Source organism: Larkinella humicola (assembly GCF_008727875.1).
In the GTDB taxonomy this organism is placed as follows: Bacteria; Bacteroidota; Bacteroidia; order Cytophagales; family Spirosomataceae; genus Larkinella; species Larkinella humicola.
Genome location: NZ_VTWS01000001.1, coordinates 864213 through 921883, shown reverse-complemented (window position 1 = coordinate 921883; position 57671 = coordinate 864213). Strand labels below are relative to the sequence as shown.

Genomic DNA, 57671 nt, shown 5'->3' with positions numbered 1-57671 from the left:
AGGGTAAAAACGGACTGGGTTGCAGCAATTTCCAGTCGCCCAGCCGAACAGCCTGGGTCGTCAGTCCCTTGAAGGCGTCGTTGCCTTCCCGGCGAATGTAAAAAAGCGGCCGCTGGCGGAGTAGGTCGAGCTTCTGTGCATCCGGTTGATTCGTCAGGAAGACCGGCACCAGCGATTTCCCATCGACCGGCATAGTGGCTTGTTGACCCGCCAGTTCCAGAAACGTGGGCATCCAGTCGCTGAGTTGCCCCCGCTCGTCCGACACCCTGCCCGGCTGGATGTGACCCGTCCAGGCGATGCCCGCCGGAATCCGAATCCCGCCTTCGTACATCGTTCCCTTGAAAGCGCGGTAGGGGCCGTTATTGGCTTTGGCGGGACCCCAGCCACCGTTGTCGCTCGTGAAAACGATCAACGTATTTTCCAACTGTCGGTTGGCTTTCAGCGTTGCCAGAAGCCGACCGATGTTGGCATCCAGGTGTTCAATCAGCGCCACCAGTTTGGCCCGGGTCGGGTCGATGGTGGGTTCCCGCTTTTTCACCCGGTCGAGCCAGTCGGCGGGTGGTTGCAACGGGTTATGAGGAGCGTTGTAAGCGAGATACAGAAAGAACGGTTTTGGGTTGTTTTTCCGGCTGTTCACATAGCGGATTGCTCCTTCCGTAAACACCTCCGTTGCGTGACCGGGCGGATCGATGACCTGCCGATTGTGGCGCATGAAATTGTGGCCGTTGCGTCGTTTGGTGTAATAATCATCCATCATATCGCCCAGAAAACCGTAAAATTCCTGGAATCCGCGCTCGTTGGGGGCATTCTCGGGTTCCAGTCCCAAATGCCATTTTCCAACCAAAGCCGTGTGGTAGCCCGCTTTTTGCAGGTAGTTGGGGAGCAGCAGACCCGGAGCCAGGTAGCCCCAGCTATCGGCCAAGTCGTCGCGAATGACGCCCGGAACACCCATCGCTTCCGGCCAACGCCCCGACAGCAGAGCCGCCCGGCTGGGGGAACAAACGGGGCTGTTGGCGTAAAAATTCGTAAAGCGCAATCCAGACTGCAACAGGCTGTCGATGTGGGGCGTTTTCAGGTCGGTAGCTCCGTAGGAAGAAAGGTCGCCCCAGCCGAGATCGTCGGCGAAGATGAAGACGATGTTGGGCTTTGGAGCCGCCAAAGGGGGCGTATGACTGATAAAAAAAGTGCCTATGACGGCGAAAATCAGGCCGGTAAGCAAAAACGAAAACGGACGATACTTCATAAAGGCTGCGGAAAGCCGTGGGAATAGATGAACCTTCGTCCGCAAATTCCGTAACTTTGCACCATGAATCAAGTACTGAATCAACAAACTGACACCCTGAAGCGGCTTCCCGTCATGGAATCGTTCTACACGTTGCAGGGAGAGGGAGCGCATACCGGAAAAGCCGCGTATTTCATCCGGCTCGGCGGCTGCGACGTCGGGTGTCACTGGTGTGATGTGAAAGAATCCTGGGATGTGAACGCCCATCCGCAATACACGATCGATGAACTCGTTACCGGGGCTTTGCAACACCCCGGGCGCATGGCCGTGATTACGGGCGGAGAACCGCTGATGCACGACCTGAGCGGTTTGACGCTGGCGCTTCAGAATGCCGGTTTTCAGACCAACATTGAAACCTCGGGTGTTTATCCTGTCACCGGACGTTGGGACTGGATCTGTTTTTCGCCCAAGAAATTCAAGGAGCCGAATCCGGATATTTTCCAAAAGGCGAATGAACTGAAAGCCATTATTTACAACAAAAGCGATTTTGCGTTTGCGAAGTCCTTTGTGACATCACTGCAACCGCATTGCAAATTGTTTTTACAACCGGAGTGGAGTCGTTCAAATGAAATGCTACCTCTGATCGTTGAGTATGTAAAACAGCATCCGCAATGGCAGGTTTCGTTGCAAACACACAAATTCATGAACATTCCGTAAAGGAACCGAAGCGGATAAAAGGAAGTAAGGAGCGATGGCCGAACCGCCTGTTTTTCCTTGTATTCCTTTTTTCGTTTCCTCTCTTTCTTCATCCTTCCTACGCCCAGAACAAGAAGGCCGTCGAATTGTATAAAAAGGCCGTCGATGCCTTGTCGAACCGGAAAATGACTGAGTCGCTGGATTTGTTTCACCAGGCGGTGGAACGTGATACCGGCTACACCGATGCGTATCTGAAACTGGGGCAGGTCTACGAATTCATGCGCCAGCCTGATCAGGCTTTTCAGGTCTACCAACGGGCCATCGGACAGCAGCCCGACAAACCCACGACGGGGCTGGCGTATCAGTTTGTAAGTGCGTATCTGCTCAAGAAAGGCAATTACCGGGTCGCCATCCCGCACATCGAACGCTACCAAAAGCTGTTTCCGCCCCAGTCGCTGCAATGGAAACGGATCGACCGGATGCTGCAAACCGCCCATTTCGGCGAACAGGCGATTCAGAATCCGTTGCCCGTCAAACCGCAACCGTTGTCGCCAACCGTTCAGGCGTTTCCGTCTCAGTATTTTCCGGTGTTGACCGCCGATGAGCAGACGCTGGTATACACGGTTTTAAAGCCCGAAGGCGATGAGGATCTGATGGTTTCGACGCACAAGGGCGAAACCTGGAGCCCGCCTGAATCCATTTCGCCCCTCATCAATTCCATCAACAACGAAGGCACGCCCACGCTGTCGGCCGATGGCCGGACACTGGTGTTTACGGTTTGTCAGGGCCGCGCGGGCTACGGGAGTTGTGACCTCTACATCAGTCGTAAAACCGGGAATGCCTGGTCGGAGCCGCAGAACATCGGACCGGTAGTCAACACCCGCGCCTGGGAATCGCAACCGGCCTTGTCAGCCGATGGTCGACGTCTGTATTTTGTTTCGGACCGGAAAGGCGGAATGGGTCGGCGCGACATCTGGTGCAGCGATCTGGGTGACGATGGGGAATGGAAACCGCCTTATAATCTGAAAAGTATCAACACGCCCTTCGACGAAGCTTCGCCGTTTATTCATGCCAACGGTTTGAGCCTGTTTTTCGCTTCGGAAGGACACCTGGGCCTGGGCGGTTACGATCTGTTTGTGGCCGACAGTACGGCCAATGGCTGGTCGAATCCGCAAAATCTGGGTTATCCGATCAATACCTCCGACGATCAGGCGGCTATGTTTGTGTCAGCCAATGGCGCCCACGCCTATTATTCGCAGGAACAGGCTGCCAGCGACGGCAAGCAACGTTCCAAACTATACGTTTTCGATCTGCCCGAAGCCCTGCGTCAGAAAGTTCGCCCGGTCAGTTACCTGAAAGGGCTGGTAGCCGATGCCCGCACCAAAAAACCGCTGAATGCCACGATCGAACTCATTGACCTGGCGACCAATCAACTGATTACCCGTGTGCAGTCTGATCCGCAAACCGGGCAATATACTGCCATTCTGCCAACCGGTGGCGAGTACGCCCTGTATGTGATCGGGCCGGGGTATCTGTTCAAAAGTTTGTCGTTCGATTTTACCCGGAAACGGGAAGGCGAGGGGCTGACGATGAGCGTGCCGCTGGAACCGATCAAACCGTCGGAGGGCGGGGCTCCGGCCAGAGAGACGCTGAACAACCTGTTCTTCGAAACCGGGCGGTATGATCTGGCCGACAAATCGCGGACGGAGCTCGATCGTCTTGTGAAGTTTCTGGAAGTCAATCCAACGGTCAATATCGAAGTTTCCGGGCATACAGACAATCAGGGCGGTACGGCCACTAATCTGGAACTATCTAAAAAACGGGCGCAATCGGTGGTGAGTTATCTGGCCAAAGCCGGTGTCGCCCCAAACCGGATTAAATCGGCCGGATACGGTGAAACAAAGCCCATTGCTCCCAACACAACCGACGAAAACCGGAAGCTAAACCGGCGGATCGAATGGCGAATTTTGTAAATTTTAAAGAAGCGTGGATGGTGAAGTTGGAGCAGGGAAGGGCAAAAGGGCCGAAAAAGAGAAGGATTTTGTCTTATTTTTTCATTATTCAGGGCTCAGGGTTCATTCTCCTTTAACTTGGTTTCGCCGGGAATTTTTTGCACCTTTGCGCTTGTTTTTTCAGTGTCTGGCTCCGTATTTAAGCAAAAGCCGACCAGATTAAACATTCTATTCTTTGTCAGACGATGACCACCGAACACGTCAATTGCCTTATTATTGGTTCCGGCCCGGCCGGATATACAGCCGCCATCTATGCTTCCCGCGCGGGCATGAAACCCGTTTTATACCAGGGAATGCAACCGGGCGGACAACTCACCATCACCAACGAAGTTGATAATTTTCCGGGCTATCCCCACGGTGTCAACGGCCCCCAACTGATGACGGACCTCGAAGAACAGGCCCGCCGGTTTGGAACCGACATCCGGTATGGTGTCGTCACCGCCGTTGATTTCTCCGGCACCATTCACAAGGCTACGGTGGACGACCAGCAGGAAATTAGTGCTAATGTCGTGATTATTTCAACCGGAGCCTCGGCCAAATGGCTCGGTTTGCCTTCGGAAATGCGCCTGAACGGCTTGGGCGTTTCGGCCTGCGCGGTTTGTGACGGCTTCTTTTTCAGGGGCAAAGACGTTGCCATTGTGGGCGCGGGTGATACGGCGGCTGAAGAAGCGAGTTACCTGGCCAATTTGTGCCGGAAAGTTTACATGATCGTTCGTCGGGACGAAATGCGGGCGTCGAAATTCATGCAAAACCGCGTGAAATCGCTCCCCAATATTGAAATTTTGTGGAACAGCGAAACGGAAGAGGTACTGGGTGAGGAGGAAGTAACCGGTGCACTGATCAAAAATGCGGTGACGGGTGAAAAACGGGTGATCGATGTCTCTGGCTTTTTCGTCGCCATTGGTCACGTACCCAACACGGCCATTTTCAAACCGTTCGTTGATATGGACGAAACCGGGTACATCCTGACGGAAAAAGGCAGCACCCGGACCAATGTTCCCGGCGTATTTGCCTGTGGTGATGCCCAGGACAATACGTATCGTCAGGCAGTGACGGCCGCCGGAACGGGCTGTATGGCCGCCCTGGATGCCGAGCGGTATCTGGCCATGAAAGAAGTAGAAATGCACGCGGAAGCGTAAACGATATACAATTAGTAACCACCACAAAGGGAGTTAAGAATGATGAATGATGAATTATGAATTATGAGCGTCAGCCAATTCATAGTTCATCATTCATCATTCATCATTCTTTTTGTCAAACTTTATCCCCAAGGATGAGAAAACTGGCAGTCTGGTGGCTGTTCGCCAGCGTTTGCTGTTTGGCAAGCGTAACGACCGTAGAGGCACAGGAACGTGGAAAATTTAAGAAGAACCTGAGCATCAAGCCAAAGAAATCAGAGAAAGAAAACCCCAATTTCCCCTCGCAAACGCCGGTTCAGGAGCCGGATGAGGAATTTGAACAGGAACCTTCCAACCTGCGGTTTAATAATCAGTTTGAACCCAAAAAAGAAGTAAACCCCGTAGTAGCGGAGGACACTTCTACCATCGACGAAGGTGAACCCGCCGTGGTCGAATACATTGATTCCGTTCAGGTAGGCGACGATTGGGTGAAAATTGCGGATTATTACGCCATATGGGACCCCCACAACGTCGATCCATACGGCATCGATCCCCTTCAGTTTGACGAAGTACTGGATCTGAAATTATACGATCCGGGCGAAAACCGGTATTGGTCGGCTCCAACCGTCGACGGAAAAGTAACCTCCATGTTTGGTCCGCGCTGGGGGCGGTGGCACAAGGGAATGGATCTTGACCTAGAAACCGGCGACCCGGTTTATGCCGCTTTCGATGGGATTGTGCGGGTGTCAGGCTGGGACGGTGGCGGTTTTGGCCGGTACATTCTGCTTCGGCATTACAACGGACTGGAAACCGTGTATGGTCACTTGTCCAAGGCCCTGGTCGAATCCGGCCAACTCATCAAGGCGGGTGACCAGATTGGGCTGGGGGGCAGCACCGGCCGCAGTTCCGGCTCTCACCTTCACTTCGAAACCCGGTATGAGGGCAACCCCTTTAGCCCCACGTTCGTTTACGACTTCCCGACTAACTCGCTGATTTCCGACCATTTTATTTTGACCGCATCGGTCTGGGATTATTTACGCGGAAAAAGCGTCAACTTATCCGGGTTCAAGCCACGGTATAAACGCACGGTTCTTCACCGGGTTCGATCGGGTGAAACCCTCACCAGCATTGCCCGCCGGTATGGCTTATCAGCTTCGACACTCGCCCGGAAAAACCACCTTTCAACCCGTTCACGGATTCGGCCGGGACAAAAACTGAGAGTCCATTAACGAATGAAACTGGATCTACTTGTCATTGCCGTTCATCCCGACGACGCTGAATTAGGCTGCGCCGGCACCATACTGTCCCTCGTTGCACAGGGCAAAAAAGTCGGGATTGTGGATTTGACCCGCGGGGAGCTCGGCACACGGGGAACGCCCGAAATTCGTTTGCAGGAGGCTGATGCGGCTGCCCGGATTCTGGGGCTGTCGGCGCGTGAAAACATGGGGTTTCGGGACGGTTTTTTTCGAAACGATGAAGAACACCAGAAGGCATTGATCGTTGCGATCCGGCGATACCAACCCGACATTGTGATCACCAATGCCATTTACGATCGCCATCCCGACCACGGGCGGGCGTCGGAATTGGTAGTAGATGCCTGCTTTTATTCGGGGCTCCGGCAAATCAAAACCGTCGATAATCTTGGTGCTGACGCGTCGGGACTGGAGCAGGAAGCCTGGCGGCCGAAACTGGTGTATCACCTGATTCAGGATCGCTACATCAAACCGGATTTCATTGTCGATATTACCGATTTCTACGAAAAAAAGCAGGAGTCGCTGCTGGCCTACAAAAGTCAGTTTTACGATCCGAAGAGCAATGAACCCATGAGTTACATTGCCAGTCAGGAATTCATGGAATTTCTGCGCGCCCGCGCCGAAGAGTTCGGCCACGTCATCGGCGTCAAATACGGCGAAGGCTTCACCGTGGATCGGACGATTGGGGTGAAGAATCTGTTTGATTTAAAATAATGAGGGGTTATGAATGATGAACGATGAATTTACAGGCCAGCTCGTTCATCATTCATAACCCATCATTCCACTACGGCGCCAGCCGCTCGATTATCCAGTTTTCTTCTTCTTTTCGGTACAAAACCCGGTCGTGCAAACGGCTGGGCCGGCCTTGCCAAAACTCGATGCGATCGGGAATCAGGAGGTAGCCGCCCCAGTGTGGGGGTCGCGGAATGAGCTGATTTTCGAATTGTTGCTCCAGTTCCCGCTGGCGGTTTTCGAGCACCTCACGACTTTCAATGGCGTCACTCTGGTGTGAAACCCAGGCCCCAATCTGACTGCCTCGGGGGCGGCTCTGAAAATAAACGTCAGAGTCTACCGCAGCTACTTTCTGAATCGCGCCTTCAATCCGGATCTGGCGTTCGAGTTCGGCGTAAAAAAAAGTCAGCGAGGCAAAAGGGTGTATGGCCAATTCCACTCCTTTACGGCTCTGGTAATTTGTAAAAAAAGAAAAGCCATTTTCATCAAATCCTTTCAACAAAACAATTCGCCCGGTGGGTCGACCTTCCGGTCCAACCGTAGCCAGATGCATGGCATTCGGCTCCGGAACGCCCGCATTCAGGGCTTCGGTGAACCACCGCTGAAATTGAGCGAACGGATTTGGTGTAACATCGGACGGGTCCAAACCGTTCAGGGTATACTCTTTGCGCAGGTCAGCCAGGGGTGATAGCATGGGTGTATGGGATTCGATCCGCTGATGCGGTCTGTAAAGAAATAATAATCCGCTTTTTTTCGTATTTTTGCAAAAGTAACGATTCCCAAAGATCGTATGGCGAGCGAAGAGCAAGAAATAACTGAACGCAAGGAACAGAATCCGGACGTATCTCACGAGATAAAACCGGAGACTGAGCCGACTGATGCGGTAGAATCAAACGAGGAACCGACTGACAAAGTGGAACTGGAATCGAAACAAGAACCGGCTGACGAAGTAGAATCGGCTCTGGAATCTGCCGGCAAGGCGGAACCGGAACTCAATCAGGAGACGACTGATTTGGGAGAACCAAAACCGGAAGGAGCGGAAACGCCGGAAGCTTCGGCAACGGAGCTATCGGAAGGTCTCGAATCCACTCCGGAAGTGTCTGCTGAAGCCCAGCCGACGGCAGAATCCGTGGCTGTTGACGAATCCGTCCCGGAGACTTTGGCGGTAGCTGAAATGCACGCTGAACCCACTGAATCAGCCGAACTGGAACTGGAGGAGGTAACACCTGCTGCGGATTACAGCCAGCTTTCCCGGGCGGATATGGTTGCGTTGCTCGAAAAGAATCTGGCTTCTTTGAAGACGGATACGGTTTCGGCATCGGATTACCGCCGGGCGGACGACGTCCTGAAAGAGTTACGTCCGTTGTTTGATCAATCGAAAGCTTCGGATCGGGCCGAAGCCCTGCAACGGTATGTGCAGGATACCGGATCCGAAGAGGGATTCGAGTTCAAACCGGATGAACTGGTGAGTCGGTTCGATAGTCTGTTCAAGCAGATCAAAGACCAGAAAAATCAGTATTTCCACCAGCTCGAAAAAGCCAAGGACAACAATTTTAATCTCAAAACGGAGCTGCTGCGCCGGTTGCGGGAGTTGGTCGAAGCCGACGAAAACAACGCCGGTGATCCCAAGACGAGCTGGAATGGTTTCAAGCACATTCAGGATGAATGGAAAGCGGCCGGAAATGTGTCGTCGCCCCACAACGCGACGCTCTGGGCCACCTATCACGCCCTGGTCGACCGGTATTACAGCAACCGCAATATCTATTTTGAATTAAAAGAACTCGATCGGAAAAAAAACCAGACCCAGAAGGCGGAGCTTTGTGAAAAAGTGGAAGCACTGGTTCTGGCCAACGAAGGCAGTCCGGTAACCAAAGCGGTTATTGATGAAGCCAACGCGCTTTTCGAAGACTATAAACACGTCGGGCCGGCTCCAAAAGCGGAGCAGGAAGTGCTGTGGCAACGCTTCAAAAAAGCGCTCGATACGCTGTATGATCGCCGTCGCGGGCAGAACGAAGAGATTCGGAAAGAAGGCGCACAGTTGTACGAAGAGAAGTCGAAACTCTACGAAGAACTGATTCCGTTTACATCGTTCACGTCGAACAGTATTAATGACTGGAACGAAAAAACCCGCGAAGTGATGACGATCCAGGATCGTTGGAACAACATTCGGGGGCCTATGCCGCGCGACGAAGGCAAGGAACTGAGTAAGAAATTCTGGGCTGCCCTAAAACAGTTCTTTCACCACAAAGGCGAGTTTTTTAAACAACTCGAAGGCAAGCGGGAGCAAAACCTGAAAGCCAAAACCCAGTTGTGCGAAGAGGTAGAAAGCATACTGGAATCGGGCGAAGAATCGGCTGAAACCACCCAGAAGGTCATCGAACTGCAACGTCAGTGGAAAAACATCGGTCAGGTTCCGGAGAAGTTCAAAGACACGATCTTTGAGCGTTTCAAAGCCGCCTGCGACGGTTTCTTTAATAAGAAACGCTCCCGGAATCAGGAGGTTGAGAAAGAGTTTGAAGAGAACCTGGCGAAGAAAATTGCGCTTTGTGAGCGGATCGAAACCGTGGCAAACAGCGGTAATGCGGATTTGTCGCAGTTGAACGACTTCAAAAAAGAATGGGCGCAAATTGGCTATGTGCCGAAGAAAGACATGCAGTCGATACAGAAGCGGTACATCAATGCGGTTAATTTGTTTGTGGGGGCCAACGGAAAAATTTCTCCCAGAGAGAAAGAACGATTGACGCTCGAGAACGAAGCAGAAATGATCCGTGAAACCGGTTCGTCGCGGGATTTGTACAAAAAAGAAGGTGACATACGCCGGAAAATGACGACGCTGGAAAATGATATTGCGGTGTACAACAACAACATCGAATTTTTCAGCCGTTCGAAAGGCGCGGATAAACTGCGGGCCGACATTGACAAAAAGATTCAGGTGGCTCAGAAGCAACTGGATGATCTGAAGCACCAGTTGAAAGTGATTCGGGAAGCCCAGTAAGCGAAAAAAACGACTTTGGCTGGAAAAATAAAGGAATCTTTCTTGGACCGAAAAGGCAAAATTGCTATTTTTGCACCAGATTTAAAGAAAGCCATCCAGCACACCCGGTTTTCGGTAGACTGCCCTCGTGGCAGAACGCTCAAATCGAATTGCCTCCATAGCTCAGCTGGTAGAGCAACTGACTTGTAATCAGTAGGTCGTTGGTTCGATCCCGACTGGGGGCTCTTGATTATCAGTGAATTAGCCACTCTATAAACGGGGTGGCTTTTTCTTTGATACACCGTTTGATACACAATTTCTTTGGGACATCATTCTGGCGGCCTTTCAAGATGCCCCATAATTAAGTTGATCTTATCTGTCCAATACAACCATTTTTTATCTCCACGACTAAGGTAACCTACCGGCAAAACCGGCAGAACTCCCCGTTTCTTCTTTTGCCGGTTTTGCCGTGTAAGATAAAATACTGACTAATCAATGGTCTGGCCAGATACTCTATTTTTGGGTAGAATGATGGTGTCAGCTGTTAAACCCCCTTATATAGGCTTTGACAGCTGACACCATTGCTTTTTATTACCAGAGCGCCAAAACTTTCTGCGCTTATTGGTAGATTTGACAGATTCAAATTGAAACCATGGGAACAGTCTCTATAGGTGGCCAAGAATCGCCTTCCAAACCAATTGAAGAAATTATAACGGATTCCCTGGAAGCCATTATTGACTCTAATCTCCCAGATACATTCATTAAAGAAATTCCTTTTTTGGGGACTGTCGCGAAAAGTATTCAGGCCTTTAATTCAATTCGTGACCATCTGTTTTTCAAGAAAGTAAAATCCTTCCTTGATAATCTTGATGAATTTACCGAAAACCAGAAAGAAGAGTTCTGGGAAAGGCACAACAATGATGAAAAGGCAAGAGGTCAGTTGGGAGAACAAATTATTATTTATTTAGAACGATTTGACCATGAAAAGAAAGCAGCCTTGTTGGCAAAAGCATTCGGCGCATATATTACAGGGAATATAAATTATGGCGAATTTATGGATCTGGCTATTTTGATCGACTCCATTAAAATACACTATCTTATTGAAATCCTAATTATCCTTGCACATTCCCGCCTTAATTCTTTCCACCGATTAGGCCTACCAACCTATTTAAATATTCATGTACCGTACTGTGAAAAAGCAGGTTTATTGCAATCAAAGAGTGAAATAATAGTCAAAAAAGACTACAATTCTCTCGATGATAAAAAACTCTTATATTTAAATGAAGTAGAATATTGCTCTACAATAATGGCTTCTCATTTTTTGCACTATGTTATTAAAGACTCTTTAGACGGAGAATGTCAAAAGGTTGATGAGGATTTTGAGTTTGGAATCAAATTAAACCGTGATTCTTTCAACTCAGATTTGGAATGGGAACGATCACAAAATGAAAGGCGACAGCGGCATCAATCAAAATAATCAACTTTGTATCTGGAGCTACGACTTTTCGCATACTTACTTGATAACGAAATTGCTTGCTTTTCTCATTTAGCCAAATACTCTTTTTTAGATTGGATTCGGTCTTACCTGAAAGACACTGCCTTTAGCTTTGCACTATTTAGATTTAAGTGTTAACTTACTGTAGGTCAATGGCACCCAGTTTATACCACTTAAAACAACATACCATGAACGCCTTAATTGATTTAAAGCAAATCCAGTATCTGGAAGACGAAACAAACAACCAGGCCCGCTTTCTGAGAGAATCATCTTTCGGATGGGCCAACGTAGATATTGATAACGATGCCTTCAGGGGCATGATGACAGCCCACTTTCAGGCTACAAATCTGAATAATCAGCTGCGGTCACTACACCAGGCCTGCAAAGATTACTCGGTTGGAAATTTCGAACCTTATCTGGATCTTTTTAACCGATATCGGACAGAGTTGGGCGGAACATGGGGATATGATCCTTTTGCCCATTTGGCGCATTATTTTAATGCCGAATATACCACCGCTTTACCCGCAGTAATTGAACAATATGACTGCCTGGTTTATATGGACTGCGGTTACCCCAAAGAGCGGAACGAGCAATTAGAGGGTATAAGGAAAAACAACACCGGAACCAATTATTCATCCAACGTAGTTATCGACATTGAAATCGGGCCGTCATTGAAGGGGTATGATGAATTTTACGCAAGGTGCCTCAGTCTGATTAATGAATACCGGAAAATCGGAGATGTAGAAGAGTGTGCAAAAAAAATTCTTGCATTATTTGAACCGTCCGTTTTCAAATCAAGAACTTCATAATCCAACCCGGTCAGGGATTGGTGTTTTGAACGGTTCTCACTAGATTAGGCGTTAGAAAAGCTCGCCGTTCATGAAAGTCGTCTCGATCCAGAATCAGAACATCGTTACCGGTGATTTTGGCCGGGTTGCAACCAAATTAATTCTGCAATTGCTGCAACTCCATATTAGCAACGAAACCGGCACCGCCTACAAGGACGGCTGGCTGAATTATAGCGTTCCGTTTACCACGAACGGTTTTGACGGTCATTTGAATTTTAAGTTCGTCGAGGAAACCGATGACCAGCTGATCTTTCGCTACCGGGGTACGGCATAGCAAAGAACGAAGGCAACACTTCGTTTGATTTCCGGTTATCCTACTGACTAAACCTTCACTCTATGTGCTACACCGTTAACGCCCAAACACCCCTGGCCGAACTGGTCCGGCAGGTGAAAGCCGCTCAGGCCGCTTCGGACGACTACACCCCGCCCGGCCGGGTGTCTGGTTTTGCGCATCCCCTGCTCCCGGTCATCACCGAAGACGATCCCAAAACCATCCAGCTCTTTAAGTGGGGTCTGATCCCGGCCTGGGCGAAAGAAGATAAAGCGGCTGAACTGGCCAAGATGACGCTGAACGCCCGCGAGGATACCATCTTCGAAAAACCGTCTTTCAAGGACAGCATTGTAAATCACCGGTGTATTCTATTGGTGGATGGTTTCTACGAATGGCGCCATGAAGGGAAATCGAAAATCCCCTATTACATCACCCTGTCGGACCCGAAACCGTTTGCGTTGGGCTGTATTTATTCGGTCTGGAAAAACCGGCCGACGTTCTCCATTGTGACGACGGCGGCCAACCCGATCATGGAATACATCCACAACACCAAAAAGCGCATGCCGTTGATGCTCAGTCACGAGGAGCAGCGTCGCTGGATCGACCCGGAGCTGACCAAAGCCGAAATCAAAGAATTGATGCAACCGCTCGACGAATCGCTGATGAAAACCGAGGTGATTGAGAAATAGCAATTTTGTTGATCATCTGACGCTTGCGGCCCCACAAAGAGAAGCTATTTTTGTCCACGTTGAATCGAAAACCAGAACCTGAAGCTAAGAATTTTTGGTTTTATGATCGGATCGAAATGTCCCTATTCTGTATTAAGAATTGTCCACCCAAATCCTGCTTTTCACACTATCTTTTGTATTTGACAGCAGGCTCAGATCCTGTAGTAACAACTAAATCAATATTTTTTGCGTTATTTGATGAAAAATACGTTAGTATTATCCATTAAGTACGGCGTCATGGCAGCAGTTACTATTCACATCGCTACACAAAGCAAATTTGTAAAGTTATTCGTTTGGCTTATTCGTCTCTGTAAAGCCGAATACAGTATCGAAACAGTTGGTACGAAAACCCTTCGTTCAGTCATAGAGCAAGGCGAGAAGGATTTTGCAGAAGGGAAAGGCAAAGTGATGACTATTGAAGAACTACGCTCAATGGCCAATGAAGTCGCGTAGTGCCAACTTTTCTCCTGAAGCCTTGAACCAACTGGCCGAACTTTCCAAAGTTTCACCCAAACTAATCGCTAAGTTATCAGAACTCTTAAATGAGTGTTTACGGTCGCCATTCGAGGGTAGGGGTAAACCTGAACCGCTTAAAGGTGACCTGAGTGGGTATTGGTCACGCCGAATAAACGACGAACATCGACTGGTTTACAAGGTGGATGATAATTATATATACGTTTTCTCTTGTAAAGGGCATTACGATTGAGATTCGTCCAAATCTCTTAAGAGTTCGCCCTCTTCATTGAAATGATAGGTGAACAGACCTACCCGATACTCTTTCATTTTTTCATCCAATTGGATAAACCGTCCGTGATTAAGAATTAAAAATTCATCATGCGTGATAGGCCGACTATGATGTTTTACATTCAACATGCAAAAGTCTATTAAGCCATAATCTGTCCGGTGAAGCTCCAAAAAAGGATTATTTAATGCACCTGGAGTCTCGCCTAATGCCTCGGCCTGAGCGTTGATTTCAAACAGTACTCGGCTTGGATTATTACCCCAAAACTTGATAGCTTGTTGTTCATAGTCACGGATGAGTGCGGGATTTAACTGATACCATAGCTTTGCCCATTTATTCATTCCATCAGACGACATAAAATCAGTCAGGTAGCCTTGTTCAAATATCAGGTTCAACCCGATTGAACTGGCATGAAATACTCCAGTAAGGCTGGGGTCTTTTAGCTTTAGTACTCTTGATAAAAAATTGATATCTAAAGTCTTGTTTTCAATTCCTGAAGTTAATATCGACTCAACCTCTGGTCCATCAAAGATTCGCTTGAGGTTATGTTCTTTCATGAAATAATCGACTTTAGATTGCTTAAGCGGCCCTTTCGTTGAGTCAGCCAGAACAAATATTATCTTACCACTAAACACCTCAATGCACACATTTTTAACCTGAAAGTCGCTATCCAGCGGTCCCATGCAAAGGTAGAATTGGTCGGGATTATAGTTGAAAAACTTTGCAATGTCGTTAATGCTACCTAAACCAAAATTTTTGTAGTCAATTTCTTTATAATACCCGAATCTAGCTGGAATAAACACGCCCATATTGAAGAAAGTCAAAGGTCTAATCAACAGTATGATTCTAATCCAGTCTAGGTTAGATAGAAAATGTTCCAGTGAGAACTAAAATCATCTGCAATTAATAAAATGTAATGTAACTACAAAATCGTAGGTAAGAATATTTGTGTCAATCACGACTTCAACTGACACTTCCTGGAGACATCCCATCAGCTTTTACACGGTGATGATCGTCAATTATTTCGCTCGCTTCCGAGTGGTTTTTGCTCTGGCGGTAGCCGCTAGCGTGATGATGAGCCAATCCGTCAGGTCGGCCTGTCGAGAAGTGCCAACCGGATCAATCAACAGCCAGCCTTTCATCACCTGTCGGCCCTTCATGACATACGGGCGGGCCCCGGGCCGACCGGATAGCTCGTCGGTCATCTCTTTTTCACAGCGGATCATCAACTCATCGTCTTTTACATGCACCACCAGCTTGTGATCGATGCGAAACGATAAACCACCCCGTTTCGTCTGTTCCTCCAGCGTCGGGAAACTCGCTAGTTCTTCCCGGACGCGATTCGCTAATTTCTCGTTGTAAGCCATTGCTTTCTGTTCTTTCCTGTTTCAGGCTGCCCGAAGGAACGGAAACTCGGGTGGTCCGTAAAGCCACTGATCCTGAATCGGTGCCAGAAAGATTTCAATTCGCGGTACCCGATCCTGGTTGCTCCTTTTTGTTTGCCAGATAATGGGAATGTCAACCACCACGAACCGGCCGGGCAGGGCCTGATCCGGTTGCTGAATGGTCCAAACCGACCCAACGTAGCAATCTTCCGGAAACTTGTCGATGGCTTCCACGTCGCTGACATAACTGAAAGCCTTCCGGGTGGGTCCGGCATAAACGTAGAGTTGCTGATACATGGCATGAATTATTGAGGGATAAGAACGGGTCAATTAATTCAAAAACAGCTCGGTGCCACCCCGCGGGTCCGGTTTTACCGGCAGCTTCTCAAATTTCCGTACCTCTACCGAAGGGCAACCAAAATCGACCACCACCTTGCCTTCGATGCGGTACATGCCCATACCCCGGTACGGGTATTTTTCCAGACTTTGGGGGAAATGGGTGGTGTCGAAATAATGACCTTCGTAATCCACAAAGTACCCGAAGGTCATGGGCTTTCCATTCTTCGTCCTGATGAGTTTGTGCGTGATCAGATACCCTACCAGTGTAACAATCCGTCCTTCCTGCTGTGCCAATTGCCGGGCAGAGGTACCCACCACTTTCGAGGCCAGCAAGTCGAACGGGGATCGCAGCGGAAAACCGAGCAATTCAATCTCGTCGTAGCTGTCTTCTATTTCATCCTGCCATAAAACCGGTAGCGACCAGTTGGTTTCTTCCAGCGCGAACAATTCCTGAATGCCCTCGTGCTGCACGTAACTGTTGACCAGCGCATGGGCGATCCACAGCAGTTCTTTTTTGGTGGAACCAAAGGATCGAAACACGCCCGTTCGGATCAGGATAATCAACTGCTCCAGACCCGCCGGAACCCGCCGGGTAAAATCGTCCAAGTTGGCAAAGGGTTGCTGTCGGCGCTGCTGCAGCAATTCCTGCACCACGGTTTTTTCCAGCCCTTTGATGTGGACAAACCCCAGCCAGATGGTATGTCCCTCAATACGCGTCAGGTACTCACTAGATGCAAGATCGGGCGCTTCGATATGCGCCCCCCACCGCCGGGCTTCGTGCACGTAGAACTCGGTGCGGTAAAAGCCGCCAAAGTTGTTAATTACAGCCACGGCAAATTCCAACGGGTAATACGTTTTCAAAAAAAGGCTCTGGTAACTCTCCACGGCAAAAGAAGCCGAATGCGCTTTGCTGAAACTGTAACCGCCAAAACTCTGGATCTGCCGCCAGACCTCGCGCGCCACCTCGTCGGTGTAGCCTAAATCCCGGCAATTGGCAAAGAACTTCTGCTCGATGCGGACAAACTCCCCTTTGCTGCGGTATTTCCCACTCATGGCCCGGCGCAGAATATCGGCTTCCCCCAGCGTCAGACCCGCGAAATGATGGGCCACCTTGATGACATCTTCCTGGTAGATCATCACCCCGTAGGTTTCGGCCATTAACTCCTGCATCTTCGGATGGACAGCGGTATAATCCGCCGGGTTGTGGTGCCTTCGGACGTATTCGGCCATCATGCCCGACGACGCGACGCCCGGCCGGATGATCGATGATGCGGCCACGAGCGTCAGATAGTCAGCCACCTGAAGTTTCCAGATCAATTGGCGCATCGCGGGCGACTCAATGTAAAAGCAACCCATCGTTTCGTGGGACAACAACTGCCGACGGATGTTTTCGTCGTCTTTAAAATCCTGAATGCGGTGAATATCGACGCTGATCTGCCGGTTCTTGCGTACCAGATCGACGGCTTCCTTGATATGCCCCAGTCCTCTTTGGCTCAAGACATCCCACTTCGCAAAGCCGATGTCTTCGGCTACCCGCATATCGAATTGGCAGATGGGGAAGCCTTTGGGCATCATTTGTAGCGCAGTGTAGTGGTAAAGCGGTAATTCCGAGATCAGAATACCGCCTGCGTGAATGCTCAGGTAGTTGGGAAAATCTTCGAGCAGGGGAGCGTAGCGGAAAATGAACCGGGTGTACTGATTCGGCGGGGCGGAGCGGGGATCTTTAACGAGTGCATCAATCTCAGCCTTCGGAAGCCCAAATACCTTCCCCAATTCACGGTAAGCGGCCCGGTCCCGAAACGTGACGTAATTTGCCATCAGGCAAACGTGATGGCGTCCGTATTTCTTGAAGACGTAATCGATGATTTCATCCCGTTCGTCCCAACTAAAATCGATGTCGAAATCGGGTGGAGACGTGCGCCCGGGGTTGATAAACCGCTCGAAATATAAATCGAGTGCGATCGGATCGACATCGGTGATCTGCATGCAGTAGGCTACGATTGAATTAGCTCCCGATCCGCGCCCGACGTGGTGATACCCGCGCCCGTGGGCATAACTGATAATATCCCTGGTAATGAGAAAATACGAGGTAAAGTCCAGATCGTCGATGATTTTCAATTCCCCCTCGACGCGCCGACGGGCTTCCTGATGATCGGGTCCATAACGGTCCCGCAAACCATCCTCGGCCAGTTTCCGCAGCAGAGCCATGTCGTCTTCCTTGCTGGGGGTATATAGTTTCTTGTTTTTGGGTGTATCAAAATCAAAGCCGAACGAACAGCTATTCAGCAGCGCTCGGGTATTGGTAATAATCTGGGGCCACGATTGAAAAGCGGTTTCCAATTGCCGGGGTGAAAGAATGTACTCGTTTTCCAGCACCGTTTCGTATTCGGCCAGCTTCGAAAGCAGGCAGTTGTGCGCAATGCACCGCAACAGGCGGTGCAGGCTGAAACCTGTTTTGTCCGCATACGACATGGGTTGTAAAACCACTACCTGGTGGGGTTTCAGCTTCTGGCGGTACCGGTACAGTTGGGGTATCCCGGCGGCCGGAATCCCCACAAATTCATGCTCCGCCAAGTCAGTGAAGTGATTGAGACGGTGCAACGGATAAATCACCACGGCATGCTGAAACGAGGGTGCCCGAATCGGAAAGTCTTTGCTGGCTACTAACCAGTTCGACAGGTGTTGGTTTATTTCGGCAAATCCCGCGGTGTTGCGCGCCAGACAGACATATACCAGTTCATTGTGATTGCGAAACTCAACGCCCACTACAGGTTGAATACCGGCCATGCGGCAGAACTTGACAAATTCGAAGATGCCCGAAACATTGTTGATATCCGTCAGTGCCAGCGTCGTAATGCCCATAGCCACAGCCTGATTGACCAGATCCTCGGGGGATAAGGTGCCATACCGTAAGCTGTAGTAACTATGGGCGTTGAGATACATGGTGTTCCGTCCGTCTGGCGGTTAGGCTGCCTGCTGATACGGCGAGTCCGGAAACTCCAGAATCAGGTGCGGGTCCTCAAAGAAATTCCCTACGACCTTGACTTTACTCGCCAACACCCGGTCAAGCGTCAGAAACGGTGGCAACCCCAGGCAATTAGGCATGAACAGGCTGTAGCCACAACGGTCCGGATGATTCTGGACCACCCATAAATACCCTTCACTTTCCACGATGTCATAGTCATAAATCGGGGTTCCGTCCCGGTCGGGTTGACCCACCGACAGCATCAGACGCCAGGGTGTTCCAGCCTCGTACAGACGTTTCTCCGAGGAATTAAAGGTGTTGATCAGAACCAGAGCATCTTCGAGCAAAACGACCTGGAAGTCTTCCGTCTGAGCTAACAAGGATGACAGGTAATGCATGGTTTGGTTCTGGACATCCCAGACGCGGCAGTGTAGGGCAAATGACATAATGTGCGACGTTTAGCGGTTAAATTCCCAAATGATAGCTGTTGGCATGTCCGATGCGGTTTTCACCGTGCTTCAACTTGATGAGGTCGGTTTTCTGGTAGAGGTTGGGCAGCCGGGTTTTGACCACCTCCCCGCTGGCATCAAACAGCGCAAGCTGCTCGGTTCCCCGCACCAGCTTGCTGACACTGACCCCCACCAGCCGGACCAGCAACCGCCGGTTGTAAAGCGCATTGAAAATCTTGATGGCCGCCAGGGTAAGCTGGTGATCCGACGAGGTGGCCGGAATGGTGATTTGCCGGGTGTAGGTTTGAAAATCACTGTAGCGGATTTTGACTGTGACCTTGCCCGCACACCACCGGTCTTTTCGCAGGTCGTAGGCCAGACCTTCCACCATCCTGCTTAAGGTTGCCTGGAGCATCTGAACATCAGTGGTGTCGGTCTGGAACGTCAGCTCCTTCGACATCGATTTCTGCTTATCGTGTGGCAGTACGGGAGAAGGGTCGATACCGTTAGCGCGGTCCCAGAGAAACAGCCCGGTTTTGCCAAAGGTCCGCTCCATGAGTTTACGGGGAATTTGCGCCAGGGTTCCCAGCTTGGTGACGCCCATGCAGCGGAGGGTGTGCGCCATCTTCTCGCCGACTCCCGGTAGCTTCGAGACATCCAATTTCCAGAGAAACGGCTGGACATCGGTCGAAGGAATATAAAGTGCCCCATCCGGCTTATTTTCATTGGCGGCTATCTTGGAGACCGTCTTGGTGTTGGATAATCCCCAACTAACCGATAAGCCAGTTTCGCGGACAATTTTGCTTTTCAGTTCCTTCGACCATTTCAGGCATCCGACAAATTTTTCCATCCCTGTCATGTCCACATAGAACTCATCAATCGACGCCTTCTCCACCACAGGAGCCCGCTCGGTAATGATTTCCGTAACGGACCTGGAATACTTGCCGTAGGCTTCGTAGTCACCTTTAAGCACTAATGCATCCGGACAGAGCCGCCGGGCCAGGCGCATGGGCATGCCGGATCGGACCCCAAACTTTCTCGTTTCGTACGAACAGGCCGATACAACGCCCCGGTCCCCAGATCCGCCGACCATGATGGGTTTGCCTACCAGCTCCGGTTGCCGCAACCGCTCGACCGACACGAAGAAGGTGTCGAGGTCCAGGTGAAGTATGTTGCGTTCAACCACCATTTTAAATTGAATTACACTATGTCAGGATTTTTGACAAATATATGTCAGGATTTTTTACATATCCAAGTCAGAATACTTAACTTTTTTTACGGGAATCTGTTTTTTACACAATTAAACCGGATTTTGGCAGTTTACAATTGTAAAGAATCCTGACATACAGGATAGGATTTTTATAAAAACTTCTTAGCTTTGTTTGTCATTAACGGAATCTGAAACGTGTATGTATCTGGCCGGTAATCTATTGGTTTTGAGACAGTATCGAGGTCTTTCCCAACGGGAAGTAGCCTCTACATTGGGGATTAGCCGACCTTCCCTCATTTCGTATGAAAAAGGAGCGATGCCCACCATCGATACGGCGGGTACGTTATCGAAATTTTACAATGTTACCGTGGATGCGCTGCTGTATGAAAACCTGGGTAATTTATCAGCCACCCAACTCGATCACCTTTTCAAAAGCGGTAATACCAACCTGTTCGGACAGGCGCAGCAGATTCATGAAGTAGTTCGTACGGTGGGCGAAGACAATGAAGAAAATGTCGAGTTTGTACCGGTTACTGCCATCATGGGATACTGTAGCGGAGGCTACAACGATATTGATTTTATTGCGGAACTGCCCCGATTCCGGCTGCCCTTCCTTTCGAAAAGCCGCAAATACCGGATGTTTCCAACCAAGGGAGATTCCATGTTGCCGATTCCATCGGGTTCGTATGTGGTGGGCGAATACATTGAAAAATGGGGTACCATCAAGGATGGAAGCGGAGTCATCGTCATCAGCAAAGAAGGCATCGTCTTAAAGAAAGTAGTCAATGAACTGTCCACGAACGGGCGATTGATCCTTCACTCGTTGAACCCAAGTTACGAGTCCTACGAAATGGCCCACGATGATATTCTGCAATTGTGGAAGTACGACTCGTATATTTCCCGGGAATTCCCCGATCCGGAACCTTCGCTTGGCACTCTGTTGTCGGAAATGCGACGGCTTAGCGAGGGAATGATTGACCTTCAGCGCGGCCAGGGAAAACTTTTAGAAAGTGTACAGAAATGATAAATTGGGAATAAACAACAAGTAAACACAATGGACATTTCAAAACTAACTGCCCCTCTGCTACCTGCCGATATTGAATGGCGGGTCCAGACTCTGATTGAATCCAAAGACAATAAACCGGCAAAAATGATTGTTGTCCCCTACATCAATAACCGGTCGGTGATGGAGCGGTTCGATGAACAGTTCGGCTGGGCTAACTGGACCAATGAAATTAAAGAAGTCGAGGGTGGCTTTTTATGCACCATTACGGTCAAGCTTGCAACGGGTGAAGTGGTCAGCAAAACCGATGGAGCCAGCCGGACCGCAATTGAACCCGTGAAAGGGGGCATTTCCGATGCCATGAAAAGGGCCGCTGTACATTTTGGGTTGGGACGGAGTTTGTATAACTTTCCAAAGGTTTTTATTGAAGTAGGTGGTAAATACATTCCGGACTGGGCGACGCGTCTACTGGACGCACTCGTTGACTCTATCAACAGCGGTAAGCCGCAACGGGACGTCATTGTGCTCAAAGAAGAACATATTTCAAGATTGCAACCCCCAAAGCCGCAGTTGCGGGTTGCAGCCTAATTCTTGTCATTTCTTCCAGGTAAAGAAACGGTCAGTTGCTGCCGGCCAAGTTTCTTTTCGACCAATCAGGTTATCAATATGCTCATCATTTCCGGCGAACACCTGGCTGCCATGCTTCCCGGCTGCTGCTACACGGTGGTGGCGAATTCGGCCATGAGTGGCAACGAAGCCCTGCTGTTCTGCCAGAAGCTGAATGTATCGGGACAGGTTGCCGCGTTGCTCTCCGATGCTGACGTCCGGGATCAGGTGTTTCGCAGTTTGCGCATTGCGATTCCCGAGCACGCGCCCAGTGTGTAAATCAAGCAAATTGTAGTGTGAAATATTCTTGAAATAAATTACTGACATTCATTCAGTGATCGTATTAATATAGTAAAAGAGCTTTTAAATAGCACATTGCTTGTTCTTGCAGTCTTGACGATAGGGCCAACCTACAACGCGTAATCTGATATGGAATGGACTTTTGCTACCATTAAATAAGTGAGACATAAATAAACCATAAATATTTTGAGTAGAAATATTATTTATTTTACCTTACATGACTATAGATTAATCCCTTCAAAAGATGCTAAATACTTGACTTTATTGGCGTTACATAAATAAATGCCAGATATATAGCAGGTGCATTGAAGATATTACATATATTTGCGACCCTTAGGCGAGCATGAGTAAACTATTACAAAAATCAAACGACAGCATTCAAGCGTGTCAGCTGTTAATTGAACAACACAATCTTTACACCAGTAGCATTCACCATGCTTATTACAGCTCGTTCCAACGTTCGATTTATCTACTTCAAATACACTTTCCCAAAAGCTTAATCGAGAAAACCGAAGAGGCCAGCAGTCATGTGCATGTTATAACCACTGTTGAACAGAAACTAGTCGATAGCGGTTATAGATTCCAAGCACTCGATTTCAACCAGCACATTAACACTTTGAAACGCAACCGCGTACATGCCGACTACAAAAATGATTTGTTTGATGAAAAATTTAGCCTCAAAAGCTTAGAGTTGGCCCGCAAACTGAACATTATCATTGACGAATTGACCAATAAATTGTCGTCAATTACTAGTACATAATTCCGACTTGACACGTATAATTACAATTTTATGACTATTGCTAACGAATGGATCATTGGCCTCATCAACCGCATACACGAGCAGTTTCTGCATTGCGGATTTTCATATGTTTACGAAGAAATGTCCGAATTACATATTATCGAAGTAACTGATCCACTGGCTCTTGAGAGTTTTCATTTTAGAGAGTTGGCAGGACAAGAAACTCATAATTTTCTAATGGCGTTTCCTGAAGAAGGTATTTTATTTACTGATCCGGAAAACTGCCTACCGATTGCGCCCCCTATCCTGTATAAAAAAGATGCAATTGTTCAAGAAGCATGGACAGAGCATTCTTACTACCAATCGGATATCCATCTAATTGACTTAGATGTAAAATGGCCTCATAAAGCCGATTTGGAATCTGCGCGGGAACTGTTTGATAGCTTGGTTTACGAAGAAGAAATTTTTCAACAACCCACTGCTACCGTGACTATACCTGGAGATAGTTTTGCTCCAGGGGACTATAACTATGCAATGGCCGCTTAGGATCTGCACGTATGGAATCTAATCAACCGCCGTTTACCCTTCAGAAGGTAGATTTATTAGAAGCGTCTTTCCGGCGCAATGATGTCTACCCATCTGAGTATGTCCAAAATAGATTACAGCTTGAAATTAGTCGGCGGACTGAACTGCCCTTATTATTCGTCATTCTGGAGGTCGAAATTTGGCAGGAACATGGGACAGACAAAGTGATGGAATCCAAAATAAAAATGGGAGGCCAGTTTTCGGTTGCAGAAGGGGTAGACGAAAAGTTGCTTGAAAATTTTAGTGACATCAATGCTCCTGCCATACTTTTTCCTTTCGTACGCGAGACTATAGCATCGTTGACAGCGAGGGCTGGAATTCCCACTGTTTTAGTCCAACCATTCAATTTTGTTGATATGCAGCGCCGTAAGCAGAATCAAGCAAAAGAGAATCAAGCCGATGAAGAAATTTCAGAGGATTCAGAGGGCATCGTAGAAGAATCGGATAAATAGTCCGATTTTTAGTATATTTTCCTTCTTACAAATTCGGATACAAATACACCTCTAAGCCCGCCCTTACCAGGCGGGCTTTTTCTTTACCGTAGCCCCCGCCTGGTGATCACTACTAAAGTCCATGTGCCGACCACTCCGATAAAAACCCAGATTACCCGACTGATGCGTTTTTCCATCGGCTTCCAGGCGTTTTTCTGAGCTTGCAAGTCTTCCTGTACCCGAGCCTGCACCGGATCATAATAATGGGTTGTGTCCGTCGGTGGAACGGTATCTGGCTGAGCGAAAATAAGGACAGAGTAGAGGAGCAGCGTTTTCATACTGCTTAGACGCTGTGACGCTAGGAAAGTCACGAATCAGACGAAAGGACAATTGGTGTTCTCTTCATGGCGTAATCAGGAATTTCGTTTGCGAAAACTGCTGAGATTTTGTAGGTTGAAGGGAAACATTTAGATGAAGTTTCCAATGAAGCCCAAAATACCTCAACTGCATACTGTATCAGAATTAGAAAAGCTGGCCCAGGTGAAAAATCTTGACACCAGGCCATTTATGCGAAGCCCACCGGGGGACGGTTTACTTTTGGTCAAGGATATTCAAAATGGCTTTGAATTTCACTTTGCAGTCACTGACTGGAAGACTGATACAGGTAAAATGCTGTTTCGGATCACTAGATATCCATATAGTTCCGATTCTGTGGATCCTAAAGAGAGTTGGATAGAAGAAAGAAACTTGAAGGAAGTTTGGGAGCGATGGGTAGGATTGGTTGATTATTACAGAACTGTAGACCCATTCGATGGAAGTAAAGACCCAATTCTTGAGCAGTACCAAGATGAGTTTTTTGAAAACTTTGAAATGCTAGATGAGGATGCTGAGACAAAACCATTCGATCTAGATAAGCAAGTATTAATCGACCGTTATTTAGGCGACACTATTCACCGATTGCAGGCCAAATCCAGAGACCCCGAAATTTCTGATGCAGATAGGCAGGTTTATCTTGATTTAATTTTTAAGACAAATCACCTCAAAGAAACCCAAACTACCCAATCTCAAAATCAGACAGTTAAGGAGTTAACAGGAATATGGGCTTACGCGAGAAAAAAGGGTCTAAAATATCTTGAGATTTTCAAGTCCGAAGCAATCAAAGAATTGATGAAAAGCGGTATCAAATACCTTATTGAAAATTTTGAAGAAATCGCCGACGCTTCACGTAAATTTTTTGAATAATCGCTAGTATTGAGCAGCTTATGAATCGGATAGTCCGTTTACTGCTATTTGCTGTTCTATTCGGCCCAGTTGCCTGCCAGAAAGCACTGCAACTAGCTCCGGACACATCCATGCCCACCCGTGACGAGAACCTTGCCCTGGGTAATCCCAGTAACGCAGGTGTCCAGGAAAACAATTACCTCATCGATCGGCCAACCTACGCCCTCAGCTATAACCGCAGCGCCGGTATTGCCAACTGGTGCTCCTGGCATTCGTCAGCCGCCTGGAAGGGATCGGCGAAGCGGTACGCGGGTTTCTTCATTCCGGATCAAACCTTGCCAACCGGATGGTACCAGGTAAGACATGATGATTATACGCTCAGCGGCTTCGACCGTGGCCACCTCTGCCCGTCGGATGATCGCGACTCAACGGCAGAGGAAAATCGCACCACGTTTTTCATGACGAACATCGTCCCCCAGGCTCCCCGCCATAACCGCGAAAGCTGGAGCCTGCTGGAAGGCTACACCCGGAAGCTCATCGCCGACGGCAACGAAGCGTATATTATTGCGGGGACGTACGGTAAAGGTGGCATCGGTGACAACGGGCAAGCCACTACCCTGGCGGGCGGCAAAGTAACGGTTCCCTCTGCGCTCTGGAAGGTGATTGTAGTCCTACCGGTAGGAAGTGTCGATCTGAACCGGATCAACGCTCAGACACGGGTTATTGCCGTATTTATACCGAACACCAATGCCTTCGGAGAAAAGCCCTGGAGTGACTACCGGGTCAGCGTCGATGAGATCGAGCGGTTAACGGGTTTTGATCTGCTGGCCAATGTGTCGGATGCAGTCGAGCGGGAGATTGAAGCTCAGTCGGATAAGGTCGCAGTGAATGGGATGTATCTGTATTCGGATTGGTAACATATAATTGTAAAAACTCCTTACCGGTCAAGGTGAAGAGTTTTTACGCAATGAGGAAAAGCTTCAGTTGAGGGAACAATATGTCCGTACGAGATTGCAATCGCATCGCTGACTTATTCAGGTTCTGGACGCTGACAATCTTCTGACGTTTACCTATGTATGCATCTTTCCGCTTTAAATTCTCACTGGGAAGGTACTGAAAAAATGAGTAAATAGTTGTTCCAGTGTCATTAGGATCACTTAAAGCGCTTTTAAGAACTCTTTGATATCGACGTCATCAAACTCCCCGAAGTATCGTTCGGTTGTGGTGATACTTCCGTGTCCGAACGAATTGCTGATATGTTTGAGCGGAACGCCGGATCGCAGCATCGTGGTCCCGAATGAATGCCGGGCCACATACGTCACCAGTTTCTGACTGATCCCCAGCTTTACCCCGATTTTTTTCATCCACCGGTTGACGCTGCCCAGCATTAAACCAATGGCGCTGGTCTGGCCCTCGGCATCCATTGCGTCGGTATGAAAAGGGGAAATGTAGGGCCGTTTGTCGCGTTGGTAGGTCACGCGAATCTTTAACATTCCTTCCTCGGAATTTTTGCTTTTTCTTGCTTCAAACACCAGGGCCAGCGTAACTTTACTCATAGGAGTTCAGGATCAAGAAAGGTGTGAATGCCATGATATACAATTTCTATTCCCTATCATCGGATTTGAGGTAGTTCAGCAGGTCAGATTTGAGATAGTAGTACTTACCGAATTTTCTAATTGACGGAACCTTGCATGTGGGACTACACAGTTTGCCGTAACTGACATTCAGAAACTTGGCAGCTTCTTTCCGGCTTAAAGGCTTTTCGATTTCGGCCTGTGTCGGCTGAGAACGGACGGTCGTCAATACTTGGTCCAATGTCATTTGTAGATGCATGATTTCCGTAAACAAATCTTCGAAAGGGTTGTACATTTTAGAAGTCGTTAATAAATAATTTTTGCAATGATAATGAGGAATAAATTAGAAATAAAATCGACCGTACGACTCCTTTCTGCATAAAATAATAAGAAAATGCATATGCAGAAAATGTATATTTCTATTGAATTTTATACCTAAAGTTAATTAGATATTATTTCAGGATAATGACTAGTATTTATATGAGGTTTTATTTGAATTAATCTCTAATTTTTATGCAGTAAAAAAATGAAAAATATGAGATTAAGGGTATTTAGGGAGCATTAGAACAATCAATCTCCTCAATCAGATCGAAATCAACCCTGGGAAAATGGGTGCTTTTCTTCGCGATGATTCCGCTTTGGCTGTTGGCTGCGGTTCGACTTCAGCAGCCTAACTCAGGTCAGTGGGTGTTTCAGTCATACGTTTACGGATTTCTTCAACCCCCAGTCTGGTTACAAAAACCGTCTGAAGATTGAACTCGTTACCGCCGGACCACCAGGTCTTGTGTTTGACTTTGAGCCAATCCTGGTCGACGTATTTTTGATCGGCGATGTAGCTGTGGCCATTGTGATTACAGATTTTTTCGTTAAGCAGCCAGGTGAAGAGTGCTTTTTGACCGATGCCGAGTTCTTTGGCTGCGTCAGCTACGGACATAGCGCCGTCATAGACCCTTGCGGGAATTGTCTGTTTTTTCATGGGAATAGATGATTTTTTAGTGGTGCGGGTTGGGCAACGTATTGCCCCTGGATACTTTAAGCGTATCGGTCCAAACTGAATTCTTCCACCATCCCCGTGGATTCGTCCAGATCTGGAGCGATCTCGTCTGCTGTCAGATACAGGTCAAAGATTTGGTGAGCGAGTGTATCCTGCGCTGCCAATACTTCGCCTATGGTCGGTTTTGGTCGGTCGGCAACCTTCTGCTGTATTAGGTTGTCTGTTGCCTGTCTCAGCGGCATGATTGGCCTCCTTTCTTCCGAAGCGCAAACGTTTGATCGATGCGCGTGAAGGATTCAATCAACAACAGTATGGCGGACATCTCGTCTGCCTTAAAGCGCTTCCTTAACTTTTTGGACTCTTGAATATAAACCAGTATCCACCGGAGGACTTCGCCGTATTGGCAGCCCGAAAAAGCATCGAGCAGCTTTGCGACTTCCTGAACGATTACCGTGGATTCCTGGGGTGAAATGGCCCGTAGGATTGTCGATGTAATAACCGGTTTTGCAATTGGGTTTACGGCTGTTTTGCCGAAGGGGTTCATAACTGTAGCGGTCGTTGCGGAGAGCAGCGAATCGTAGGTTTGTTCTGGTGAACGATTCATTTTTGTGAAGAGTAAGACGTGATGGGTTGCCCCTTCGCCAGGAATGAAGCGAAGGGGTGTTTATGGTGGCAGTACGCAGGACTACTTTTTCGTGGAGTCAGCAGTCTGATCGACTGGTTGATTCGGAGAAGGCAACAGGTTGGTCAATTGGCAGTACATTTCCCGAAGGCGCAAATAGGTGCCATCGGCCAGACAGTCCATGGTATTAGCCACGATTTTCAGTTTGCGCACGATTCCGAGAATTTCCTGGGAATCAGCGGGGCCGCGTTCAGACCATTCCTGGAACTGGAGAACGTCTTTGATTTCGGTTAAAAGGCGCTGGTGGTAGAGGGCCAGTGCGTAGTGAAGTACAACAGCGGGGGAGTCTTCGCCGTTTGGGCCGGGCTGGGCGTCGATGGTGATCTCAAATTCTCCACCGGCACCGCCGATGGGATTGGGCAGGAAGCCTGGTAGATTTTGACCTACCGTTTGCTCAAAATTGGCTTTTGGGGTTGCATCTTCGCTCCCCGGTACGTAATTTGCGTCCGTTGACATTTTGAATGAAAGTTTAAAATGGTTGACTTGCATCCCCGTACTGACTGGTCCGCGAAAACTTAGACAGTACGGGGATCACTATTTTATCTCCTTCAAAGTCGCTCCTATTGACCGGGCATCCCTTTCGGGCCTATGCGGTTTTCAGTCTGTCTCTGAATCGAATAAACGAATTTAAGCAATTAATAGACAAAGCGCAAGCCATTGTCTTACATTATTTGAAAATTGATAGAAAGCCCATATAAGAGTGACGCTCCCCAAGTATTGTATTAGAATTATGCAAAATGCGACTTTTCTTCGACTAGACGGATTTTGACCGACTAAGCCTTTCGGCTATTTCCCGGTTAAATTCGGGCTCCTTTTGATCATATAGAAGATTCACCGCCCTTTCAATAATCTCCGCTCCGCTTTCTTTAAATAGCGTTCCAAGCTCCGTTATTTTGCCTTTGGTCTCTATCGGCAGCCTGTATGTTCCTGACTCTTTCGCCATGTGCTTATTTGTTTACCTAAAAATAGTATCCAGTGGCTTACATTGCAAGACATTCTGTATATTTATACCACAGAACAAAAAATGACCATACCGGGCAAGTATGGTCATTGGAGTACTTTTAGGACAACCGGTAGCGATTGGATTTGGACGTCTGCGCTGTGCCGGGTTTAACCAACTCTAAATCAGCAACAATAAAAATGAATGACACGGTAAAGATAGCCGATTTGGGTATTCAAATCAACTTTCCTTCGTGGGAAAAGTTTAACCTCGACGACCTTACAAACGACCATGTTGTGTTGTTTCAATATCTTGTTTTCCATTGCCGAAGTACTGGTGAGTGGACACATTCGGATCCAGCCATTGAAAAAGAGCTTGGAATAAGAGAGCAACGTTTAAAAACTGTTCGTAATTATTTCATTAACTCAGGTATTCTTAAGACCCGAATTGTCAGAAACTCGTCCAATAATAGAGTTACGTCCTATCGGCTAAATTTTGCAGAATTAGCAACCCCCGAGAAACTGAAATTATTCTACCGCGAAAAAACACCTACAGGAAAAGGAATTGACCTTAATCGTTTAGCGGATCAATACGGCATAATTGCTAAACAACTTGCAAAGCTTTCTACAACAGAAAGTCCGTTAGAAAATTCTGAAAATCAACAAGGTGCCGAACAAAAGGGCGCTAAGGCACTGGCCAAAATACTGGAAGAATTATATATAAAACAACGAAATTGGTACAATACATGCCATACAGAGTTGCGAACGAAAGTAAAAGGAATGGTCAAGTTCTCTCCAGCACAAGTTCAAAATTTAGAGGAGGCAATGCGTCATTTTGAAGACGATGAATTTATTCATAACGCTTTTCACGCCTATGCTTATACTGCTATCCATGTGATACTTGGTAACGAACACGAATTGCTTCCCCAAAAACCTCGTGATGTAATAAGTTATTTTCTTCGAAATCTTAAAAACAATAGTGAAGGCGTTGCAAATAATTTTGATGTAATCTACCGGTTTGGCAATTATGCAGTAACACACTTCCGACATGGTGTTAAAGACAGTCACGCCGATCTTATTTCCGAAAAGTCTGATATTTCACAACCAGACCCGAATCAATCAGCCACTATTTATAAAGCGCCGGATTTTAGTAATGATTATGTAATGTGATCAATTATGCGCGCGATGGGTTACTTGAAATCAGGTATCCCTATAAGGTATATTGAAACCAGGTAGCGGTTGCCTGAAACCCAGTAATGTATTACCCGATTTCATGCAACGCGTTGCCTGATTTATAACTTTCTTTTTTATATAATACTTAGACGAATAAAACCTAATTGAAGAAAACAAAAAAAACCAAACCGTCTTGCTGCCGTTTTTGGCTTTTTTGAAAAAAAACAACGAAGAAGAATTAATAACTTCTCTATTACCCAATAATCCGGAGGAGCCAAGTGGCTGGGATTGGTCTGGTTGGTTTAAAAAGGTTTTGCAGTTAAGACCCCAGGCGATTCCCGATTAAAAGGAATTGCGGTCCTGGTTGGTGACTGCACGGCGGAAAACCAACAAAAAACGCGCGCGATCGGGCTTACTGATCCTCCCCAGTTTCTTTCTCTTCCTGTCTCTTCTTTTCAACCTGCTCCTTGAACTCGGGCTCTACGTTTGCTTTGACAACCTTACCGTTTTCGATTTCCAACTGCGCTTGTAGTCTGTGCACCCCATCAAGTTGACGAAGCACCGCTTTGTAGGCAACGGTTTCGCTTCCCTCGGTATACTCACGCTCAATTGCGCTTAATATCCGGTACGCCGTAAGGGCCGAATTGGACTCGTAGGTTCCGCCACTGGCTTGGTTGATGACGGCGTAGGCGTATTTTATATTCATAACGTTGTGAATCAGTCTTAATAACGAACGTCTGTTACGGCGTTTTTGGTATCTGTTATACGGCACAGCTATTGACCCGTCCACCTATTGACCGTTCCTACGTTTGGGCATACACGACGCCCGGGAAGATGAAGAACCAAAAGGAAGCCGGAACGCCGAAAAATACCTTTCGTTACTCTTAATCCTTCTCAAAATCGCGCAAGTGGTTTCAAAACTCTGTCATCAGCAACCATAGCTAAAACAAGACGGGGGCTAATCTGGCTTCAGCCGATCCACTGCTACAATTTCGTCGTACGTAATGGCCCGCTTGCCACCTTTCTGAGCAACTTCCTTGTGTTGTTCTGGGGTTGAATCCAGCATATCAATCACTTTAAACAAATGATCGGGATGCCGGAATTCCATAACGTCCAATACCGATGGCGGAGGTATGTCATAAAACACAACCGGAACGGTCCAGTGTTCAACCCGGTTGTCGGGCGTTGTCACCAGGAATTTAACCAAACTGTATTGCTCTCTCATTCCGTTTTTTTCAACAAGATACCACTTTCAGGTTTTAGCATAAATGCCAATGACTGTTTAACCTATAATTGAACTGACGCGCGATCTGTCTGTTGGCACCAAATCTAAAAGGGATTTTGAATCCCAATAAAAACAACTGGGCGTAATCAGCCAAAATAGCCCCTCTGTTGAACGATCCCGTTTAAAATAGGCAAGTCTAAGTTAAAAATGAGATCAAGGCTCTCCGTTAATATTTGGGGCTAAATAATTTCCATCCATTTGGCATAGACGGAACCTGCTGAGGTAAGACAGACTTACCTCGTAAATGTGGTTAATTGGGTCTTGACTTTCAAGGTTCTTTCAGGCTTTGACAACGTCAGAAAAATTGACGTCGTGAGAATCCGATGAGGGATCCAACAATCAGTTGGATGTTCCTGGCGAATCAGTAAATTGCCGACCAAATCGAGAATGGAAAGATGGAGGTGATGAATAAAATTTACAGCAAATTGCACTATCAGCTCGAGCATGGCTTTGAGTTTGGTCCGGCCTGCCGTTTAATTCAAAGCCTTGACCAAAATAGTGCCGGGGAAGTTACAGTTGTTTTTCCAGGCCTCCTTATTTTGCTGGAAGAGGTGGGTGGGCGAATTATCGTTAAAATACCTGGCGGAGTCCGAAGCACCAACAATGAGCTCCCAACCGATTTGAGTGAATTGTGTGACCAGTTTATTGCACTGGTGAAAGCCGAAGCCGGAAGCGTACCAGTCGACGAAATTCTGGTATAAAGAACTGAGTTTTTTGAATGCCTCCTTGCTTGAAAAGGCAGCCCGATTTATTGCCAGTTCGTCACCCGAATGAAGTAGGGTCGATAGAGATCCGCACTACCCGGAATGTTGAAAAGGTCGTCAAAATTGGTAGTGTTGACACAATACGAAATCATCAAATCCCCATTTCTCGACAGTTCTGGATGAACCAGGGCATTGTAGGTGAAAACTTTGTCCGTGCTATGTTCTGGGGGAACAGTGTAGAGGAGACGCTTTGCAGTCCATGGCCCTATCGGCCTGCTCGACTCCGACAGAAACAGCCGTCGGCCGAAAATGATTTCCTGCGTAAAGAGATAATACTTAGCACCGTATCGAAACACGCTGAACTGATCAGAGGCATCTTTGTAGACCGAAAAGTCTTTCGGCTGGCTTCCCCACTGACTGCCGTTCCAGAATTGCCATGTCGCCGTCAGATCACCTTTCGGAGCGCGGGCGACAACAACGTTCGTCGTGAGGTTTCCATGTATAACGCCATAAATGTAGGTGAAACCATCTGACGCTTCACAGACGGCCCCACCATATCCCCACTGCCCCTGATATTTGTTGACAATAATTTTTTCAATGGCTCCCGTCGAGGCCGAACAGATGGCAATATCGATCGAGGCATTCTTAAAATCCCAGGAGCCTGATCCTGTTTTTTGGACGTGGCTCAGCAGGACTTGAAGTTTCCGGTCGTAAACCGTGGCATCTAACGGCCAGTACCAGTCTTTGCCACCTGGCTGCTTCGCATGGTTAAAGTAGGTTTGACCCGCATTGGTGGTATTGGCCCCTTTATTCAGTGTCTTGAACCCGTCGAATGTTTCGACAGTTTGAATCATCATGGAGTTGCGAACCATAACGTTCTGGTTGGGTAAGCGGGTCCGGTCTAGTTTCACAAGACCCAGGAATGAATCGCCGAATGTCCATACAATTCGACCGTCAGGAAGAGGAGTTGAATAAACTCCATCGCCACCATTCCAGGTAGCATAACGTGTAAAAAAATGGGTGTACTGCGTATCAATCTGTGCTTTTGGCTCCGAAGCCACCCTACCTACCATAGCCGAGGTGTTCGAAATTGGAAAGAACGAAAGCTCAGGTAGGGTTGAAAAACCGGCCAACAGCAGGCTGGCTAGTAGGTAAACAATGAGTTTCATGGAAGAAGGGTTTAGGCAGCAAGAGAAGGAAATGGGTAGGCAAAGATACTTATTCATCAATCGGTAAGTTAAATTAACCACCCACTGCCTCCTGACCCAGCCGATCCCCGCCCCGCCGATCGCTGGCCCCCGCAACCGTGGAGGATTTTCAAATGTTAAAGCCGCCAATTACCCCGCCAAACCAAAAGTAAGGAATCCTTTATTGGCATTCATTTGGCCAAACCCCCGGGGGGTAGAGGAAAAAAGTACCGTGAGCCCCGGCACCCCCGACCCACAGTCCCCACCGACGCTCGTGTGACCATTTTCTAAAAGGGATTCTCACTCCCTTTTAAATGTGTGCCAGAAACACTTTTAAAAGGGAGATGGCAACAGAGGTTTGGTTCAGTAAAACTAACTCGGGAAAGGGTCGTAAAAGTCCCGGCCCATTTTCGTTTTTAAATGCAATCCTGGACTGCATTTAAAAAGTACAAGCCGTTACCACGTAAAAGTAATTCTGGCGTACATTTAAAACGCACCGAAAATTCCAGTGTTTTTTTCCAAGAGTCAAATTGCAAATTTAGAAGGCTTGTTGTCGCCCTTTGGAGTAAAGGACAATTTGTCCGGTAGTCATGCATGCTGAACTACGAATGTAAAACGGAACATTTCCTTGTATTATTCCTTTCCCGCGTTGTGTTTTTATAATGTGGGTATTACCCACATTTAACAGACCCTTAATATCATGATCTGTCTGATGTCAAAGGTATTCAACCCGTGAACGATCTTCCAGGCGATTTTTACGGAGCATAACATCTTTTTCCCCGGCCAAATCCCAGACCCCCGGGGGGTAGGGGAAAAATAGCTGCCAATCTGAAAAAGCGCCAGGTACCCAGTTTTAAAAATGAAGCCATTATTTTAAGAGGCTTTTTATCCGTTTTCAACCTCATTCCTGTTGGAAATCTCAAGATTTTTCGCTATTTTCATGTAGTTCAATCTTCCCCAAAACAAAAAAAATGCTTGGCTACCGAATTGAAAAAGTGATTTCAGGCGGCCAGACGGGTGTTGATCAACTCGCCCTGACCGTAGCTCAAAATCTGGGAATTAAAACCGGTGGCGTAGCTCCGAAAGGATACCTTACAGAAAATGGCCCCGCACCATGGCTGGCGGGCTTTGGATTGGTTGAAGACTCGAGTAGTAAGTATCCACCCCGCACACGTCGTAATGTTGTCGAATCCGATGCGACCGTCATCTTCGGATCTCCAACGAACGGAACCGAATTAACAATCAATTGCTGCACAAAGGCAGGAGTGCCGTATATCTTGAATCCCACCGCCCCAGCACTGGAGGCTTTTATTGTAAACCATGGTGTACAGATTTTGAATGTAGCGGGTAACCGGAAAAGCAAAATGACTCCCGACCAGGAAGAGAAAATAAGAACGATTCTGACGTTGGCGCTTCAGAAATTGAATCACATCTAACAGCCTACCCAATAACCACCCCGACCCTGTTTTTTCCCAGCCCGGTTCTCTTTGACCTTCACCCTTGCAGTTTTATATCTGATATACGTTTGTATAATTCTAGTGATAGAAATGTCTCATTTTATGATCTGAGTTCTACAGCAATTTATTTCTGTTTACATACAGCGTATATTGGTATACGTTAGGAAACTTCCGAATTCTCTGGATTAGCTATACAGTTACCGTATCCATCTTTCTGTTAGATCGTTACAAAGACGCCGTTCGACCAACGGTCGTCTGCCGCACCCCCGCAATTTTCGAGAACAAATGTTTGCAAAATCGCGTTAAAATACTTAACTTGGTGATTATCTTCACATTCAGGGGTTCTACAGGCCAATTACAGAAAATCACACTGTATAAGAGTCATATACAGTCCGCTTATGTCAAAATCTGACTGGAAAACAGGCGAAATCTCGAAATTCGAGCGCCGAATCGTTATTTACGAGCCAACAGTATATAATCTGTCGGTGATCAAAACGTTGGAAAGTGTCGCACTGAAAATCCTATTCGTTTTCGGCGAAAAATTACAGGATGATAACTGTGTTCAGTCCTCCACAATTGAGCTTGCGGCCGAATTAAGACGGTCAACACGTCAAACGAGAAGAGGATTGAATGAATTAAAGAGAGTGGATTTCGTGCAGAAAAAGAAAGGCAAAACTTACAAAGTAAATCCCGGGATCTTCCGGGTTTCGACCATTACTTTCTAATCCTCGGCGACTGCTAGGCCGGGAAATTGATTATTTTTATGAATGCATCAACATCGAAGACAATTCAACCTATACAGATTCCTTCATGGGCTCTAACGAGCCGCGCGATCCTGAGTCTAGCTGCTTGGGCTGGGAGTATACAGGTTGGACAAATAAAATTCGCTTTTGATTATACCAGCGGCAAACTAATTCTCTTTAGAAAGCCGCCTTCGTATCATGAATAGAAAAACAATTAATCAACACTTCATCATGGAACCACTCGTAACAGAGACTTTCCTATTTCCAGATACCTTAAACGGCCAAAACGTCTACGTGTGTAGGCTTAGGTTACCTCCCAAGTCCGTTGAGATTTTTTGTAACAAGGTGCTTCCCCACTTCCAAAAGGAGATTAGCGAAGGAGAATGCAAGTTATTGGAAGATGGTCGGACTTATTATCGCTTTAAGGTGACCTATGAATTTGCCCAGCAATTAAGGTTAATAGTGCTGGGGGCCTTCTAATTATTTCAAAAGGCTAATCAAAAGGATATGTTAAGGTATTCGGTTCTGATACAGTTGCCTGCTTATTCTCAATCGATAACCCCACGTTATATGTAACAAATACACTCAATCACATTGTTAGTTGAGTGTTTTGCAAATGAGCTTAGTCGGCCTGAACAACCGAGATAAACAACAAAGAACATGCTTAACACGGGAAATACGCCCGACTTGTCCAGAGTTCAACAGCTTCAAAAACGCCTGAAGGAGTTGCGAAGTATACCGACTGAAACACAAGAGGAGCGGGAAGAAAAGTGGGCCATTTATCAGGAGATTAGTTTGCTTGGGAGCCGTGGTACAAATCCGGCAATCTCCCAACAACCCATGAAGACCTCCCAGCCGGACCCTGCCCCCCAGCGTTTTGCCCGGGGTGGTGAAGTGTATCCAATGCCCGGACTACATTGGATGATGGATCTTGCCCGGTTTGCCGACATTGGGCCGGTCGAACCAAAAAAAACGGCTCGCACCTCCGACTTTATTCCGCAGATGCGAGCGGTGGGTATTTTGCCACCGGCTCCTACGCCGGGGATCGATCAAGGCAACCAGCTTGCGGAAATTGAAGAGCTATTGCGGACCGCTAAATCAGGTAGCCCGGAGGAATCTTTCTACAGGGATCAGATTCAGCATCTACGTTCGTCTGGCGTACAGACTCCCCTGCAAAGTGGGTATTCGACCTGGTTGACCAATGGCCGGGTGTTGAACTGGGCGTTAAATGCGGCAAATTCCCCTGCACCGGTTTCTTCTAATTCAAGTCCGGCGAGCATCTCTCCGCCACCTCCAACCGATACTTCCGGAAGTGGCAATTTAACCGGTGGCAGAACCACCATTCCACAGGTCTCCCGTCGGGCTTCGGCGTCGCCCACGCCACTTGCACGGTATGTAGGTGATACGTATACGGTGAAACAGGGAGATACAGTGTCAGGCATTGAAAAGATGACGGGAACAACGCGGCCCGAGATGCTCAATTACAACCGTAGTCTAATTGCCAATCCGAATTTGATCGAACCGGGCCAGGTACTTCGGTTAAGGCCAGAGCCGTATGTGCCTGCGGCTCCAATGAGTGAGATTACCACCCGGCGCGTGGGCGGGAAGGAGGTTCAGGCTGGCAATATGTTTACAATGGGAAAACCGCAGATACCAAACTGGGCAATTACGCCGGTAGCGGGAACGTCCTCGTCTTCATCATCGACACCCGGCATTGGATTAGGTACCATGATGGATATTAGCCGCATTATTACCGGGGCAGCTATTGCCAGAAAACCGGTTTCAAACTGGCAGCCATCGACCCTATTTACCAGTTGGCAGCGCGCCGTGGAGGCCAGAAAGAATCAGGGGCTGTCATCCGAAGAAATGGCGCTGGCCAATCAGAACATTGCCGGTAATTATGGCGCAGGTGTGCGGGCTTTAACGCAAAGTGTCGGGGGCGGTGCCAACCCGGGCGTTGTGCTCGCGGGATTGAATAACCTGGGCAGTCAGCAGGCCGGTCAGCAGTCTGTGTTGGCCGCAGCCGATGCGGCACGGCGAAACCAAAACTTTGCCCAGTACGGGAGTATGGCCAATCAAGACCTGGAAATTTCCCGAACCCTGTACGGCAATGATTTGCAACGGGAGCAAGGGCGGCAGGTGGCCGGACTGGGGCTCATCGCGGGTGGAATGCAAAATATTCATGATCGTCAAATGTATAACCAGGCTTACGGCCCGAATTCTACGTTTCAGCAACTCCAACAAAGCCAGATTGATCTGGCAAAAGAATCCGTTAAAAACCAGAAGATAATTATTCAGAATACGCTGAATAATGCCAACCGTATATTGGCGCAACCAACCCCTGATTCGAACGACGACTATGCCCGGAAACAGGCAGACTTTGTAACTAAGTTGACTCCTGAACTCAAGGAACAGTATAAGCAAATGTATCCAGGTCTTAAATTCTAAATGTCCACCGTAAAGAATCCTAGTTATGTGATCGAGCTTTTTATCGATCGGTACAATGTCTTGCCTTATTCGTCCGACAAGTCCACTTCATTTTGACTTTAGATCGACACCTTGCTGACGTTATTCTCTAGGTTCAAATCAATCAGCAGGTGATTCGGATCAATGCCGGAACGCCCGGGCTTTTCTGGAACCGTGAGAATGATGGTCTGCTTACCAGTGCCAATTCGATGCTTTCGAAGGTAGAGAACTTTTTCCGATCTCTGGCCTTTGACAGGTGGTGCGTAAACGCCAATTTCTATCCAATCCTTCATTAGAACGTTGGTTTCCTTGCCGATGCTGTCGACGGTCATCTTCCGAGCTTCCACTTCCAGGATTACTTGCCAGGTACCCTCCTTGAGTTGTTTGGCAGTGGCTGTTTGGGTCTCCAGTTCCCAAAAGGTGTTTGCCGCAAAGAGATCATGCAGCAGTGTTTGTAAGGAATCGGGTGTTACTGACTGCAACTCCCGGTAGAAATCGAGCGTCGTTGGCAAGGGCGGACTGGGCGAATAATCGCGAAGCATCCGCCGGAGCGCATCATTGACCCGATCCTTTCCAATGTACTTTCTCAGCGCGTACAGCGCGAAGGGTCCCTTGCGGTAATTCATGAACTGGTTGTTGGCGCGCAGCAGGGGTGGAGCCGCCCGGGAGCGCGGCACTTCGTACTCCAGTCGCATCTGGGATAAATACCTCAGCAGGTGCTCATAACCCAGTGTTTTTTCCACCACCTGCATCGCCGAGTAAGTCGCCAGGCTTTCGACGAGTACACCGGCGCCTTCGACCGCTGCGGGTGATAGAAAAAGGCCCCACCACTGGTGCGCCACTTCGTGGGCCATGATGTGGTAGGGAAGGTCGAGACCTGCTGGCCGGGGATTCATCAGGGAATACCCTTCCTGATAATCAATCGTCATGGGCTCGGCATGCATGCCACGCCCGGGCCCCGGTCGTTCCAAAACCCGAAAATGACTGTAGGGGTAAGGACCGAACTCCCGGGAATAATACGCCAGCGAAGCCTGGGCGCTTTTTACCATGCGCTCCACGTTGGCGTCGTGCGCGGGATGATAAAAGATTTGAATCGTAACCGGTTTTGCGGTCGGCTGCGATCCCGGTAAGGGGTTTGGGAAGGTTTGCCCGGATCGGGGCGAATGGGGGATCCAGTGGGCTTCGCGAACCGCGTACCGCGCCGAGAAAAAGGCGTAATCATTGTGGATCGGGGCATTGGTGGCATAGTGGAAGTACTGACGGTCGCCTTTGGTCCACGTACGGCGCAGCGCCCCGGGCGCCACACCGATCTGGCCCCGGGTGGTGCCGACAATCGCTTCCAAGTCTATCTGTTCCGCATGACGGGTATCGTTGCGCGCGGCAACATCGTAGAGAGAGGGCCTCTCCGCCCGCGGAGCGAGTCCATGCGTTGAGCGGTCACGCGCATCACGCAGACGGCGATCGTCTTGGTAACCAATGACGGGCATCCAGCCACTGGTTAAATGAGAACCATTCGCGACCACGGAGGCATCCACGCCCGTGTTGCTGAAGCCCCGGGGTTTGATGTGCATCTTGAAATGCATTTGTAATGAGTCGCCGGGCTGGAGCGGATTTTTCAGGGAATAAATCCGGTAACCGAGCTCATCATCCAGCACCATCGGAAATGCCGGCCGGTTGAATGAAACGTCTGCGATCCCTTCGTGGGGAATCGTGGAAAGGTGGATCGAGTCGATGGCGACTTTGCCGCGATTGACCAGCTGGTACGTACCGGTTATTTCAGCCTTTTGTTTTTCGGGATAGAGCTCGACCTGCAACCGGGTGCGCACCAGAACGGGTCGCGGGGCATTCCAGTATGGCCCGTAGCGTCGCTCGTATTCCGCCCGCATCTGCAAGCGATCCGCCTGATTCAAATACGCATTCAGCCCATTGGTGTTGTAAAAAATGAAACCACCGGATCCGGCAACCAGTACCACGGCCATCCAAAAAGCGGGCCTGTACGCTGCGAAGCGGTACTTTGCCCGCTGGAACCGCGCGTGGAGTCCGCCTTCCTTACTCCGCACCCAGAACAGCGTTGCCACTACCGCCAGGAGAAACGCCCAGGAAGCCCAGTAGAACTTGAACCACAGCCACGGGGTGATCGAGGGCCCGAAGCCCTGCATGTCACTGTAAGACCATCCCGGATCGGATGCGTAGATCAGGAGGTTGTGCTCAAGGCCAATCATCGACGCGAAAAGAATGTACCCATAGACGCCGAATGCCACCATGTGACCAATGTATTTTTGATTCACCAGAATATGAATCGCGTAAACGAGCAGGGCGAAAAGCAGGTAGTTGGTCAGTTGAATGCCGAAGAGCGCCTTCAGGTATACCCCAATCTCGAAATGGTGATACCTCATGACGAGCTGGTTGATGATGCCGGCCCCCATCAGGAAGGCCATCCAGGTGATGATGACGAGCGAAAGTCCCAGGAATTTGCCCAGCAGCAGGACCCATTCGCGCACCGGCGTCGTATCCGAAAGCTCATTGAGCCCGGCTTCACGCTCGCGCCAGACCAGCTCACCGGCGTAGAAGATGGTGAGCTGGGGAATGATGATCCACTGGGTTTTGAGGCTGCTCAGGGCGGGTGCTAAAATTCGTAAAACCTCCTCGGTGCGGGCCAACAACGGAACCCCCAGCCACTCCATGTATTCGGTTGCGAACAGACCGGTGCCAATAGACAACAGGGCTACCAGCGTGAGTCCCCCCCGGGTTCTGGCAATCATCCCGAACGAAGAGAGGGCAATGGCGAGTGCCTGGCGCACATCCGTGGCGAATCCAAAATGACGGGTGCGGTTCGGCAGGTTGATCGGACTGGTGTCCCGGTTGCCTGGATCCGATGCGTCCGGAGCAGTGAGTACAGGGGAGCGCCCAGGATTGGATCGGCGACTGAAAATACGCGTCCATGGGGTATTCGGTATAACGTGGCCCAACCGAAACCGGAAGTACGTAAAAGCCAGCGCCCCGGCCGCCAGGCCAAACCACATCAGGCGATTCCAGAGCCAGGGGCCTTCGAGCAGGATCAGCCGCGTATTCTTGTCGATCGGCGTCCAGCCTTCCATCTCCACGACGATGCTGGTGCCCAAAAGATCCATCAGGCTGCCCAGGACCTTCCACTCCAGTGCGTAGTGAACCGTTGTACCCCCAAACTGAGAAAAGATGAGAATAAGAATGCTGGCCACGTAGCTGGCGATGGCCCGGCCACTTAAGGCTGCTACTGTAAACTGGATGGCCGTGGTGGCAACGACGGTTGGCAAGGCCAGGAAACCGTAATTGGTAAAATACGACGCGAGCCGGAATGGACCCACGAATTGCGTCTTGGCACCGGGACCATAAAAGGAAAGGAGACACCCGGCAAAAAGGGACAGCAAAATCAAGGCATTTACGGCTAGGGCGGACAAAAACCGCGCTCCCAGGTAATTAAGTTTGCTGACCGGGGTGGTGTACATAAGCGGATGCATCCGCGTCTGCCTGTCCCGGGTTGCCGCATCGCCGGCAACGACCCCGCCAATGATCACCCAGATCACGCTGCCGAAGACCGTAAAGAAGGCGATCGTACCCGGCGCATTCAGGTACGTTCCGTCGGGCAGTGTGACCATTCGCAGGATCAGAAAACCAAACAAAAAAAATAAGCCGAACAGGAGCCATGTCGAAGTGTGGCGCCACTGATACCGGAATTCAAAGCGAAAGATTTCTGTGAACTTCATGGTTGTATCCTGATCAATCAATCGTTACCTTCTTTATATTAACTTCTGAGCGCTCCTCCCAGTTGAGCACGTGGTCGGGATCGATGCCGGCACGGGCGGGCCTGCGGGGCACGGTCACAATGATCGTCTGCCTGCCGGAATGGATGCGATGCTTCCGGACGTAGAGCGGTTCTTTTTTCTCACCAGGTTGGTCCGGCGCGAATACCCCGACCTCGATCCACTCGTCCATCGGTACTTCCTGCTTCACCCCCGCGCTATCCACCACCACCTTATGCGTTTCCACATCCAGTGTCACCTGCCAGTTGCCGGTTTTAGTGGGCGTTGCCGCAGCCCGCTCCGTCTCCAGCTTCCAGTACGTGTTCACCTCGAAGAGATCATGCAGCAGATATTGTAAGGAGTCCGGTGTCACCGCCCGCAGCTCACGATATAAATCCAGCGTCGTCGCTAGTGGAGCGTCGACCGGTCGATGGGTTTCCAGCAGGTTCCGCAGTGCCCCATTGACGCGCTCATCGCCGATGTACTCGCTCAGAGTGTGGAGTGCAAAGGGTCCTTTTCGGTAGGACAGGTACGGATCCAGCCCGCGGAGTAACGGTTCGCCCCGAAAAATGGGTGAGTAGGGATGCGGCTGCCACATGTAGCTGAAAAGCCGCTGAAGAGCTTCCGGCCCCCGGCTATGTTCCACCACCTTCATCCCATAATACCAGGCCAGGCTCTCCGACATCACCGGTGCTCCTTCGACGGCGGCATACGGAACCGTCCACTGGTGGGCCATTTCGTGGGCTACGATTGCGTAAGGGTGATCGTGGCTCCGGCCATCATCCTTCGGATTCCAAAGGGTGAATCCTTCCCCGTGGGTGATCATTCCGGCATCGGCATGCAGGCCCGTCCCATTCCCGGGCCGCTCGACCACGCTCAGGGACTCGCGCTTGTAGGGGCCGAAATTCTTTGAATAGTAATCCAGGGAAGCCCGGATGCTCCTTAGTGTACGGTCCAGGTGCGCCGTGTGCTGGGGGTGATGGTAAATTCGAATCTCGACTGCCCTTCCCGGATCATCGGAATCTTCCCACCAGGCTTCGTGCACCGCATAATTGGCGGAGAAGAAGCACCATTCACCGCCGATCGCTTGGGTTGAATAGTGGAAATAGCGACGCCCCAGTTCGGTCCAGGTTCGGCGCAGATTTCCCGGTGCGACAGCGACCTGATCACCCTGAGTACCCATCACCACGTCGAGGGTCATGCCCCGGCCCCGATCGGTATACGCTTCTTCGTCGTTGAGAAAAGCGATCAGTGGCCGCGGAGTGAGCCCGTGCTCGCGCCGGTCGGTGGCCGTGATCAGTTCACGGGGGCGTTGATAGCCGATCGCGGGAAACCAGTTCGTATTCATGAAGAAGGTCCCATTCGAGCTTACCGAAGGATCGACTCCAGTCTCCCGGAAGCCGCGCGACTGAATAGTCACCTCGAAGTCGAGCCGCAGCGAGTCGCCCCGTTGGAGCGGGCGGTCCAGCACGTAGACCCGGTGGCCGTGGTCTTCGTCGGCGATCACGAGCGTGGCTTTCCGGTTGAAGTCGGTGCGGGTCGTGACACCCGGCACGATCGCCAGGTGGATGGAGTCGATGGCCACTGCGGTGCGGTTGATGAGCAAATATGATCCCAGGATCTCTGCTTTCTGACGCTCAGGATAAATCTCAATCTGCAGCCTGGCGCGCGTTGCCTCGGGTTGAGGAATACCAGCGTAGCGTTCATAGCGTCGCTCGTACTCGGCCTGTCGCCACTTCTTTTCTGAAACAGTTAAGTACTGGTTCAGGACATTGGTGTTGTAGAAAATGAATCCGCCGAGTGCGACGATGAGCACCACCGCCGTTCCGGCCATCCAGGGCGTTGAACCGACGAAACGGCGCCTCGCCACCTTGAGCCGAAACCGGAGAGCCTCCTCCCTGCCGCGTACCCAGAGGAGTCTCGCCACGACGGCCAGAAGCCCCGCCCAGGCCGCCCAGTAGAGCTTGAACCAGAGCCAGGGACCCATCGAAGGGCCGAAGCCGCGCATCTCCGTATATGACCACCCCGGACCAGCTCCGTAGACGAATAAATCATGATCGACTCCAAAGAGGGAGGAGAGGGTGATGAAAACGTAAGTGATCGTCGCCACCAGGTGACCGACGTACTTCTGGTTCACCAGCACATGGATCACCAGGATGAGCAGCGCGAAAAGGAGGTATTCGGGAAGCTGAAGTCCGAAGAGAATTTTCAGGTATAACGCTACGTCAAACGTATTGTAACCCAGTATCGCTTGAGCGAACAGGCCCGCGGACATCTGCAGCGTGGTGAAGGCGACGAGCAGAAGTCCGAGCCCCAGGAATTTGCCCAGGAACGGTGCCCATTCAGACCCCGGCATTGCGTCGGTGATCTCGCCGAGCCCGGCTTCCCGTTCCCGCCAGATCAGTTCACCGGCAAAGAAAATGAGGAGCGCCGGGATGATCACCCAACGGCTCAGTTCGGCAGACAGCGGAGCCGTCAACTCGCTGATGACCCGCGTGGTCGTGGGAACCAGGGGAACGCCGTTGGATTCCATTTGATCGACCACCACCGGAATGGTCAGAAGTGGGATAACCGTCAGCAGGGCAAGTCCGGCCCAGCTCGTCGCGATCGTTTGGAACGACGTCCACGCCAGGGTGAGCGTCTGACGGGTGTGCATGCCGAGGCCGAATGTCCGTGGGCTGTTCGGAACCCAGATTGACGTGCTGGCCCTGATCCCCGGCAAATACATAGTATTCCTATTCTTTCCGACCGCCTTAAGGCTACGGAAAGGAAGGCTCAGGCGTGTCCACCGCGACGTGCTCCCCAAACGATGAGTGAATTGAAAACCCAGATAGGTAACGGCGACCGTGACCAGACCAACGCCAAGCCACAGGAGACGGTTCGTCAGGACAATACCCTCCAGGTTAAGCAGTCGCTCCTTCTTTTCAACGGTTGTCCACAAATGCGCAATGTCTTCGACGATGAACCGAATTCCAATCGGGTCCAATAGTGCCCCAAGACCCTGCTTATAAAGTAGGAAAGACGCCACGAAAAAGCCCATGAAGAAGAGAATGAAACTGCCGAAGTAACTGACCATGGCCCTTCCGCTTTGGATGGCAAGCCCGAATTGAAATGCCGTCGCCACGAACGCGTTCGGCAATGATAGAAAGGCGTAAGCGGTCAGAAAAGCAGCCGGTCGGAAGGGGCCAATCAACTCAGGATCCACGCCCGGCAAGTAGATGCCCAGCAGGATCCCCGCCTGTACGGCCAGCAGGAGCAGGGAATTGAGAACGAATGCCGCCAAAAAACGCCCGCCGAGATATTGGGCCCTGGTGATGGAAGTGGTATAGATCAGTGGATACATTCGGCTCCCGGCATCCCGTGCGGCCGCATCGCCGGCTACGGCCGCGGCCATCATCAGCCAGATCAGGCCGCCAAATACCGCGGTATTTGCGATGAGAAATGGTGAGTTGATAAAAAATTCCTCGAAAAGAGCATCGGAGACGGCCCGGTCTCTGGTCATCAGGAAATTCAAATAGACCAGAACAATAAAGAAGAGCCAGAAATAGGGTCGGCGGACCTGGTAGGCGAACTCAAAGCGAAAGATTTCCCGGAACTTCATGATTATGGATAGTCTTATTTCGGTTGGTGGCCAGTTCGTTGCGGGTAATGACCCGCCATGGCGCTGAAGTAAACATCTTCCAGATCAGGCGGCACCGACTCAAAACCAGTCAGCTCTTCCCCGCTGTACACGTGGACGACCGTGCGTCCGCCCAGGAGTTTGGTGGAAATGATTTTATGCTCCAGCTCCACCTGCGGCAAGAGACTTTTTTCGACAATTTTCCGCCAGATCTTCCCTTTGAGTCCTTCTATGGCCTTCAGCGGTTCGGCCTCGTGTACGATTTCGCCCCTGTTGATGATGGCCATGCGGGTGCACAACTCACTCACGTCTTCCACAATGTGCGTGGAGAGAAGCACCACGCTGTTTTCGCCCAGTTCACTCAATAAATTCAGAAAGCGTACGCGTTCGGCCGGATCCAGACCGGCGGTCGGTTCGTCCACGATCATCAACTTCGGATTGCCCAGCAGCGCTACGGCGACACCGAAGCGTTGGCGCATCCCCCCCGAATAGCCACCGAGTTTCTGTTTGCGAACCTCCCAGAGATTGGTTTGCCGCAGGAGTGCCTCGACGACCTCCTGTCGGGACCTGCGGGTTGTGATGCCTTTCAGAATGGCAAAATGATCCAACAGACTTTCGGCGCTTACCTTCGGGTAGACGCCAAACTCCTGGGGGAGATAGCCCAAGGTCTTGCGCACTTCGTCCTTCTGATTCACCACATCGATGTTCCCCAAACTGATCCTTCCAGCGTCTGGCTCTTGTAAGGTGGCCAGGATTCGCATAAGTGTAGACTTACCGGCACCGTTCGGTCCAAGAAGGCCATACATGCCGTTGGGGATAGTAAGGGTCACGTTCTTCAGCGCTTGAACGCCGTTGGGATAAGTTTTGGAGATATTACTTATTTGCAATTCCATACCTTAGTTGCCTATTTTTATTAATGTTATTTTTCTTACATTTAAACCCGTCACTGGCTGTTTCATACGACAATTATCTGGTTTTATGTAGCATTGATTACAAAAACAATCCACTCACTTTCGATCCTAAACTTATTCTGCGCCGTAGTTTCGAGCGGTACAGCGGATTGGCCGAGTGGCTGCACGTTTAGCGTCGTGCCGTCTCTGATGATCATAGATTTTATAGGATCTCAAGTAATTGAATAAATGCCGACGTATTTGTTCAGTATTTGGGTACTGACTGCAAATCTTTCAAAACACTCACTACCGGTTCCTATTTTTTCTATCATTTATATGGTTTTATGTCCTTCAAAATTTATTTAAAAGAACTTTGAAATTCAAAGCTAGCACTAAAAAAAAGAGGCTTATAATAAATTGGTTTTTAGCAGGTTTGTACCATACATGATTAATAAATGAAAATAGATGTTCGTGTACACTTTATTAATTGCAAACTTCAAATCTTTTATTTCAATACATAATACCTTATTCAATAACCCCCTTTATTAGCTTTTCCAGTACTTTAAGATGATCATCGAACGCTTTTCTACCTTCTTTTGTCATGAAGTATTTAGTATTTGGTTTTCTGCCTACGAACGACTTTTCAACGCCAATAAATTCTTCTTTTTCTAGTCCCGTTAAATGGCTCGCCAGATTCCCATCGGTCACATCGAGGTAGTCTTTCAGCGAATTGAAATCAAGCTTAGCGTTAACAGCCAGTGCAGACATGATGCCCAGCCTGATTCTGCTTTCAAATGCTTTATGTAAACCATCAATTGATATTTTCACCTTTCGTACCGGTAATGCAAATAAATGCCATATATAATGTGGACTACGCCAAATCCTACGGCCCAGCATAATAACCCATATTCAACAAAGTAGATGCTAATCAATCCCAACCCAATCTCAATAAGTCCAATACTTTTCACTTCTTCATAGGTAAAGTTACTAGCGTTAAAGAGTGCCAATCCATAAAATAATAAAGTTAATGGAGCAATAAACCCGATCAATCCTTTTGAGATCAAAATGAGGATCAGAAGCACCCCCGCAATAAGTGGAACAGTCATATTAATTAATAGTCCCTTAGCGGTAGTGTTCCAAAGCTTTTCACCCCTTTTAATAGCTTTCTTGTAGGAGAGAAAAATAGCTGTACTTATAGTCAGTATCAGGACAATAAGGGCTAAAAAAAATACCTTCAGCAAATTGGAAGAAAAGCTCTCAGATTTTGGGTAACTATATTCTATTACATCAGGATTGAAATCAAACACTTCATAGGCAATGTAAGCTCCTACAATTGCATAGAGGCCTCCCATAATACCAGCCCATCCGGAAAGAGACAGGAATTTAGAGGTGCGCTCCATCATTGAGCGTATTTCAACTATATCTCGAATGTAATCCTGATGACCTTTCATTTGGAAGTACTTTGAAATTCAAAGCTAAATGACAATATACTGATATACAATAGTGGTAGAGTAATTTTTAGCATTAAAAATAGTATTGTGAAGTAATTTATAATTATTCTATATTTATGTATAACAAAATTAATTGTATTCCTACTTTTCATTTAAATCGATCACTAACTCGACGGCATCCGGAACATTAGCCAATAAATCATATCCGGTCCGGCTCTCGATCTCATCAACGCTGACCCGGTAGCTGCTCCAGGGCTTTTCGCCGAATGCGTTGGTATTCGGTATAAACACGGCAATAACCCGCGTCTGGGCGCTGATCCGGTTGAGGTCATCACTTCCTACCGGTAAGATGACGATCACCTTCCAGAGGGCAGAAGGAACGGTGACTTTACCATCCGCGATATTTTCGGCTACTCCTTTGTCACCAGCAGATGACATTGATGATGAGTAATTCATAGCAAGGTTTTCAATCAATTGTCATTCTGGGTTTGCCTACTCGGCTTGTTTGAACCTGGCGTAAACGTAACGCGGAGCATTTTGACTTTCGTCGGCTGCTGCGTATACGGGTTCAAATCATTTACGTATTCCAGTTGGGCTAAACAATTCCGGGTTTCATTCCAGAATATTGAATCGTCGACCTTTTTGAATCCGGATAGAATTAGCCTGTTTTTCAGCGTATCGGCCAACCAGTTTTGCTGCAATATTGGATAACTCATGATGAGATCACAGACGTTTTTGTTGTCTTGGCGAAACCTCAAAAAATGGGCTGTGTACAGATCAAATCGCTTACGATTAGGTTCGGATGGGCTATAGGAAAGGGTAGTCGCATCCCCCGTTGGAGACATATGTTCCTCATACCGGATTTGGCCCTTACTCAACTGGATCTGGACCTCTTTGAGGGTCTTCCCCAAAAACTGTTCCTGGGCCCGGCAGTCGATTAAAGCAGAAAAATATCCCACCATCAAAGAAAGTAGTACATTCATAACGCGCTTTATACTAGTGATCTGCATAAGTTGCCAAAGTAAATAAAGTTGATCAAATTAGCCCGTCGTTCACAACAACTGGAAATTTGAACCATGAAGCAGCTTCTCTCAATCTTGCTGATTTCGGCCACTACACTTTCCTACCATGTAGAGTCCAAAGTATCGATCTGTGAGAGTCGAAGTGCCTACGCTTACCATTCGTACGAATGTCGGGGATTGAAACGGTGCAGTCACAAAATTAGTCGAATTTCCTTGTCAGATGCCAAATGGATGGGATACCGGGCTTGTAAGATTTGCCATTGACATTTTAAAGATGATTCACTTTTAAATCAACCGTTTTGAGTTTGACCTTTCTGTCAACCCATTATTTGAAATTTACTTCACCTCTGGCAAATCAGAAGGATCAACCAGTAAAAAGCCCGGGTTGATACAGGCGCCGTGCCACCGCACTCCCAAGTGCAGGTGAGGCCCTGTTACCCGGCCCGTTTCTCCCACCACACCGATTCTCTGCCCTTTGGTCACCGTTTGGTCAGCCTTGACTGAAAAGCCCTTCAAATGAAAGTATTCGCTAATCAAGCCATTTCCATGATCGATGTAGACGGCATTGCCGCTGTAAAAATGTGAAGCTGCCAGTACGACCCGACCATTGCCAACACTCAATACTGGCTCCCCCACACTTACTGGATAATCCTGTCCGGTGTGCCGGTCCCGGGGCTGCCCATCTAAGGTCCTACAAGCGCCAAAATTGCCTTCGCCTTTCGGTAAATTCTTAACGGGCTTCCCAACTGGCAGATCAAAAACCGCAGGCCGCACCGACGGTTTATATCCAATCAGGGGACCAATCACCGCGGCTTCTTTGGCCGCCCGGGCCTGGTTCACTGCCGATACATCGACAAATTCTTTTTTGGGAAAGTTTTTGAGATCCTCCTGTCGGCAAGGCGTTTCTGTGACAATGATCTGTGCCGTTTCTAATTTCCCTCCAGTAGTTCGCCGGGAGATGGTATAACTACCGGACTTCATGTCCATGTCTACCGGATAATAGCAAGTGCCCATGACAGCGGGCCAAACGCGTTTCTCAAAGCTACACCGAAGACAGTTTCCTGCCCAACGACCGACTTCACCCTGGGCAACCGTGACGGATTTGGAAGGTGCTGAAATAGGAGCATCTTTACGTTGAACTTCGCTTCCTGAACCGTTTAGGCAAAAACTTAAAATGGTCAATAGAGAAAATATATTCATGGTTGGTCTGGCTATCAATCCTATTTGGATATAACCTGTTGTACCGGCCTATGTTTTGATTTTTATTTGTCTAATCCGGCTTACTCCAATTGGGTGTATGTAGGAACCGGAATGGAAATGGATGTTTAGGACTTCGGCTGTCGGGCGTTTTGATTTAACGTTCGATTGGAAAGTCACGACCACATACTTTACTCCTGACTTTTCTGTTGGGATTTGAACAAGGTTAACATTTGTTGGGCGCAGCCGAATGCAATGAGAAGAAAAGGTGCCAGAATATCCAGCACCCTTTCATTACTACCCACCATTTAAATTGTATCTTCCTTATACGAAGGTTTCAAGCTCGAAAAGCTGCTCCTTTTCATCGGCACTCAGCATGAAAGCCTCTGTCTGTTCCCGGCTATAATGATCATCGACCTCTTTCCGGTCAATTACGTCGACCAACAGATTAACTGAAGGGGTACAGGTGCTGTCTCGGTGATCGATAGGACCGGCACTATGCGTGATCTCTTTAATTCGAAAGGTCTCCAAAAGCGTTATTCCGCCAGCCACATCAGACGCCACGAGCAATTCCTGGCCGACTACGTAGGCTGGATAATAATGGAGTTTGAAGTCTAACCAACCCCGCTGGTGATCACCTACTTCGATTTTCAAAAAGACATGTACGATTGCATCTGTTCGCATGATTGTTGGAGTTATAAAATGTTAATTGTTTAATTCACAAATTGGGGCCAGCGAATAAACCCGATCTGGCGAAATGCCGGTGATTTTGGCGTAGTAAAACCGGTTGAGACTGGGAATGAGTCGACAGTTTGGTATTTGTCCAGGTTTCCGGTCCCACGAAGGTGGGTATCCTTTCCACTCACCTAAAATGAAGTCAGCCAAATCATAGCCCTTTGCTTTCTGCTCGTCGGAGGTATTTTTCTCGAGATAATCTGAGACTACTATTCGGAATCCATTAGCATTCAGTTCATCAGCCTTCTGCTTCCAAACGTCGAAAGCTTTGCCGTCCTTGCTGCAATCCGGGAATAGAGCAATGGTGCGATGTCGGAGTGGTTCTAAACGGTCTTTGTTGAGATAGCTGAGCGACCATATCGCCATCCAGCAGAGTTGCGGAAAGTAGCCAGCCGCCAGCATCGCCGTTTTGGGACTCTCCGTTATTGCGATAGATTGGCCTTTGGGCGCGGTGGCGAGTTGCTGCAACCCGAACGGATAGGGGAACTTGTTTTCCGTCGTTTCGTACCGGGTCAACCAGTCCGGAATTGGCATTTTCCGATCTTTTAGATACCGTTTGGCCAGGTAGGAAATGGGCCGGTTGCAGCGATCACTATCGCCGGTTGGCGTTTTGAACTTTACTGTGGCTCCGTTCTCATCAAACAATACCCCCTGCCCTCCGTATACCTGGCCATTGGCATCGAGCATCCAAAAGATGGCGCCGCCCTTACCGAACGATTGCGTTATATATCGTTTATCGGTCCAGTAAGCGAGTTCGTAGTCTGCTTTGTAAGTGCCCAGTTTAAACCGGTCAATCAGGGAGGTTGCTACCTCCGAGCCAAAGTGCGACATCAGGAGCTTGGCAAAGTTGTTCGACTCATAACCGGACAACGATCGCGTAAACACATCCTGCGGCATGGTCTGCAAAATCACTGGTCGCGGCTCGGGTGGAGCAACCGGCGTGCGGGGTCCGGTTGATCGCTGACGGTTTGGTCCATCAATGGGATAGCGGTTGTCTTGCTGCCACTGCTGGCGCTCCTGATCGTAAACCTCATCGGCGTAGCTTTGTCTGCCTTGGCCTTTGGTGTATGGTGAAAGGATGTGACCGCAGCTTGTCTGGTGATCGCAGCGGCCGAACTCTTCCGGCGCTAGTTCATTGGTGCGCTTATCAATGTAGGGTACGTAGGACTTACGCCCGCAGGAGGGGCAGTAGCCTTTGCCGTATTTGGAGTGTAAGCCGTATCTGTAATCTGTGGTCGTCATTGGCTTGCTATTTTAATCGTTCTGATCGTTCTGGAACGATTAGTTAGAACAGTAGAATGATCAATCGTTCGCATCGTTCTAGAAGCCCCTATATATATAGGGCTTCAGAACGATTGATTCAGAACGATTGACTTTCAAACCGACCGTTCTGAATTTCGTTGACGGGATATTTTTCACCCTCTGGTTTGAATGTCTTGATGTACCCTTCATTTCTCCACCAGGTGATGAAGTTCACCGCCCGATCCTTGGATAGTTCGACTCCGAAATAGAGAGGAACAACCTGCGCCTGGCTTAAGAGGTTTTTGTACCCCATTCGGGGTGTATCGGCAAAAATCCTTTTAAGAATCAGTTCGTGCGTCTCACGATCCAGAATGGTAGGCGTTGTTTTTGTCTTTTTGCCTTTGCCTTCATTAGACAACCCCGGGAAGTTGCCGATATTGGTATCGTCGATCAAAAACGGATTGCCTTCCTCGTCAATGGAAAACTGGATCACTGGAAATTCGCGATCCCGGCACATTTCCGGCGTAATGATTGAAACCTCCTTATCCTTCTGGTCGCGCTGTACCGAAAGCAGTGTTTCGCACTTGTTGCCAAGCTCGGTGCCGAGGTGGCCCCGGGCGTTGCGGTCGTTTTTATTTTCGTGCAGAACTGTGATGAGGTGGATTTGTCTTTCGTCGGTCCACTGGAGTAGGTCGGTGGCGCGGTTGGTAGCCTCCTCGGCATCGTTAATATCGAAAACGGTATCCCGAACCCCATCAATAACCACAATGCCGAGGTTGGGAGTATTTTTGATGGCCCATCGAATCACCTCCAGACGGTCGTAGGTGGCATACGAGCGAAGTGAGTACATTTTAAGGTTCGCCGGATCATCGTCACCGCACAACTGACAGATCCTTTTAAGAACCCGCTGTACATGCCATTTGCCCTGCTCGGTATCAAAATACAGGACAACCCTTTTGTCATCAGGCAGGTAGCCGCGAATACACTTTAGGATTAATTTATCGCACAGTAGAGCCGCAACAAAAACACTGACCACAAAAGTCTTTCGGGACTTTGCCTTACCGGTGATCACCAGAAAATTGCCGATGGTGCCGATAACGGATCGTAGCAGTTTCCCGCCCAATTTGGTTATCTCATGAGAGATGCAAATAGGAGGCCTTTCGATGAAATCGCCGGGCCGTATTTCGGCATGGTTGAGTAGGTCTTCCCAATTTTTTTGCCGTCCATCGGGGATATTAAAAGCTGATACTGGTTCTACATTAACTATATCTGGCAGTAAGTCGGTAAGGCCGTCTATATGTTCGTTAAAATCACCAATCCTGTCTTGCTTTGATTGCGCCAAATTTGTAAATTGCTCCTGATTTTCAATGATTTCGGAGGTGGTTTGTTGGGTGTTGCCGAACTCACTCATGCAAACCTCCTTTCTTTTTTGGGGTATCTCGTCCCATAATTTGAGCGGACTGCATCAGCCACCATTGCTCGGCTGTTAGGTTGTTTATGTTCATAGCAATGATGTGAAATGAAACGATTTTAAAGAATGGGAGATCGATTATATACCCTGCTTTAGGTTAGTAAGCCAGGTTGTAAGCTCCTCCAGATTCTGCACTACGTGTAACTCGCTACCATTTTCCGCTGGAATGGTAATTTCCCGGCCCATATCAAAAGGGTATAGGACGACGACACGACAGCATACCCCATTTACAGTTATTCTGAAGACCGTTCCAAAATCGAATTTGTCAATCATCCAGATTTTACCATGTGTTCGAATTTCCCTGGCAACATCAAATAGAAAGACTGGAACCGGCGGTTTGGCCGATTGTACAGATCGTGTAGAAAACATGTTTTCTGATTAGTTTTTAACTAACGTGTGGTATTATACGCGAACCCGATTCACTCTTTGCTTTTTGCAATCAGCCGCGAAATTCTGGGCTGTGGAATACCGAGCTCCTGTCCAATTTTCCGTTGGCTTTTACCTTCCTGAATCAACGCATTGACCTTGAGAATCAGGATGTCATTACTCATTTCGTTCGGCTGAATCACTGAATCAAGTGGAAATTTCAGATCCTCAAATGGGATTATTGGACGGGTAAAATCTTGCTTGATCGAAGGATCATGTCCTACACGGAGCCGGGTATTGATATCCGAAGCATCGAGAGCCGGAACAAGTTTGTAGCGTTGACGGTAGTACTCACAAATCTGGTCGTAGGCAGTTCTAAAATGTTCTGCATCCCGAATACCACTCGTTCGTATGATTAGGACGAATAGAGATTCCTGCCGGATTGCGGAATAGGAGTTTCCATCCCTTAAAGCCCCATCAACATCTCCAGAATATTGAAATGGTAACGCTACAAATCCTGAAGGCAAACCGGCGGTATCCAGTCCCCAGGTTATAAAATGATCAACCCATTTTGGAAACCGCCTGGCTATTGATAATATATGGACTCCTGGAATACCCTTTTCCGGAATTTCATCACTTTCGTTTTGGTAAACAGGAATTGAACTGAAGATTATAGCAGAATCGGAAGTTGGTGCCGGTATATATGATTTTACAAAAGTTTCCAATTTTTCAAAAACGTCATCCAAAATCGAAGGATTGCCTGTTTCAGTTTTTATTTCGGAAAGTCTCTTATGTAGATGAAATACTTCAGCTTGGGAGAGTGTTAATTCAGGGCTCATGCTACCTGTTTACGCCCTCCTCTACGACCCAAAAAGCTGTCTACTTCAGCATTTACCTCATCAGCGTTTTTGCGTTTCCCTTGCCGAATCCAGTTCACTAATTCCGATTCGGAAAAGTAGAGTTTACCGGATTGTTTGCTGTGGGGTATTTTGCCAGCACTGACTAAATTATAGATAGTGCTTTCAGCTTTACCGGTAATTTCCTTGGCCAGTTCGATTCCACCTATGCGGTTTTGTGGATGAGGAGGGCTGTCTGTGCGGGGTAAGTGCCTTAATTCTTCTCGAACAGCACTTTGTACAATCGGCGTTATGAATGATGCCAGAAAGTTTTTTAGTGAAATGTCTTCGGTAACCATGCGCTGTCTTTGTTAAAATGTAAAAGAACAGTGCAAATAAATACGAATAATTACCGAAAAAGTAAGGATTTAGAGGTCCAATTCCATTTTGGCCCAAGTCCAAATCCAATTTGGCTTGGAGTTATTTTTTAAACCCAACCGCCCGCTCGACTGTAGACATTGATTCGCCTGTTTCCTTCACAGTAAATGCAATTGCCCTCTGAACATCTTTTTCCAGTTTTTCATATGCGCTTTCGTAAATTTTTTTGATTCGAGCATATTTACGTTTGGTGCTATCGCGTTGTAAGGGAGCCTTTTTTTGTGTCAGAGGTTCCGAAAGTATTAATTCATTATTTATCGTATTGTCCGCTGCATTGACATCCTCAATTTTCTCATCCTTATCTTCATCTTGAGAATTTGAGCCTAAATAGTTTGTAAAATTTATTCTTTTTAAGGAATATAGTACCCTTGCAAATTTAATTCCATCCTTTTCTAAATATTTTAATGCAAATCTGCAATTTTTATAAAATGTCTTATAAAAAATAATTCTAGAATTAATCCATTCCTCATTTACAATCATTGTCGGGTTTATCTGAGTCAGCATTTCGGCTCCTTTTTCTACTTTAATTCTGAGTTGTTCATCTGTCGGGCATACACTTTCAAGTTCTATAGTTTTTATATGCAGTCTGCCGATCTTGATTGTGTATTCCAAAGAGTCATAAAGTATATTAAGGCAAAAATTAACTCTATTCAATTTTTTCTTATAAATTTCATCCTGACGTTCAGATTGGATAGAAAATAATAAATTTTCAATTTCCCTAACTAAAATAGATGGGTCATTGAATATCGGATCATCAATTAGATTTAGAAAATCATCGTAATAATTATTCCCTAATTTAAAAAAACAATGTTCAAAATCGTAAAGCCACATTTCAGGAAGTTCAACTGAGTTTTCACTTATTCTAAGTCCATACTCAAACTTACATATTTTTTCAGACCATGTTTGTGCACGTTCGTCGATATAGTCCAAGATTGGGCAGTAACTGTTAATGGCATGCATATTTATTTCACCGAATTTTTAGAAAAATTTAACAATGCTTTTGCATATTCCCGTTTCACATCATCCTCGAAGCTGTCGAGGTAGTTCTCAGTCGTTCTTAAATCTGTATGCCCCAGACTTTCAGAAATAAATTCAATCGGCGCACCAGAGCGTTTTAATACTGTGGCGAAGCTGTGGCGGGCGAAGTAGGTAGTAACGTCTTTATCGATCTTTAATTTTTCAGCTATCCGTTTCATATACTTATTGACAAGCTTGATCAGGTAGTGAATCAATTCGAGTTCGCGCTGAGGTGTAGCTGATTGGGGTATGAAAGGGAAAACATAAGCTTCAGGGCTACGGTCTTGGTTGCACCACCTGGTAATTATCTCGTTTGTCGTATCTGTAAGTACGGCAATTATCGGCCGAAGTTTTGACTTTGTTGTACGGGCTGTTTTTGCGCGAATGAACTTGATCTTATCGCCGTCGATATTTTTCCACTTCAGCAAGCAGACGTCTTTTATATTTACTCCATTGCAGAGGTAGGAGAACAACCACAGATCTTTTGCTTTCTCTTCCTGACTGCCGGGAATTGCGGAATAATGGTAGATCCGCTCAACCTCAGCCAGTGTTAATGACTTCTTTATATTTACCCCACTGGGGATAACATAACGGTTTTTGCCAAACGGGTAATCTTTCTGAGTTAGGACACCATCAAGAATTGCTTGGTTGATAACGGCTCGAAGCGCCCGAAGGTACATCCCCACCGTGGTAGCAGACCTGCCGGCCAGGATCATCTTTTTTTCGTAGCCTTTCAGGTAGTCAGGGGTGACGTCTGTAATCTTAGAATTCTTTCGGTATGCTGTCAGTGAGGCAAGCGCATTGCCGTATGAGATTGCAGTTCCTACCCTGCCTTCTTCCTGCATCTGCTGAATTATTTTCTCAAAGGTATACGCCAGGTCATTGCGTAGGGCAATCTCTCGGGAGTCGGCCTTTTCACTCCGGAAGTACATTTCTTCAAAAGCTAAAAAGGAGAAAGACTCCATTCCTTTCATAACCTGGGCCGCCCGCCCTTCAAAATCATTGATACGGTTCCTTATTTCCCGAAGCTCCCGGCGCGTTTTCGTTTTATCTTCAACATCGGCCCACAATGCAGGGGTT

General features: G+C 48.3%; 55 protein-coding genes and 1 tRNA gene (2 of these 56 cut by a window edge). 25 read left to right on the top strand and 31 right to left on the bottom strand.

Annotated features, from left to right (window positions below; all coding sequences use genetic code 11):
* Positions 1–1243: the 5' portion of a sulfatase-like hydrolase/transferase gene (locus tag F0P93_RS03940; protein ID WP_150874990.1), read on the bottom strand. It extends 143 nt beyond the left edge of the window; the window shows 1243 of its 1386 coding nt (coding positions 1–1243); its start codon is at positions 1241–1243; the stop codon falls past the left edge of the window.
* A 114-nt stretch (positions 1244–1357) separates the two neighbouring features.
* On the opposite strand from F0P93_RS03940, the gene F0P93_RS03935 reads away from it, so the two are divergent.
* The 5 genes from F0P93_RS03935 to bshB1 all read left to right on the top strand — a co-directional run bounded on the left by F0P93_RS03935 (position 1358) and on the right by bshB1 (position 7015).
* Positions 1358–1939 carry a 7-carboxy-7-deazaguanine synthase QueE gene (locus F0P93_RS03935; protein WP_150875846.1) on the top strand — a complete coding sequence of 194 codons (582 nt, stop codon included), beginning with the start codon at positions 1358–1360 and terminating at the stop codon, positions 1937–1939.
* Complete coding sequence (locus F0P93_RS03930; protein ID WP_150874989.1) at positions 1894–3891, top strand: OmpA family protein; 1998 nt, start codon at positions 1894–1896, stop codon at positions 3889–3891. The genes F0P93_RS03935 and F0P93_RS03930 overlap by 46 nt, the downstream gene beginning before the upstream one ends.
* Before the next feature lie 224 nt (positions 3892–4115).
* Positions 4116–5069: a thioredoxin-disulfide reductase gene (trxB, locus tag F0P93_RS03925; RefSeq protein ID WP_114404912.1), complete on the top strand. Its 954-nt coding sequence runs from the start codon at positions 4116–4118 to the stop codon at positions 5067–5069.
* Between the two features lie 134 nt (positions 5070–5203).
* Complete coding sequence (locus tag F0P93_RS03920) at positions 5204–6277, top strand: peptidoglycan DD-metalloendopeptidase family protein (protein ID WP_150874988.1); 1074 nt, start codon at positions 5204–5206, stop codon at positions 6275–6277.
* Positions 6278–6280: 3 nt separating this feature from the next.
* The gene (gene bshB1 / locus F0P93_RS03915) at positions 6281–7015 is read left to right on the top strand and encodes a bacillithiol biosynthesis deacetylase BshB1 (protein ID WP_150874987.1); all 735 of its coding nucleotides are present in this window, start codon (positions 6281–6283) and stop codon (positions 7013–7015) included.
* A 70-nt stretch (positions 7016–7085) separates the two neighbouring features.
* Here the strand turns inward: bshB1 and pdxH are convergent, their stop codons facing one another.
* Entirely contained in the window at positions 7086–7727 is a 642-nt protein-coding gene (gene pdxH, locus F0P93_RS03910; protein WP_150874986.1) for a pyridoxamine 5'-phosphate oxidase, read from the bottom strand.
* Positions 7728–7823: 96 nt separating this feature from the next.
* On the opposite strand from pdxH, the gene F0P93_RS03905 reads away from it, so the two are divergent.
* The 8 genes from F0P93_RS03905 (at position 7824) to F0P93_RS03870 (ending at position 14055) form a co-directional block, all read left to right on the top strand.
* Complete coding sequence (locus F0P93_RS03905; RefSeq protein WP_150874985.1) at positions 7824–10028, top strand: DUF349 domain-containing protein; 2205 nt, start codon at positions 7824–7826, stop codon at positions 10026–10028.
* Between the two features lie 151 nt (positions 10029–10179).
* Positions 10180–10252 (top strand) — tRNA-Thr (locus F0P93_RS03900).
* A 407-nt stretch (positions 10253–10659) separates the two neighbouring features.
* Positions 10660–11484 (top strand): hypothetical protein, encoded by an 825-nt coding sequence (locus F0P93_RS03895; protein ID WP_138990297.1) that lies wholly within the window; start codon positions 10660–10662, stop codon positions 11482–11484.
* Between the two features lie 206 nt (positions 11485–11690).
* Complete coding sequence (locus F0P93_RS03890) at positions 11691–12311, top strand: hypothetical protein (protein WP_138990296.1); 621 nt, start codon at positions 11691–11693, stop codon at positions 12309–12311.
* Positions 12312–12381: 70 nt separating this feature from the next.
* Positions 12382–12624: a hypothetical protein gene (locus F0P93_RS03885; RefSeq protein WP_138990295.1), complete on the top strand. Its 243-nt coding sequence runs from the start codon at positions 12382–12384 to the stop codon at positions 12622–12624.
* Positions 12625–12686: 62 nt separating this feature from the next.
* Positions 12687–13310 (top strand): SOS response-associated peptidase, encoded by a 624-nt coding sequence (locus F0P93_RS03880; protein ID WP_138990294.1) that lies wholly within the window; start codon positions 12687–12689, stop codon positions 13308–13310.
* Between the two features lie 276 nt (positions 13311–13586).
* Positions 13587–13802, top strand: coding sequence for a hypothetical protein (locus F0P93_RS03875; protein ID WP_138990293.1), 216 nt, complete (start codon positions 13587–13589; stop codon positions 13800–13802).
* Positions 13789–14055: a Txe/YoeB family addiction module toxin gene (locus F0P93_RS03870; RefSeq protein ID WP_138990292.1), complete on the top strand. Its 267-nt coding sequence runs from the start codon at positions 13789–13791 to the stop codon at positions 14053–14055. Before F0P93_RS03875 ends, F0P93_RS03870 begins: the two co-directional genes overlap by 14 nt.
* On the opposite strand, the gene F0P93_RS03865 is transcribed toward F0P93_RS03870, so the two are convergent.
* The 6 genes from F0P93_RS03865 to dinB all read right to left on the bottom strand — a co-directional run bounded on the left by F0P93_RS03865 (position 14046) and on the right by dinB (position 20418).
* Positions 14046–14900: a hypothetical protein gene (locus F0P93_RS03865; protein ID WP_138990291.1), complete on the bottom strand. Its 855-nt coding sequence runs from the start codon at positions 14898–14900 to the stop codon at positions 14046–14048. The genes F0P93_RS03870 and F0P93_RS03865 overlap by 10 nt on opposite strands.
* A gap of 210 nt (positions 14901–15110) precedes the next feature.
* The gene (locus F0P93_RS03860; RefSeq protein WP_138990290.1) at positions 15111–15458 is read right to left on the bottom strand and encodes a TfoX/Sxy family protein; all 348 of its coding nucleotides are present in this window, start codon (positions 15456–15458) and stop codon (positions 15111–15113) included.
* Positions 15459–15479: 21 nt separating this feature from the next.
* Positions 15480–15773 carry a hypothetical protein gene (locus F0P93_RS03855; protein WP_138990289.1) on the bottom strand — a complete coding sequence of 98 codons (294 nt, stop codon included), beginning with the start codon at positions 15771–15773 and terminating at the stop codon, positions 15480–15482.
* A gap of 33 nt (positions 15774–15806) precedes the next feature.
* On the bottom strand, positions 15807–18758 hold the full coding sequence (locus F0P93_RS03850) for a DNA polymerase III subunit alpha (RefSeq protein ID WP_138990288.1): 2952 nt from the start codon (positions 18756–18758) through the stop codon (positions 15807–15809).
* 21 nt (positions 18759–18779) lie between these two features.
* Positions 18780–19226, bottom strand: a complete 447-nt coding sequence (locus F0P93_RS03845) for a YopX family protein (protein WP_138990287.1) — start codon at positions 19224–19226, stop codon at positions 18780–18782.
* A gap of 19 nt (positions 19227–19245) precedes the next feature.
* Positions 19246–20418 (bottom strand): DNA polymerase IV, encoded by a 1173-nt coding sequence (dinB, locus tag F0P93_RS03840; protein ID WP_138990286.1) that lies wholly within the window; start codon positions 20416–20418, stop codon positions 19246–19248.
* Positions 20419–20665: 247 nt separating this feature from the next.
* Between dinB and F0P93_RS03835 the strand changes: the two genes are divergently transcribed.
* From F0P93_RS03835 to F0P93_RS03810, 6 genes are all read left to right on the top strand, one after another.
* Positions 20666–21463: a LexA family transcriptional regulator gene (locus tag F0P93_RS03835; protein ID WP_171062767.1), complete on the top strand. Its 798-nt coding sequence runs from the start codon at positions 20666–20668 to the stop codon at positions 21461–21463.
* A gap of 30 nt (positions 21464–21493) precedes the next feature.
* Positions 21494–22030 carry a Rad52/Rad22 family DNA repair protein gene (locus F0P93_RS03830; RefSeq protein WP_138990284.1) on the top strand — a complete coding sequence of 179 codons (537 nt, stop codon included), beginning with the start codon at positions 21494–21496 and terminating at the stop codon, positions 22028–22030.
* 78 nt (positions 22031–22108) lie between these two features.
* Positions 22109–22327: a hypothetical protein gene (locus F0P93_RS03825; RefSeq protein WP_138990283.1), complete on the top strand. Its 219-nt coding sequence runs from the start codon at positions 22109–22111 to the stop codon at positions 22325–22327.
* A 364-nt stretch (positions 22328–22691) separates the two neighbouring features.
* A complete protein-coding gene (locus F0P93_RS03820; protein WP_138990282.1) occupies positions 22692–23108 on the top strand; it encodes a hypothetical protein in 417 nt (138 codons plus the stop codon).
* 30 nt (positions 23109–23138) lie between these two features.
* Positions 23139–23633 (top strand): hypothetical protein, encoded by a 495-nt coding sequence (locus tag F0P93_RS03815; RefSeq protein WP_138990281.1) that lies wholly within the window; start codon positions 23139–23141, stop codon positions 23631–23633.
* 11 nt (positions 23634–23644) lie between these two features.
* A complete protein-coding gene (locus F0P93_RS03810) occupies positions 23645–24124 on the top strand; it encodes a protein-export chaperone SecB (protein WP_138990280.1) in 480 nt (159 codons plus the stop codon).
* An 83-nt stretch (positions 24125–24207) separates the two neighbouring features.
* Here the strand turns inward: F0P93_RS03810 and F0P93_RS03805 are convergent, their stop codons facing one another.
* Positions 24208–24441 carry a hypothetical protein gene (locus tag F0P93_RS03805; RefSeq protein ID WP_138990279.1) on the bottom strand — a complete coding sequence of 78 codons (234 nt, stop codon included), beginning with the start codon at positions 24439–24441 and terminating at the stop codon, positions 24208–24210.
* Positions 24442–24586: 145 nt separating this feature from the next.
* Here F0P93_RS03805 and F0P93_RS03800 point away from each other — a divergent pair, with 145 nt between their 5' ends.
* Together F0P93_RS03800 and F0P93_RS03795 are read left to right on the top strand one after the other, a co-directional pair.
* Positions 24587–25345 (top strand): hypothetical protein, encoded by a 759-nt coding sequence (locus F0P93_RS03800; protein ID WP_138990278.1) that lies wholly within the window; start codon positions 24587–24589, stop codon positions 25343–25345.
* A 110-nt stretch (positions 25346–25455) separates the two neighbouring features.
* Complete coding sequence (locus F0P93_RS03795) at positions 25456–26241, top strand: DNA/RNA non-specific endonuclease (RefSeq protein ID WP_225309363.1); 786 nt, start codon at positions 25456–25458, stop codon at positions 26239–26241.
* A gap of 240 nt (positions 26242–26481) precedes the next feature.
* On the opposite strand, the gene F0P93_RS31690 is transcribed toward F0P93_RS03795, so the two are convergent.
* From F0P93_RS31690 to F0P93_RS03775, 4 genes are all read right to left on the bottom strand, one after another.
* Positions 26482–26880 (bottom strand): tyrosine-type recombinase/integrase, encoded by a 399-nt coding sequence (locus F0P93_RS31690; RefSeq protein WP_212768201.1) that lies wholly within the window; start codon positions 26878–26880, stop codon positions 26482–26484.
* Positions 26881–27568: 688 nt separating this feature from the next.
* Entirely contained in the window at positions 27569–27874 is a 306-nt protein-coding gene (locus F0P93_RS03785; RefSeq protein WP_138990276.1) for a phage antirepressor KilAC domain-containing protein, read from the bottom strand.
* 250 nt (positions 27875–28124) lie between these two features.
* Complete coding sequence (locus tag F0P93_RS03780) at positions 28125–28496, bottom strand: hypothetical protein (protein ID WP_138990275.1); 372 nt, start codon at positions 28494–28496, stop codon at positions 28125–28127.
* Positions 28497–28577: 81 nt separating this feature from the next.
* Positions 28578–29030 (bottom strand): hypothetical protein, encoded by a 453-nt coding sequence (locus F0P93_RS03775; RefSeq protein WP_138990274.1) that lies wholly within the window; start codon positions 29028–29030, stop codon positions 28578–28580.
* Between the two features lie 684 nt (positions 29031–29714).
* Here F0P93_RS03775 and F0P93_RS03770 point away from each other — a divergent pair.
* Positions 29715–30683 carry a hypothetical protein gene (locus F0P93_RS03770; protein WP_138990273.1) on the top strand — a complete coding sequence of 323 codons (969 nt, stop codon included), beginning with the start codon at positions 29715–29717 and terminating at the stop codon, positions 30681–30683.
* A 415-nt stretch (positions 30684–31098) separates the two neighbouring features.
* On the opposite strand, the gene F0P93_RS03765 is transcribed toward F0P93_RS03770, so the two are convergent.
* Together F0P93_RS03765 and F0P93_RS03760 are read right to left on the bottom strand one after the other, a co-directional pair.
* Positions 31099–31392, bottom strand: coding sequence for a hypothetical protein (locus F0P93_RS03765; RefSeq protein WP_138990272.1), 294 nt, complete (start codon positions 31390–31392; stop codon positions 31099–31101).
* Positions 31393–31644: 252 nt separating this feature from the next.
* Positions 31645–31911, bottom strand: coding sequence for a hypothetical protein (locus tag F0P93_RS03760; protein WP_138990271.1), 267 nt, complete (start codon positions 31909–31911; stop codon positions 31645–31647).
* A gap of 464 nt (positions 31912–32375) precedes the next feature.
* Here F0P93_RS03760 and F0P93_RS03755 point away from each other — a divergent pair, with 464 nt between their 5' ends.
* Positions 32376–32672, top strand: coding sequence for a hypothetical protein (locus F0P93_RS03755; RefSeq protein ID WP_138990270.1), 297 nt, complete (start codon positions 32376–32378; stop codon positions 32670–32672).
* Positions 32673–32719: 47 nt separating this feature from the next.
* Here F0P93_RS03755 and F0P93_RS03750 read toward each other — a convergent pair whose 3' ends face one another.
* On the bottom strand, positions 32720–33844 hold the full coding sequence (locus tag F0P93_RS03750; protein ID WP_171062765.1) for a DUF5005 domain-containing protein: 1125 nt from the start codon (positions 33842–33844) through the stop codon (positions 32720–32722).
* A gap of 989 nt (positions 33845–34833) precedes the next feature.
* Here F0P93_RS03750 and F0P93_RS03745 point away from each other — a divergent pair.
* Both F0P93_RS03745 and F0P93_RS03740 read left to right on the top strand, forming a co-directional pair.
* On the top strand, positions 34834–35298 hold the full coding sequence (locus tag F0P93_RS03745) for a YpsA SLOG family protein (protein WP_150874983.1): 465 nt from the start codon (positions 34834–34836) through the stop codon (positions 35296–35298).
* Between the two features lie 1604 nt (positions 35299–36902).
* A complete protein-coding gene (locus F0P93_RS03740; protein WP_171062764.1) occupies positions 36903–38510 on the top strand; it encodes a LysM peptidoglycan-binding domain-containing protein in 1608 nt (535 codons plus the stop codon).
* Positions 38511–38608: 98 nt separating this feature from the next.
* Here F0P93_RS03740 and F0P93_RS03735 read toward each other — a convergent pair whose 3' ends face one another.
* The 15 genes from F0P93_RS03735 to F0P93_RS03665 form a co-directional block, all read right to left on the bottom strand.
* The gene (locus F0P93_RS03735; RefSeq protein ID WP_150874982.1) at positions 38609–42271 is read right to left on the bottom strand and encodes an ABC transporter permease/M1 family aminopeptidase; all 3663 of its coding nucleotides are present in this window, start codon (positions 42269–42271) and stop codon (positions 38609–38611) included.
* A 13-nt stretch (positions 42272–42284) separates the two neighbouring features.
* Entirely contained in the window at positions 42285–45908 is a 3624-nt protein-coding gene (locus F0P93_RS03730) for an ABC transporter permease/M1 family aminopeptidase (protein WP_150874981.1), read from the bottom strand.
* 14 nt (positions 45909–45922) lie between these two features.
* Positions 45923–46819, bottom strand: coding sequence for an ABC transporter ATP-binding protein (locus F0P93_RS03725; RefSeq protein WP_138994189.1), 897 nt, complete (start codon positions 46817–46819; stop codon positions 45923–45925).
* A 522-nt stretch (positions 46820–47341) separates the two neighbouring features.
* Positions 47342–47644, bottom strand: coding sequence for a winged helix-turn-helix domain-containing protein (locus tag F0P93_RS03720; protein ID WP_255471895.1), 303 nt, complete (start codon positions 47642–47644; stop codon positions 47342–47344).
* Positions 47641–48267, bottom strand: coding sequence for a hypothetical protein (locus tag F0P93_RS03715; RefSeq protein ID WP_138994188.1), 627 nt, complete (start codon positions 48265–48267; stop codon positions 47641–47643). Before F0P93_RS03715 ends, F0P93_RS03720 begins: the two co-directional genes overlap by 4 nt.
* 141 nt (positions 48268–48408) lie before the next feature.
* The gene (locus tag F0P93_RS03710; RefSeq protein WP_225309362.1) at positions 48409–48741 is read right to left on the bottom strand and encodes a DNA/RNA non-specific endonuclease; all 333 of its coding nucleotides are present in this window, start codon (positions 48739–48741) and stop codon (positions 48409–48411) included.
* On the bottom strand, positions 48738–49250 hold the full coding sequence (locus tag F0P93_RS03705; protein ID WP_138994187.1) for a hypothetical protein: 513 nt from the start codon (positions 49248–49250) through the stop codon (positions 48738–48740). Before F0P93_RS03705 ends, F0P93_RS03710 begins: the two co-directional genes overlap by 4 nt.
* A 375-nt stretch (positions 49251–49625) precedes the next feature.
* Positions 49626–50489 carry a M23 family metallopeptidase gene (locus F0P93_RS03700; RefSeq protein ID WP_138994186.1) on the bottom strand — a complete coding sequence of 288 codons (864 nt, stop codon included), beginning with the start codon at positions 50487–50489 and terminating at the stop codon, positions 49626–49628.
* Positions 50490–50810: 321 nt separating this feature from the next.
* Positions 50811–51170: a hypothetical protein gene (locus F0P93_RS03695; RefSeq protein WP_138994185.1), complete on the bottom strand. Its 360-nt coding sequence runs from the start codon at positions 51168–51170 to the stop codon at positions 50811–50813.
* 21 nt (positions 51171–51191) lie between these two features.
* Positions 51192–52463 carry a DUF6371 domain-containing protein gene (locus F0P93_RS03690; protein WP_138994184.1) on the bottom strand — a complete coding sequence of 424 codons (1272 nt, stop codon included), beginning with the start codon at positions 52461–52463 and terminating at the stop codon, positions 51192–51194.
* A 118-nt stretch (positions 52464–52581) separates the two neighbouring features.
* Positions 52582–53874, bottom strand: coding sequence for an AAA family ATPase (locus tag F0P93_RS03685; RefSeq protein WP_150874980.1), 1293 nt, complete (start codon positions 53872–53874; stop codon positions 52582–52584).
* A 479-nt stretch (positions 53875–54353) separates the two neighbouring features.
* Positions 54354–55139 (bottom strand): helix-turn-helix domain-containing protein, encoded by a 786-nt coding sequence (locus F0P93_RS03680; RefSeq protein ID WP_138994182.1) that lies wholly within the window; start codon positions 55137–55139, stop codon positions 54354–54356.
* Positions 55136–55495, bottom strand: a complete 360-nt coding sequence (locus F0P93_RS03675) for a helix-turn-helix domain-containing protein (RefSeq protein WP_138994181.1) — start codon at positions 55493–55495, stop codon at positions 55136–55138. Before F0P93_RS03675 ends, F0P93_RS03680 begins: the two co-directional genes overlap by 4 nt.
* A gap of 121 nt (positions 55496–55616) precedes the next feature.
* Positions 55617–56504, bottom strand: coding sequence for a hypothetical protein (locus tag F0P93_RS03670; protein WP_138994180.1), 888 nt, complete (start codon positions 56502–56504; stop codon positions 55617–55619).
* 32 nt (positions 56505–56536) lie between these two features.
* A protein-coding gene (locus F0P93_RS03665) for a site-specific integrase (protein ID WP_138994179.1) crosses the window boundary here: on the bottom strand, positions 56537–57671 show its 3' portion. Its footprint extends 131 nt past the window's final position; 1135 of the gene's 1266 nt are visible here — the last part of the coding sequence; its start codon lies beyond the right edge, outside the window; it ends in the stop codon at positions 56537–56539.

Coding starts and splice junctions, on each gene's coding strand:
- F0P93_RS03935 (WP_150875846.1), top strand. CDS start 1,358: ATGGAATCGTTCTACACGTTGCAGGGAGAGGGAGCGCATACCGGAAAA.
- F0P93_RS03930 (WP_150874989.1), top strand. CDS start 1,894: ATGGCAGGTTTCGTTGCAAACACACAAATTCATGAACATTCCGTAAAG.
- trxB (WP_114404912.1), top strand. CDS start 4,116: ATGACCACCGAACACGTCAATTGCCTTATTATTGGTTCCGGCCCGGCC.
- F0P93_RS03920 (WP_150874988.1), top strand. CDS start 5,204: ATGAGAAAACTGGCAGTCTGGTGGCTGTTCGCCAGCGTTTGCTGTTTG.
- bshB1 (WP_150874987.1), top strand. CDS start 6,281: ATGAAACTGGATCTACTTGTCATTGCCGTTCATCCCGACGACGCTGAA.
- pdxH (WP_150874986.1), bottom strand. CDS start 7,727: ATGCTATCACCCCTGGCTGACCTGCGCAAAGAGTATACCCTGAACGGT.
- F0P93_RS03905 (WP_150874985.1), top strand. CDS start 7,824: ATGGCGAGCGAAGAGCAAGAAATAACTGAACGCAAGGAACAGAATCCG.
- F0P93_RS03895 (WP_138990297.1), top strand. CDS start 10,660: ATGGGAACAGTCTCTATAGGTGGCCAAGAATCGCCTTCCAAACCAATT.
- F0P93_RS03890 (WP_138990296.1), top strand. CDS start 11,691: ATGAACGCCTTAATTGATTTAAAGCAAATCCAGTATCTGGAAGACGAA.
- F0P93_RS03885 (WP_138990295.1), top strand. CDS start 12,382: ATGAAAGTCGTCTCGATCCAGAATCAGAACATCGTTACCGGTGATTTT.
- F0P93_RS03880 (WP_138990294.1), top strand. CDS start 12,687: ATGTGCTACACCGTTAACGCCCAAACACCCCTGGCCGAACTGGTCCGG.
- F0P93_RS03875 (WP_138990293.1), top strand. CDS start 13,587: ATGGCAGCAGTTACTATTCACATCGCTACACAAAGCAAATTTGTAAAG.
- F0P93_RS03870 (WP_138990292.1), top strand. CDS start 13,789: ATGAAGTCGCGTAGTGCCAACTTTTCTCCTGAAGCCTTGAACCAACTG.
- F0P93_RS03865 (WP_138990291.1), bottom strand. CDS start 14,900: ATGGGCGTGTTTATTCCAGCTAGATTCGGGTATTATAAAGAAATTGAC.
- F0P93_RS03860 (WP_138990290.1), bottom strand. CDS start 15,458: ATGGCTTACAACGAGAAATTAGCGAATCGCGTCCGGGAAGAACTAGCG.
- F0P93_RS03855 (WP_138990289.1), bottom strand. CDS start 15,773: ATGTATCAGCAACTCTACGTTTATGCCGGACCCACCCGGAAGGCTTTC.
- F0P93_RS03850 (WP_138990288.1), bottom strand. CDS start 18,758: ATGTATCTCAACGCCCATAGTTACTACAGCTTACGGTATGGCACCTTA.
- F0P93_RS03845 (WP_138990287.1), bottom strand. CDS start 19,226: ATGTCATTTGCCCTACACTGCCGCGTCTGGGATGTCCAGAACCAAACC.
- dinB (WP_138990286.1), bottom strand. CDS start 20,418: ATGGTGGTTGAACGCAACATACTTCACCTGGACCTCGACACCTTCTTC.
- F0P93_RS03830 (WP_138990284.1), top strand. CDS start 21,494: ATGGACATTTCAAAACTAACTGCCCCTCTGCTACCTGCCGATATTGAA.
- F0P93_RS03825 (WP_138990283.1), top strand. CDS start 22,109: ATGCTCATCATTTCCGGCGAACACCTGGCTGCCATGCTTCCCGGCTGC.
- F0P93_RS03820 (WP_138990282.1), top strand. CDS start 22,692: ATGAGTAAACTATTACAAAAATCAAACGACAGCATTCAAGCGTGTCAG.
- F0P93_RS03815 (WP_138990281.1), top strand. CDS start 23,139: ATGACTATTGCTAACGAATGGATCATTGGCCTCATCAACCGCATACAC.
- F0P93_RS03810 (WP_138990280.1), top strand. CDS start 23,645: ATGGAATCTAATCAACCGCCGTTTACCCTTCAGAAGGTAGATTTATTA.
- F0P93_RS03805 (WP_138990279.1), bottom strand. CDS start 24,441: ATGAAAACGCTGCTCCTCTACTCTGTCCTTATTTTCGCTCAGCCAGAT.
- F0P93_RS03800 (WP_138990278.1), top strand. CDS start 24,587: ATGAAGCCCAAAATACCTCAACTGCATACTGTATCAGAATTAGAAAAG.
- F0P93_RS03795 (WP_225309363.1), top strand. CDS start 25,456: ATGCCCACCCGTGACGAGAACCTTGCCCTGGGTAATCCCAGTAACGCA.
- F0P93_RS31690 (WP_212768201.1), bottom strand. CDS start 26,880: ATGAGTAAAGTTACGCTGGCCCTGGTGTTTGAAGCAAGAAAAAGCAAA.
- F0P93_RS03785 (WP_138990276.1), bottom strand. CDS start 27,874: ATGAAAAAACAGACAATTCCCGCAAGGGTCTATGACGGCGCTATGTCC.
- F0P93_RS03780 (WP_138990275.1), bottom strand. CDS start 28,496: ATGAATCGTTCACCAGAACAAACCTACGATTCGCTGCTCTCCGCAACG.
- F0P93_RS03775 (WP_138990274.1), bottom strand. CDS start 29,030: ATGTCAACGGACGCAAATTACGTACCGGGGAGCGAAGATGCAACCCCA.
- F0P93_RS03770 (WP_138990273.1), top strand. CDS start 29,715: ATGAATGACACGGTAAAGATAGCCGATTTGGGTATTCAAATCAACTTT.
- F0P93_RS03765 (WP_138990272.1), bottom strand. CDS start 31,392: ATGAATATAAAATACGCCTACGCCGTCATCAACCAAGCCAGTGGCGGA.
- F0P93_RS03760 (WP_138990271.1), bottom strand. CDS start 31,911: ATGAGAGAGCAATACAGTTTGGTTAAATTCCTGGTGACAACGCCCGAC.
- F0P93_RS03755 (WP_138990270.1), top strand. CDS start 32,376: ATGAATAAAATTTACAGCAAATTGCACTATCAGCTCGAGCATGGCTTT.
- F0P93_RS03750 (WP_171062765.1), bottom strand. CDS start 33,844: ATGAAACTCATTGTTTACCTACTAGCCAGCCTGCTGTTGGCCGGTTTT.
- F0P93_RS03745 (WP_150874983.1), top strand. CDS start 34,834: ATGCTTGGCTACCGAATTGAAAAAGTGATTTCAGGCGGCCAGACGGGT.
- F0P93_RS03740 (WP_171062764.1), top strand. CDS start 36,903: ATGAAGACCTCCCAGCCGGACCCTGCCCCCCAGCGTTTTGCCCGGGGT.
- F0P93_RS03735 (WP_150874982.1), bottom strand. CDS start 42,271: ATGAAGTTCACAGAAATCTTTCGCTTTGAATTCCGGTATCAGTGGCGC.
- F0P93_RS03730 (WP_150874981.1), bottom strand. CDS start 45,908: ATGAAGTTCCGGGAAATCTTTCGCTTTGAGTTCGCCTACCAGGTCCGC.
- F0P93_RS03725 (WP_138994189.1), bottom strand. CDS start 46,819: ATGGAATTGCAAATAAGTAATATCTCCAAAACTTATCCCAACGGCGTT.
- F0P93_RS03715 (WP_138994188.1), bottom strand. CDS start 48,267: ATGAAAGGTCATCAGGATTACATTCGAGATATAGTTGAAATACGCTCA.
- F0P93_RS03705 (WP_138994187.1), bottom strand. CDS start 49,250: ATGAATGTACTACTTTCTTTGATGGTGGGATATTTTTCTGCTTTAATC.
- F0P93_RS03700 (WP_138994186.1), bottom strand. CDS start 50,489: ATGAATATATTTTCTCTATTGACCATTTTAAGTTTTTGCCTAAACGGT.
- F0P93_RS03695 (WP_138994185.1), bottom strand. CDS start 51,170: ATGCGAACAGATGCAATCGTACATGTCTTTTTGAAAATCGAAGTAGGT.
- F0P93_RS03690 (WP_138994184.1), bottom strand. CDS start 52,463: ATGACGACCACAGATTACAGATACGGCTTACACTCCAAATACGGCAAA.
- F0P93_RS03685 (WP_150874980.1), bottom strand. CDS start 53,874: ATGAGTGAGTTCGGCAACACCCAACAAACCACCTCCGAAATCATTGAA.
- F0P93_RS03680 (WP_138994182.1), bottom strand. CDS start 55,139: ATGAGCCCTGAATTAACACTCTCCCAAGCTGAAGTATTTCATCTACAT.
- F0P93_RS03675 (WP_138994181.1), bottom strand. CDS start 55,495: ATGGTTACCGAAGACATTTCACTAAAAAACTTTCTGGCATCATTCATA.